Source organism: Clostridia bacterium (genome assembly GCA_035561135.1).
Taxonomy (GTDB): domain Bacteria; phylum Acidobacteriota; class Terriglobia; order Terriglobales; family Acidobacteriaceae; genus DATMYA01.
The window spans coordinates 1-43572 of sequence record DATMYA010000061.1 but is presented as its reverse complement, the minus strand read 5'-3'; the positions used below and the strand labels follow the sequence as shown (position 1 = coordinate 43572).

40 protein-coding genes, 1 tRNA gene and 1 pseudogene are annotated in these 43572 nt (G+C 57.8%); 16 read left to right on the top strand and 26 right to left on the bottom strand.

Annotated features, from left to right (window positions below):
• The 9 genes from VN622_13520 to VN622_13480 all read right to left on the bottom strand — a co-directional run.
• The coding region (locus tag VN622_13520; protein ID HWR36878.1) for a rhodanese-like domain-containing protein at positions 1-307 on the bottom strand (307 nt) is incomplete at its 3' end.
• Between the two features lie 4 nt (positions 308-311).
• Positions 312-524 carry a hypothetical protein gene (locus VN622_13515; protein HWR36877.1) on the bottom strand — a complete coding sequence of 71 codons (213 nt, stop codon included), beginning with the start codon at positions 522-524 and terminating at the stop codon, positions 312-314.
• 1 nt (position 525) lies between these two features.
• Positions 526-1440 carry a CoA-transferase gene (locus VN622_13510; GenBank protein ID HWR36876.1) on the bottom strand — a complete coding sequence of 305 codons (915 nt, stop codon included), beginning with the start codon at positions 1438-1440 and terminating at the stop codon, positions 526-528.
• Positions 1437-2207 carry an enoyl-CoA hydratase/isomerase family protein gene (locus VN622_13505; protein HWR36875.1) on the bottom strand — a complete coding sequence of 257 codons (771 nt, stop codon included), beginning with the start codon at positions 2205-2207 and terminating at the stop codon, positions 1437-1439. The genes VN622_13510 and VN622_13505 overlap by 4 nt, the downstream gene beginning before the upstream one ends.
• Positions 2208-2310: 103 nt before the next feature.
• Positions 2311-3072 (bottom strand): CoA-transferase, encoded by a 762-nt coding sequence (locus tag VN622_13500; GenBank protein ID HWR36874.1) that lies wholly within the window; start codon positions 3070-3072, stop codon positions 2311-2313.
• Positions 3073-3437: 365 nt separating this feature from the next.
• Positions 3438-4610, bottom strand: coding sequence for a Phenylacetic acid catabolic protein (locus VN622_13495; protein ID HWR36873.1), 1173 nt, complete (start codon positions 4608-4610; stop codon positions 3438-3440).
• 264 nt (positions 4611-4874) lie between these two features.
• A complete protein-coding gene (locus tag VN622_13490) occupies positions 4875-6341 on the bottom strand; it encodes an aldehyde dehydrogenase family protein (GenBank protein HWR36872.1) in 1467 nt (488 codons plus the stop codon).
• Positions 6342-6360: 19 nt separating this feature from the next.
• Positions 6361-7179: an enoyl-CoA hydratase/isomerase family protein gene (locus VN622_13485; protein ID HWR36871.1), complete on the bottom strand. Its 819-nt coding sequence runs from the start codon at positions 7177-7179 to the stop codon at positions 6361-6363.
• A 47-nt stretch (positions 7180-7226) separates the two neighbouring features.
• On the bottom strand, positions 7227-8114 hold the full coding sequence (locus VN622_13480; protein HWR36870.1) for a TetR family transcriptional regulator: 888 nt from the start codon (positions 8112-8114) through the stop codon (positions 7227-7229).
• Positions 8115-8436: 322 nt separating this feature from the next.
• On the opposite strand from VN622_13480, the pseudogene VN622_13475 reads away from it, so the two are divergent.
• Positions 8437-8961 (top strand): annotated as a pseudogene (locus tag VN622_13475) (ferritin-like domain-containing protein).
• Between the two features lie 501 nt (positions 8962-9462).
• On the opposite strand, the gene VN622_13470 reads toward VN622_13475, so the two are convergent.
• The 8 genes from VN622_13470 to lepB all read right to left on the bottom strand — a co-directional run bounded on the left by VN622_13470 (position 9463) and on the right by lepB (position 19228).
• Positions 9463-10539 carry a dihydrodipicolinate synthase family protein gene (locus VN622_13470; GenBank protein HWR36869.1) on the bottom strand — a complete coding sequence of 359 codons (1077 nt, stop codon included), beginning with the start codon at positions 10537-10539 and terminating at the stop codon, positions 9463-9465.
• A gap of 133 nt (positions 10540-10672) precedes the next feature.
• Entirely contained in the window at positions 10673-11698 is a 1026-nt protein-coding gene (locus VN622_13465; GenBank protein HWR36868.1) for a DUF1028 domain-containing protein, read from the bottom strand.
• 93 nt (positions 11699-11791) lie between these two features.
• Entirely contained in the window at positions 11792-15079 is a 3288-nt protein-coding gene (gene carB / locus VN622_13460) for a carbamoyl-phosphate synthase large subunit (protein HWR36867.1), read from the bottom strand.
• Between the two features lie 383 nt (positions 15080-15462).
• Complete coding sequence (locus VN622_13455) at positions 15463-16089, bottom strand: transposase (protein HWR36866.1); 627 nt, start codon at positions 16087-16089, stop codon at positions 15463-15465.
• Positions 16090-16164: 75 nt separating this feature from the next.
• Positions 16165-17286, bottom strand: coding sequence for a glutamine-hydrolyzing carbamoyl-phosphate synthase small subunit (carA, locus tag VN622_13450; protein HWR36865.1), 1122 nt, complete (start codon positions 17284-17286; stop codon positions 16165-16167).
• Between the two features lie 182 nt (positions 17287-17468).
• A complete protein-coding gene (locus tag VN622_13445; protein HWR36864.1) occupies positions 17469-18092 on the bottom strand; it encodes an SDR family oxidoreductase in 624 nt (207 codons plus the stop codon).
• Positions 18089-18580, bottom strand: a complete 492-nt coding sequence (locus VN622_13440; GenBank protein HWR36863.1) for a DUF4440 domain-containing protein — start codon at positions 18578-18580, stop codon at positions 18089-18091. Before VN622_13440 ends, VN622_13445 begins: the two co-directional genes overlap by 4 nt.
• A 57-nt stretch (positions 18581-18637) precedes the next feature.
• The gene (lepB, locus tag VN622_13435; GenBank protein ID HWR36862.1) at positions 18638-19228 is read right to left on the bottom strand and encodes a signal peptidase I; all 591 of its coding nucleotides are present in this window, start codon (positions 19226-19228) and stop codon (positions 18638-18640) included.
• A gap of 472 nt (positions 19229-19700) precedes the next feature.
• Between lepB and VN622_13430 the strand changes: the two genes are divergently transcribed.
• Genes VN622_13430 through glmU form a run of 3 tightly spaced genes read left to right on the top strand, consistent with a single transcriptional unit; the run spans position 19701 to position 22826 of the window.
• Positions 19701-20237: a tetratricopeptide repeat protein gene (locus tag VN622_13430; GenBank protein HWR36861.1), complete on the top strand. Its 537-nt coding sequence runs from the start codon at positions 19701-19703 to the stop codon at positions 20235-20237.
• 45 nt (positions 20238-20282) lie between these two features.
• Positions 20283-21323, top strand: a complete 1041-nt coding sequence (yvcK, locus tag VN622_13425; protein ID HWR36860.1) for a uridine diphosphate-N-acetylglucosamine-binding protein YvcK — start codon at positions 20283-20285, stop codon at positions 21321-21323.
• A gap of 36 nt (positions 21324-21359) precedes the next feature.
• A complete protein-coding gene (glmU, locus tag VN622_13420; protein HWR36859.1) occupies positions 21360-22826 on the top strand; it encodes a bifunctional UDP-N-acetylglucosamine diphosphorylase/glucosamine-1-phosphate N-acetyltransferase GlmU in 1467 nt (488 codons plus the stop codon).
• A 3-nt stretch (positions 22827-22829) separates the two neighbouring features.
• Here the strand turns inward: glmU and VN622_13415 are convergent, their stop codons facing one another.
• The 4 genes from VN622_13415 to VN622_13400 all read right to left on the bottom strand — a co-directional run bounded on the left by VN622_13415 (position 22830) and on the right by VN622_13400 (position 29613).
• Positions 22830-23441, bottom strand: a complete 612-nt coding sequence (locus VN622_13415) for a hypothetical protein (protein ID HWR36858.1) — start codon at positions 23439-23441, stop codon at positions 22830-22832.
• A gap of 454 nt (positions 23442-23895) precedes the next feature.
• Entirely contained in the window at positions 23896-24984 is a 1089-nt protein-coding gene (amrS, locus tag VN622_13410) for an AmmeMemoRadiSam system radical SAM enzyme (GenBank protein ID HWR36857.1), read from the bottom strand.
• A 199-nt stretch (positions 24985-25183) separates the two neighbouring features.
• The gene (locus VN622_13405; protein HWR36856.1) at positions 25184-25708 is read right to left on the bottom strand and encodes a sigma factor-like helix-turn-helix DNA-binding protein; all 525 of its coding nucleotides are present in this window, start codon (positions 25706-25708) and stop codon (positions 25184-25186) included.
• A gap of 422 nt (positions 25709-26130) precedes the next feature.
• Positions 26131-29613 carry a GAF domain-containing protein gene (locus VN622_13400; GenBank protein ID HWR36855.1) on the bottom strand — a complete coding sequence of 1161 codons (3483 nt, stop codon included), beginning with the start codon at positions 29611-29613 and terminating at the stop codon, positions 26131-26133.
• A 247-nt stretch (positions 29614-29860) separates the two neighbouring features.
• Between VN622_13400 and VN622_13395 the strand changes: the two genes are divergently transcribed.
• Entirely contained in the window at positions 29861-30958 is a 1098-nt protein-coding gene (locus tag VN622_13395) for an HD domain-containing phosphohydrolase (protein ID HWR36854.1), read from the top strand.
• Positions 30959-31056: 98 nt separating this feature from the next.
• Positions 31057-31347: a 4a-hydroxytetrahydrobiopterin dehydratase gene (locus VN622_13390; GenBank protein HWR36853.1), complete on the top strand. Its 291-nt coding sequence runs from the start codon at positions 31057-31059 to the stop codon at positions 31345-31347.
• 148 nt (positions 31348-31495) lie between these two features.
• Here VN622_13390 and VN622_13385 read toward each other — a convergent pair whose 3' ends face one another.
• The gene (locus VN622_13385; GenBank protein HWR36852.1) at positions 31496-31723 is read right to left on the bottom strand and encodes a hypothetical protein; all 228 of its coding nucleotides are present in this window, start codon (positions 31721-31723) and stop codon (positions 31496-31498) included.
• 375 nt (positions 31724-32098) lie between these two features.
• On the opposite strand from VN622_13385, the gene VN622_13380 reads away from it, so the two are divergent.
• The 4 genes from VN622_13380 to VN622_13365 all read left to right on the top strand — a co-directional run bounded on the left by VN622_13380 (position 32099) and on the right by VN622_13365 (position 35186).
• Positions 32099-32821, top strand: a complete 723-nt coding sequence (locus VN622_13380) for an SIMPL domain-containing protein (GenBank protein HWR36851.1) — start codon at positions 32099-32101, stop codon at positions 32819-32821.
• A 78-nt stretch (positions 32822-32899) separates the two neighbouring features.
• Positions 32900-33310 (top strand): twin-arginine translocase TatA/TatE family subunit, encoded by a 411-nt coding sequence (locus VN622_13375; GenBank protein HWR36850.1) that lies wholly within the window; start codon positions 32900-32902, stop codon positions 33308-33310.
• The gene (gene tatC, locus VN622_13370; GenBank protein ID HWR36849.1) at positions 33303-34097 is read left to right on the top strand and encodes a twin-arginine translocase subunit TatC; all 795 of its coding nucleotides are present in this window, start codon (positions 33303-33305) and stop codon (positions 34095-34097) included. Before VN622_13375 ends, tatC begins: the two co-directional genes overlap by 8 nt.
• 96 nt (positions 34098-34193) lie before the next feature.
• Positions 34194-35186 carry a M28 family peptidase gene (locus tag VN622_13365; protein HWR36848.1) on the top strand — a complete coding sequence of 331 codons (993 nt, stop codon included), beginning with the start codon at positions 34194-34196 and terminating at the stop codon, positions 35184-35186.
• A gap of 37 nt (positions 35187-35223) precedes the next feature.
• Here the strand turns inward: VN622_13365 and VN622_13360 are convergent, their stop codons facing one another.
• The gene (locus tag VN622_13360) at positions 35224-35796 is read right to left on the bottom strand and encodes a DinB family protein (protein HWR36847.1); all 573 of its coding nucleotides are present in this window, start codon (positions 35794-35796) and stop codon (positions 35224-35226) included.
• 156 nt (positions 35797-35952) lie between these two features.
• Positions 35953-36028 (bottom strand) — tRNA-Ala (locus tag VN622_13355).
• Positions 36029-36263: 235 nt separating this feature from the next.
• Here VN622_13355 and ribA point away from each other — a divergent pair.
• Positions 36264-36911 carry a GTP cyclohydrolase II gene (gene ribA / locus VN622_13350; GenBank protein HWR36846.1) on the top strand — a complete coding sequence of 216 codons (648 nt, stop codon included), beginning with the start codon at positions 36264-36266 and terminating at the stop codon, positions 36909-36911.
• Between the two features lie 150 nt (positions 36912-37061).
• On the opposite strand, the gene VN622_13345 is transcribed toward ribA, so the two are convergent.
• Positions 37062-37901, bottom strand: a complete 840-nt coding sequence (locus tag VN622_13345) for a DUF2520 domain-containing protein (GenBank protein ID HWR36845.1) — start codon at positions 37899-37901, stop codon at positions 37062-37064.
• A 121-nt stretch (positions 37902-38022) separates the two neighbouring features.
• Here VN622_13345 and VN622_13340 point away from each other — a divergent pair, with 121 nt between their 5' ends.
• From VN622_13340 to VN622_13325, 4 genes are all read left to right on the top strand, one after another.
• Positions 38023-38652, top strand: a complete 630-nt coding sequence (locus tag VN622_13340) for an NUDIX hydrolase (GenBank protein ID HWR36844.1) — start codon at positions 38023-38025, stop codon at positions 38650-38652.
• Positions 38653-38964: 312 nt separating this feature from the next.
• Entirely contained in the window at positions 38965-39174 is a 210-nt protein-coding gene (locus VN622_13335) for a cold shock domain-containing protein (GenBank protein ID HWR36843.1), read from the top strand.
• Between the two features lie 9 nt (positions 39175-39183).
• Positions 39184-41022 (top strand): DNA polymerase/3'-5' exonuclease PolX, encoded by a 1839-nt coding sequence (gene polX, locus VN622_13330; protein HWR36842.1) that lies wholly within the window; start codon positions 39184-39186, stop codon positions 41020-41022.
• Positions 41023-41120: 98 nt separating this feature from the next.
• Positions 41121-41687 carry a hypothetical protein gene (locus tag VN622_13325; GenBank protein HWR36841.1) on the top strand — a complete coding sequence of 189 codons (567 nt, stop codon included), beginning with the start codon at positions 41121-41123 and terminating at the stop codon, positions 41685-41687.
• Between the two features lie 146 nt (positions 41688-41833).
• On the opposite strand, the gene VN622_13320 is transcribed toward VN622_13325, so the two are convergent.
• Positions 41834-42637 (bottom strand): hypothetical protein, encoded by an 804-nt coding sequence (locus VN622_13320; GenBank protein ID HWR36840.1) that lies wholly within the window; start codon positions 42635-42637, stop codon positions 41834-41836.
• Positions 42638-43080: 443 nt separating this feature from the next.
• On the opposite strand from VN622_13320, the gene VN622_13315 reads away from it, so the two are divergent.
• The coding region (locus tag VN622_13315; protein ID HWR36839.1) for a hypothetical protein at positions 43081-43572 on the top strand (492 nt) is incomplete at its 3' end.

The following is a 43572-nucleotide window of genomic DNA, read 5'->3' as shown; positions in this document are numbered from 1 at the left end:
TCGGGTCCACTGTTCGCGACCATCGGTCGATGCCGCCGCGAAGCGACTGCACCCGCTCGAAACCCTGCTGACGCAGCCACGCTGTGACGTTCATGGAGCGGATGCCGTGGTGGCAGTAGACGATGATGTGATCGTCGGGATCAAGCTCCTGGTTGAAGCGCGCCGGGATGTCGCCCATGGCAATGTGCTGCGAGGGTTCTATGCGGGCGGTGTCGCGCTCCCACGATTCGCGCACGTCGAGGACCCTGACCTGCTCAGCGGCATCCAGTTTCTGCTTGAGAACTTCTGGCGTGATCTCGTAGTCCATAAAATCAGTAGGTCTTCCGCATGGCGAAAAGGCGCTCGGACGTGACGCGCATGTCTGCCGTTTCAATTACAACCGCATCGACGCCGCAGAATGGGCAGACAGGCATTGTGCCGTCGTCCCAGAACTCGGCAATGTCTTTGAAGGTGAACAGGCGTTGGCAGTTGTAGCACCCGCACTGAGCGCCGGGGTCCGTACGTTCGTAAAATCCATCGGCCATATCAATATCCGTAATCTGTTTGCGCGGCGTACGCGTGTTGCTTTACGCCTAGTTGCGAGACTCGCTCCGCACCAAGTTGCTGTTCGTAGGCGTCACGGTCTTGTAGCGAGTATACCCAGCGCTGGGCCCAGCGATCGAAGTCGGCCTGCGTCCTCGACTGCTCGTGGTACTCGCGGAAGAACGTGTCGTCGCGCTTGTAGCAGCCTTGAACAGGGGAAGGATGTGCCCCCAGCGGCGACGCGACCACCGCGGAGACGAGGAATCCGGGGATGACGGTGCGGTTCGGGTCGCTCGCAATGATTTCTGGGGCGACAATCTCTTCGGCGACGACGATGACGCGCTTGGCCGCCTTCACGGCTTCGAGCATGACTCCGAAATTTCCCCAGCAATGCGCGTTGCCGTCGCGATCGGCGCGTTGCACGTGGGCGATGGCGACGGCGGGCGCGAGCGCGCGAACCGCGTGCAGCTTACTCGTGGAAAACGGATCGTCGATCTCGACAAAGAACGGGTTATCTTTTGCGACATCACTGCCGAGCGCGGAGCGTGTGGGCAGGAACGGTACGCCCATCGCCGCTGCCTCCAGTGCGAGCGCTACCGCGAAGTTGGTGAGATTCGTAACTTTGACGCGACCGCTCTCGACTTCGCGACGAAAGTTGTAGGCCGATCCCATCATCACGTTGCCGACCCATGCGGCGATCACTTCCCGCACGCATCCGCCCCCGATCAGTTGATCAAAGAGAATGTCCGAGATGGGACCGATCAGCGTCAGGTCACGCTTACGCTGGCGCATGATCTCGTGGCCGGCGGAGAACGGGATCATCTGCTCCATCTGGAAACCGAGTGCGACGGAGCAGCCGTCGGGGACGTATTCCGAAATGGCGTCCGACACGGAAAGAAGCTTAGACGTGTTGCTCACTTTCCCGTCCACCTGGGCCGACGCTTTTCGATATAGGCGCGAATTCCCTCTTTCGCGTCATCGGTCTTCATAAGCTCGTCCATGTAGATCTGCTCGGCACGGGCAAGGCCTTTGTCGAAGTGAACGGCGTCCCACGCGTAGAAGGCTTTCTTGGCGACGGCGAGTGCGGCCGGGCTCAGTTGTTGGACACGCGAGAGGCACTCCGTCAGGAGCGCTTCGGGGTCGTCCGCGACGCCGTTGACGAGGCCGATCTCCAGTGCCTCTGTCGCCGTGAGCGAGCGAGCGGTGAGTATGAGTTCGGCGGCGCGCTTCTGCCCGACAACGGCAGAGAGCGCGGCCATTGCGACCGGCGGAAATGCCGCAAGCTTGATCTCTGGAAAAGCGAAGACCGCATCCGTCGAGGCAAAGACTATGTCGCACATAAGCGCTAGTTCTGCGGCTCCGCCAAGGCAGTGACGACGCACAACGGCGACCAGCAGCTTGCGGCTGACAGCCATCGAGCGGATAACGACGTGGAACTTCCGAAGCATCACCGCTACCGAGCTCACTTCGTGGGCGGGGATATCGACACCGGCAGAGAAGGCACGCTCGGAACCAGCGAAGACGATGGTTGAAACAAGCGGGCGACGCTCCAGGTCGGCGAGCGCGGCGGCGAGTTCGTCCATCGTTTGAATATCAATAATGTTGAGCGGCGGATTGTTTAACGTGACGCGAGCAACCGCGCCGGTAACTTCGACGTTGAGGCGGGATTGTTGAGTATCGTTCATAAAGTGTCGTTCATAGATGTTTGCCAGCCATCCATAGTTAGTTGCGGATAAACCGCGAGGCCGAAACCTGCGCTGGCAACCGGCAACTGGCAACCGACAACCGCTACTTCGTCCAGAACCCTTCCCTGTCGTACTCGCGGATGGCCACGAGTTCCTCACGCGTTGGCGGGGTGGTTTCGCGTAGATCACTGGCGAGTCGCAGCGGCCATCCGGTGTTCGCGACGATGTCATCGACCGATACGCCAGGATGATGTGTCGAGAGGAACGCCTCTCCGTCTTCGCCGAACCGGAGCACACATTTTGTGGTGATCACCGCTGAGGGACCACCTCGCGGAAGCCCTACGCGCTCGCGCCATCCGGGGCCGTCGCCATTGCCAGGACTCGTGATGTACGAGACGCGCTTAGGCAGGCGTCGGCGCGAGTGATCGAGCAGCACGACAAACCGATGCGCGAGTGAGGCGATGTCGCATGCTCCCCCGGAGCCGGGAAGGCGGACGACGCCATCACCGCTACGTACCTCTGTTGAATTGAGATTGCCAGATCGATCGACCTCGGCGGCGCCAAGAAATCCGAGGTGGACGCGTCCGCTCTGCAACAAGCTCATGACGCCGATCATGTCGAGGCATTGCGTTGCGCCAAGAATGTTCGGCGGATCGGCCATGGTGTAGATCAGTTCCGCGGCGGGCGTAGTGCGGATGGCCCCATTTTCAAACAATCCGACGGCGTTGGGCGCGTGCGTGCGCTTGGCGACCACGAACGCGATCAGAGGCAGGCGCATGCCAACAAAGACGACCTCGTGGTCGCGGATTTCGCGCGCTGCGGCGGCGACCATAAGTTCGCCAAGAGTGTAGGTCGAGGTGGACATCTGCCAAGAGTTTACAAGAGACAGTTCTGATCGGATAACTGGTGCGTTGAGCGAACACAAAGAGTTTTAAAACAAGCAGCGGAAGAAAAGAAGTGTCATCCCGAGCGAGCGAGGGATCTGCTTTTTGCCGCTGCCGAAGACGAAGCAGATCCTTCGGTCGCGCCAAAAGTGAGCGCTCGCTCAGGATGACGCATCGGTTTCTTAAGTGACTTCGTAAGGAGTGAATGTCCCGCGTGCATGGCGCCACCCAAAGCTCGCGCCATATACTCAACCGGCAATTGTGAACCTGCAACTGACTACCAACAACTTACTACCGGCAACTGGTAACTGACTACCGACAACTGACTGCGGCAACTGGCAACCGTCTACAAGTTGATGGCCGATTTACGCACTTCGCCTATTGTGCTCAGCGGGTCCCTCGCGCTTTCTTTCGGCACAATCCATTTCGGCTCGTTCCTGATGATGTCGAGCAACAACTTCTTGTCTTCGGCATTCGGCAGCACTTCCTTCAGGTGTTCTTCGTATTCGCGATCGCCGAGTGGCTCGCCCGTTTTCGTGTGGAACTTCTGGCCGGCCCAACGTCCAATGTCGCGATTGAACTTGATGTGCGGCGCATACAGGCGTTCGTTGCCCGGCGCAAGGCAGAGGTTCAGACGATCGACGAGTTGCGCGACCTCGTCGCGATACAGCGAGCGGTTGTAGTCGTTGATGTCGTCCAGGTCGGGGCTGGTCTGGTTCCTGGGTTCGTCGTAGCGACCCTTCACACCCCAGACGTAAGCCCAGTGCGCGCTCGAGGAGTTATCCGTTCCGAAGAGGTCGTACGAGGTCGAGATCCATTTGTTCAGATACTTCTGGATCAGCCAACCCGGGATGATGCCTGCCTGCACGACGCGGCGCAGGCCGTCATTGCCGGTACCCATGTGAAATGCCTCTTCGCGAAGCATGTAGGACATCGAGCGCCCAAGTGGCGCGAAGGCTGAGAACTTCAGCATCTGCAACTGGAACTTGCCATCGCGATCGACAAAGTCTGTGTACGTGAAGAAGTCCAGCCAGTTGTCCACATCTTCGTTAAACGAGCCGAGCAAACGCCTATTTTCAAAGGCGCGGCGCTCGAGCATCTTCTGCGCCTCGACTTTGCCGGAGCTACCGAAGTACTCGACCAGCAGCGCACACATCTGCCATCCGTGACGCATTTCTTCGATCATCACGCGCGTGAGCGCTCTACGATCCCAGTCCGTGGGCGCAGTCTCGAACAAGTTGCGTTGCTGCTCGACAGAGGCAAACTCGGTGTCGCCCTGGTAGACAACCATGTTAAGCAGCGCATCCCGAATCTGCTGAGTAGGAATCTGGCGCAGGTTGTCCCACTTCCTGCGTCCCTTGTAGTGGCCGAACTCAATCTCCTCACTGTCAATCGCGCCATACAGCGTATCGAATTTGAAGTCGGCGATCTCGTCGCGATTGACCCCGATCTCTTTCCGCCAGTCGTCAAACAAACCAGCCCAGTCGGAGAAGTTTCCGATTTTCACAATGGAAGCCATAAAATCCTCTTCACACCAGCCGCCCCACGCGGCTGTACCTCAGGGCTAAAGCCCCGTTCCACCCTAAGGAGTTGCCCTTAGGGTTTTCCCCCCAGGAGTTACCTCAAGTGCTGTGCCCTCGGAGACTAATAACCCGCATTCCGACAGCACTTCACCCTCAGCGGCTAAAGCCGGCGTTCATTCAGTGCGACTTACGGAACGCCTGAAGGCGTGCCCCTTCAAACAATTGAGTTTGTCAAAACCTGTGAAGCCCTGCCCCACCGATCACATCTGCAGCCACACGGTTTTTAACTCCGTGTAGTGTTCGATGGCGTGCATTCCAAGTTCGCGGCCAAAACCGCTCTGCTTGTATCCGCCGAACGGAAGCGCCGCGTCCATCAATCCATAGGTGTTGATCCAGACGGTGCCCGCACGAAGCCGTCGCGACAGCGCATGAGCTTTCTTGACGTCGCGCGTCCAGATGGCTGCGGCAAGTCCGTAAGGATTGGCGTTGGCAAGCGCCACCACCTGCTCCACGTCGTCGAACGCGAGCGTAGCGAGCACGGGCCCGAATATCTCTTCTTGCGCGATTTTCATCTCGTTCTTCACGCCGCCAAAAACCGTGGGCTCGATAAAGTAACCGCTGCCATTCCCTATGCTGGCGCGCTGGCCGCCTGTCAGCAGCGAAGCGCCCTCGCTCTTGCCGGACTCGATGTAGCGAAGCACAGTTTTCATTTGCTCTTCGCTGACGATCGCGCCCAGGCGCGTCTTGGGGTCAAGCGGATCGCCGGGTTGCAGCTTCCTTGCGCGCGCGATTAGCTTTTCGACGAACTCGTCATGCACCTTCTGTTCGACGAACAAGCGCGAGCCCGCGGAGCAGACTTCACCCTTTCCATAAAAGATGCCGTTGATGGCACCCTTAACAGCACTGTCCAAGTCGGAGTCGGCGAAGACGATATTGGGCGACTTGCCGCCGAGTTCAAGCGTGATGCGCTTCAGCGTGTCGGCCGAGCTGCGCATGATCTCTTTGCCGACGACCGTCGATCCGGTGAACGCGATTTTGTCGATGCCGGCGTGCTGCACCAGAGCCTTGCCAGCCTCCGGCCCGCCGGTGACAATGTTCAGCACGCCAGCCGGAAAGCCTGCCTCAACCGCAAGCTGGCCGAGTCGAAGCGCCGACAGCGAAGTCCGTTCGGCGGGCTTTAGCACGATGGTGCAGCCTGTGGCCAGCGCAGGACCGAGCTTCCAACTCGCCAGCAGCAGCGGGAAATTCCACGCGACGATAGCGCCCACAACTCCCAACGGCTCACGAACCGTGTAGGTGAAAGCATTGTCAGAGGTGTTGACGGTCTCGCCGTGGATCTTGGTCGCCCAGCCAGCGAAGTAGCGGAAGACGTCCACGACCATGGGCAGGTCAACGTAACGCGACTCGAAGATCGGCTTCCCATTGTCCAGCGTTTCAAGTTCCGCGACCTCGTCAATGTTTCGTTCGATCAGGTCGGCAAACTTCCAGAGCAGGCGTCCGCGCTCGCTGGCAGACATGCGACGCCATGGACCGGCCCAATCGTCAAATGCGTTGCGGGCGGCAGCGACGGCGCGATCAACATCGGCGATGCTCGCGTCGGCCACCTGCGTCAGCACTTCGCCGGTAGCGGGATTGATGGAATCGAACGGCTTGCCAGAGCCCCCCACCCACTCACCGCCGATCAGGAGTTTGCCGGGTTCGATCCTTGCTTTCGTTGCTGTCAGCATCTCTCGTCTCTGAAGTTAGCTATTTCGCCGTAAACGTTGCCGGGCGCTTTTCAACGTAAGCAGCCAAGCCTTCCTTAGCGTCCTCGCTCTGGAAGAGAATTTGCTGGTTTTCGCGCTCGACTGCCAGCGCGGATTCCATCGGAATTTCCCATCCGGTCTGTACGGCGCGCTTGATGCGGCCGACGGCCTTCGCTGCCTTGTTTGGCGGACAGAACTGGCGCGCGTACTCCATGATGTTTTCCATGAAGTTGTCGCGTTCGAAGATGTCGTTGACGATGCCCATCTCCTTGCCTTCTTCGAAGGAGAAAGTGTTGCCGGTCACCATCAGTTCGATTGCCTTCGACTTGCCGACAATGCGCGAGAGGCGTTGAGTTCCGCCAGTGCCAGGCAGCACGCCAAGGTTCACTTCCGGCAAACCGATCTTGCCGGCATCCTTCCGTGCAATTCGCATGTCGGCCGCCATGGCGATCTCCAGTCCGCCGCCAACGCAATGGCCGTTGAGCGCAGCGATGACGAGCTTCGGGGTGTGCTCCAGGCGCAGCAGCATCTCGTTGGCGTGCAGACAGAAGTAGTACTTGAACGTCGGATCGACACTGGCCAGCATGCGAATATTCGCGCCGGCGGAGAAGAACTTATCCCCCGCGCCGGTGAGGACGATGACATAAACGTCATTGTCCATTCGCGCCTTCAGTATGGCTTCATCGAGCTGGCGATTCATCTCGTACGTATAGGTGTTCGCCGGAGGATCGTTCATTTCGATGACTGCGACACCCGCATCTGTGCGGTAGTTGACGACTTGCTTGTTTTCCGTTGAAGCCGGAGTGGTGGTGCTGGCCATGCGACGACTCCTTTGTGCTATCAGTTCGTTTCTCTCAAATCACTGCCTCAAATGCTTCGGCGTTGTAATGGCTTCGAGGCCTTGGCTGTGTTCGTGCAAGGCGAGAACAGTCCGCGAAGAAACGTGTCTCCCATCACCCGTGCCAACTCCCCGGCATCCCCGTCCATGAGCGGGTTATGCCAGGTATAAATCCAGTTGATCATGCCAAAAAGACTGAGCACCGCAATGCGGGTTTCGTCTCTTTCGTGATCCCCCGCTGGTTGGGCAGCCCTGGCAATGGCGCTCTGTTCCCCACGAACAGAGTTCCTGGCGCTTACGCGTGCGCTCACAGCACGTGAGCCGTTCGACGCGGCAGCAGAGCCAACGCCTTTCTCGCGCCGCCGCAAGTCTTCGATCAGGCCGAAGCAGATGCGGTAGTACTCGCGCTTGATGTCCTGAATCTCCTTGCCATAACCGCTCTTCAGCACGTCGGCCTCATGCGACAGTACCTTCATGGCTTGCATGTTCGCGAGGAAGTATTCGAGATGATTGCTGATGAAAACACGGACTCGCGCTTCGGGATCGACCACGGCCTGAAGCCGCTCACGAAGCCGCTGGATGATGGTGGTGAAAGTTTCTTTCTGTATGAGGTACAGCAGCTTCTCTTTGGATTCGAAGTAGTAGTACAGGCCTGCAAGCGACATTCCGCTCACGCGTGACAGGTCGCGCATGGAAGCTCCTTCGTATCCCTTTTCGTAGAAGACGGCCGTGGCGTGTGTCAGGATTTCACCAAGCCGGCGGTCAAATCGAGTGTCGCCATGCGGCGGGGTGAGTGGGGGCATAGAGCGCGATTGCGCAGAAGGCGACTCCGTTACATGTGCGGAGACATCGGCTCCGGCAACGGCCTGGTGCGCGCGGCCCTGTGCTGTGTTGCGTTTTAAACCCAGCGGAGGCATCTTGCTGACCTTTGCGGTTTCTTGTGCGTGATGATCGAGCGAACCGAGAGCCCACAATCTCGGATTTTCGAACGTTCGTTCGATTCTATTGGATGTGCATCAAGAGTCGCAAGTTGCAGAAATACGTGCGTGCTCCGCTCCAAGCACGCCGATTTGCGAATCGACCTGCTCGAGTACACGCCTGGCACAAGCGTCGTTTACTCATCCGGCCACGCTCTCCTGCTGCATGGCTGCGCTCACGGTAGGTGGCAACATCCGTTTTCACCGGGGCAACTAATCGCATTAGCATCCATTGCAGGGCTTGAGCCCACCTGAGGGTCTGATGGCAACATTCATTAAAGACGTCCAAGAAATACGCGAACGCGCGATGCGCAAAATTGAAGACGGCCCAGTCACGGAAGGTTACAGGATTGATAAGGATCGTGCCGTTCAGATTTTGAACGAGGCGCTCGCCACCGAAATCGTTTGCGTCCTGCGATACACGCACCATTACTTCATGGCCACCGGCGTTCACGGTCGCACAGTGGCGAATGAATTCAAGGAACACGCCGACTCCGAACGCGAGCATGCCGACGAAATCGCCGAACGGATCCAGCAACTCGGCGGAAAGCCGGACTTCAATCCGGCATCGCTGCTGCAGCGTTCCGTTGCCCAATATGTGGAGGGCGAGACTCTGGGGGACATGATTCGCGAAGACCTGATCGCGGAGCGCACCGTCATTGAGGTCTACCAGGAGATGATTCGCTTCTTCGGCGATGCCGATCCGACGACACGACGAATGCTGGAGCACATCCTGGAAGAGGAAGAGGAGCATGCGTCGGATCTTTCCGACCTGCTCTACATCGTCAACCCGCAGACCGGAGAAACCGAGGGTCGCGATCCTGGGACAAACGCGCTAAACCTGAAAAGCGCTCAGAATAGCGGGAATCGCGAACTTGACACGAGCCAGAATATCGCTGTCAAGCGCCAGGAACCTGAGCCATTTGCCGGACGTGGAACGGTTCAGCCGCCTGCATCGAATTCGCCCGGAGTTGGCGGGCGCACAATGAACCGCCGGGGCACACCGCACCTGGTTGACGAGCTAGACGAGGCCGATGCTGCCGAGTCTCCGAATGTGGGGGCCAGCACGGGCACAAATCGCTCGCCGAAGATCTTGCAGAAAAATCGAAAGAGCAAGCGGGCAGCGTAGCGCCTTTCATGTCAAGCGGAAGAGGGGCGCATAACACGTCCCGCTCGGCTTCGCCATTACTGCGGTTGTCACTCGGCCAGAAGAATGCGCTGCACCATGCTCCGGCTCCACACACACAAACGCCTCCGGCGCACCGGAGGCGCTGAAGCACTTCCGCGATCAGTTGTTGATGTTCGCCATCAACTGTTCGACTTCGGCCTTAGCCTCGCCAGTCAGCGGCAGCAACGGCAGACGTCCGACACCGCCGAAGTAGCCGTTAAGGTCCATCGCGTACTTCACGCCGGGGATGGTGAGTTCGCCGACGATGCGCACGGCGGCTTTCGCAATGCGTTCCTGCTTTTCCTGCGACAGCTTCATGTCGCCATCTTTGAACGCCGCATAGATCTCGTAACATGCGGTGGGTGCAGCATCGGCGAATGCGAGAATGGCGCCGACCGCGCCAACCTGCAACGATGCGTACAGCTTCTGCGCCGAGCCAACAAGCACCTGGAACCCGACTTCTTTCTGCCGCATTTTCAAGTTGCCAACCATCTGCACGCCCGAGGACGACGGCTTCACCGATGACGTGGCCAGGGCCGCTGCGGGGATCACTTCTCCGGCTGCCGCTGCCGACACAGACGCAGTTGCCTTCTTCATCATGCGGCCGGTGACAGGCTCGAAGCGCTCGGTGACGGTCGCCGCGCGCTTGATGTGCCGCGTGTTGTCGATCATCATCTTCACTTTCTCTATAACGCCGCAAGACTCCTTGATGGCAGCAATCTGCGGGTGCTCGGCAAGCTGGACGACCACATCGGCCGGAATGTCATAACCGGTGGACTGCGGGAAGTTGTAGATGATGAGCGGCAGCGGCGAGCGATCGGCGACGGTGCGATAGAAGGCCAACGTGTTCTCCGGCTTGGTTTGCGCCTTGTAGTAGTGCGGCGTACGAATCATGGCGGCGTCATACCCAAGCTCGGCCGCATACTCAATCAGGCGCAAGGTCTCGATCGCCGACTCGATGCCGCATCCGGCAATCATGACCTTCTCGGCCGCAGCACTTTCAATCGCCGTCTTCAAAACGTCCCGCTTTTCCTGGTCGCTGAGCATGAGCGCTTCGCCCGTCGATCCCTGCACCACGATTCCGCTGATCGGCGTCCTGGAGTAGCGCTCAACGTTGTGCTCGAGCTTTTTGTGATAGACCTGTCCGTCGGGATAGAACGGCGTCGTGATCGGGGGAAAGATTCCGTTGAGCAACATTGAAGGCGAGTCCTAAAGAGAATTGATGACCGTCTAGCATACTGTTTTCGGAACGAACATAGAAGAGAGCTACAGCCACCGTCGAGCTACTGAGCCAAGCAACTCAAAACTTCATCAGCTCCGTAGCTCTGCATTACTTGGGAGGTGCCTGCGCCAGAATGCGATCCAACACCTTCGGATCACTCGGCAATAGGCCTGATTTCGCAACTCGCGGAGTCATGATCACCCAGTTTGGATAAATCGCAAAAGCGCGCTTGAACAGCGGCAACGCCTCGTCAAGACGGCCCATTTGCGCGAGAGCCTGTGCGTGCCAGTACGTCATCTCGGCCAGGCGGCTAGGGTCAACCCCCTCAACGCCGGAGGCCAGTTTCTCAGCCGCTCCGTACTCGCGCAGTGCGCCCTCATTGTCCTTGTGCTCCACCGCGAGATCGCCGGCATTCATGTGGTTGTAAGCGCGTTGCAGAGTGATAAGGCGACGCAACTCTTTCAGCGGCTCGGGGCTATCTTCCACGCGCAGGTCGAAGACGCGGTCTTCCCACGGACGCCCGCTCGCTTTCGCCTTCACCACGATGATGGCCGCCGACTGCCGTCCGCGAGCGTCACCACCAGCGGCCTGTGCTGCGTCGAGTGCTGCGAGCATGCGGTCGGCCAGATCGCCCTTTGCCTGACGGAAGGCGGCTGCCATGGCCGGCCATATCTTGCCGTTCAACATCATGTTGGCTTGGACGGTGAAGTTCTCGCCAACGATGTGTCCGGCCTCGCCAACGCATTTCGTACCGGTATGTGCTGCGACGCGACCCTGCGCATCCACCATCCCGACTTGTCGAACGTCGCGCCCGTCATCGGCGGCGACCAACCCTTTCAGCACATCCGGCGCACTGCGCCCAGCCCTCATCAGATCGAGCCCGAGCTTACCGTAGCTGGGGTCGACAAACGACTGCGTCGCAACCGCACCGACGCCGGCCTCCGCCCAAGGCACGCTCGAGCCCACGGAAAACCAGTGCGACTGCACCGCTACGCCCAACTCGCCCGTCTGCGGATCTCGCGCAACGATGGAGAACGTATGCGCAAATTCAGACGGCCTGGGCTGCTGCGCGCAGAGAAGAAGGGACGACAACAGAACGGAACAGACTGCGACGGCGCGAGCGAAAGTTCTCATGTTCACCTCGTGGCGGAACGGATTGTATCGCAACCAGAGGAAACGAGAAGGGGCATCGCTGACGATGCCCCTCAGTTCCACATTCGCCGCAGCTTACTTCGCGACAGCCTTCCGTCCCGCGTGCAGTTCCTGAAGGTTCTGGACAGTAACAACGCCACGCTGCAATACGGGGATACCATCCACGGCAGCACGCGCAGCTGAGAGCGTCGTGATCGTAGGGATGCGCGCAACAATGGCGGCCCGCCTGATGGCCTTCTCGTCGAACCAAGGCTCTATTCCGTGCGGCGTGTTGATGATGAGCTGAATGCGCTCGCCCTTAATCAGGTCGACGACATTCGGACGCCCTTCCTTCACTTTGTAGACGCGCTCAACCTGCATGCCCGTTCGTTCCAGCACATCGGCCGTGCCGTGCGTAGCCACAAGCTTGAATCCGAGGTCGACAAACTTGCGAGCGACGTCCGCCACGTTCGGCTTGTCTCGATCTTCAACGCTGATGAAAATGGTGCCCTTCGTCGGCAGTGTTTGCCCTGCGGCGATCTGCGCCTTGGCAAACGCTTCGCCAAAGGTATCCGCAACGCCCATCACTTCGCCGGTAGAGCGCATTTCCGGCCCGAGGACCGTATCAACGCCAGGGAATTTGTTCCATGGAAAGACCGGAGACTTTACGTAGTGGCCGGCACCAGTGTTGAGGTCGCTCACTTCTCCGCGATTCGCGCGAGCGACGTTTTCCGGCAGGAACTCGCGCAGCTTCCGTCCGGTCATCAGTCGTGCGGCGATCTTCGCCAGGGGCACGCCAGTCGCCTTCGAAACATAGGGCACCGTGCGCGATGCGCGTGGGTTCACCTCAATCACATAAACCGTGTCGCGCTGGATCGCGTACTGCACGTTCATCAGTCCGACAACCTTCAGCGCTCGCGCTAGCTTATACGTGTGCTCGCGGATCGTGTTCAGCGAGCGTTCAGAGATATCGACCGAGGGCAGCACGCAAGACGAATCGCCGGAGTGAATGCCGGCCTCCTCGATATGTTCCATAATGCCGCCGATGACGACATCCTCGCCATCGCTGATGGCGTCAACGTCCACCTCCGTCGCCTCTTCCAGGAAGTGATCGATGAGAATAGGACGGTCCTGCGAATACTCGACCGCTTCCTTCATGTAACGGACAACCGCCTCGTCATCGTAGGCGATGACCATGGCGCGTCCACCTAGCACGTACGACGGCCGCACCAGTACCGGGTACCCAATCCGATTCGCGACGGCAACGGCTTCTTCGACTGAAACAGCCGTGCCCCCCGGCGGTTGGGGAATTTTCAGCTCATCCAGCAGCTTGCCAAAACGCTTGCGATCTTCTGCGAGGTCAATTGACTCTGGCGACGTTCCGATGATGGGTACACCGGCAGCCTTCAGCGGCAGCGCAAGGTTCAGCGGCGTCTGTCCGCCGAACTGCACAATCAGGCCGACTTCCGCGCCGCCCTGCGACTCATGCTCGTAGATGGCCATAACGTCTTCAAACGTGAGTGGCTCAAAATACAGGCGGTCGCTGGTGTCGTAATCCGTCGAGACAGTCTCGGGATTGCAGTTGACCATGATTGTCTCGTAGCCGTCGTCACGCAGCGCGAATGCCGCATGGCAGCAGCAATAGTCGAACTCGATTCCCTGCCCGATGCGGTTCGGCCCACTGCCGAGGATCATGACCTTCTTCTTTGCGGTTGGCGCGGCCTCGTCCTCTTCCTCGTAGGTCGAGTACATGTACGGCGTATAGCTCTCAAACTCCGCTGCGCAGGTATCGACGCGCTTGTACACCGGAGCCACGCCGTGCTGTTTTCGCAACTGCCGAACCCTCTCGGCACCGCCGTTCGGGATATGCCACACCTCGGAAATACGAGCATCGCTGAAGCCCAAGCGCTTCGCCTCGCGCAACGTGTCGGCATCGATGGCGTCGAGCGATGTGTTCTCCAACTCAATCTGCGCGTCGGAGATTTCTTTCAACTGGTAGAGGAACCAGGGATCGATGCCGGTAATTTTTGCGACTTGCTGCACCGTATGTCCGTTGCGCAGCGCGTAACGCAGATACCGTAGCCGCTCGGGATGCGGCGTTACCAACCGCTTTGTAACGATCTTCGGCTCGATCTTTTCCGAGCCAAGCCGCTTGCCGGTTTCAAGCGATCGAATGCCTTTCAGCAGCGCTTCCTTGAATGTGCGTCCAATCGCCATTGCCTCGCCGACGGACTTCATCTGCGGGCCAAGCGTCTCGTCGGTGCCAGGAAACTTCTCAAACTGCCATTTCGGGATCTTCACGACAACATAGTCAAGCGTAGGCTCGAAACACGCGGGAGTCTTGCGCGTGATGTCGTTCGTGATCTCATCAAGCGTGTAGCCGACTGCGAGTTTCGCTGCGATCTTTGCAATCGGAAATCCCGTAGCTTTCGACGCCAGCGCGGAAGAGCGCGAAACGCGAGGATTCATCTCGATGATGACCATGCGTCCATTCGACGGATGTATGCCGAACTGAATGTTGGAGCCGCCCGTCTCAACTCCGATCTCGCGGATGACCTTGAGAGCCGCATCGCGCATAGCCTGGTACTCTCGGTCGCTGAGGGTCTGCGCGGGTGCCACGGTGATGGAATCGCCGGTGTGCACGCCCATGGGATCGAAGTTCTCGATCGAGCAGATGACGATGACGTTGTCGGCCATGTCGCGCATCAATTCGAGTTCGTATTCCTTCCAACCCAGCACGCTCTCTTCGATCAACACTTCATGCACGGGCGAGAGGTCGAGTCCGCGCGCCAGCAGTTCCAGCAACTCTTCACGGTTGTAGGCGATGCCGCCGCCCGACCCACCGAGCGTGAACGACGGACGCAGCACGACCGGAAACCCGAGCTTCGTGCTGAAGTCGAGGCCATCGCGAAGATTGTTCACCAGCGCTGAACGCGGCACATCGAGCCCGATGCGCGTCATCGCATCCTTGAACATCAGGCGATCTTCGGCCTTTTTGATTGCCTCAAGCTGCGCGCCGATCAGCGTGACGTTGTACTTCTCCAGCACGCCGGAGTCGGCCAGTTCAACGGCGAGGTTGAGCGCCGTCTGTCCGCCGACGGTAGGCAGAATCGCAAATCCGTTGCCGACGCCGCGCTGCACCTCCTGTTTAATGATCTCTTCCAGGTAGGTGCGCGTAAGCGGCTCGACGTAGGTGCGGTCGGCCATCTCGGGGTCGGTCATGATCGTGGCCGGATTGGAGTTCACCAGCACCACTTCATAACCTTCGTCCTTGAGCGCCTTGCAAGCCTGTGTGCCCGAGTAATCGAACTCGGCCGACTGGCCGATTACGATCGGCCCGGAACCGATGATGAGGATCTTCGAAATGTCGTTTCTTCTAGGCATGTACGAGTTCTTAAATCCTTGATCAACTCTTTCGTCTTAGTTTCTGGTTATCATTTGAGGAGCGAATCAGCAGTTCCTCGACGTTAGAACGTCATTCTGGAAGTTAGCCTCTCAACTTCTTTGAAAACGCTTCTTCAGCCGCGTCGACTCTCGACTTCATTGGAAGAGACTTATTCCAGCAGTAGCGACTCTCAACTTCCTGAAAAGGCTTCTTTCTTTCAGCCGGGCCGACTCTCAACTTCTTTGCAAGAGGCTGCTTTCAGCACCCCTACGCTCAAATCTTTGAAGGCGCGCCCCTTCAGCCGCGTCGACTCTCAACTTCATTGGAAGAGACTTATTCCAGCAGTAGCGACTCTCAACTTCCTGAAAAAGGCTTTTTTCTTTCAGCCGGGCCGACTCTCAACTTCTTTGCAAGGGGCTTCTTTCAGCGCCCTACGCTCAAATCTTTGAAGGGGCGCGCCTTCAGGCGCGCCAACGGCAGCCTGACGCTCCAGCGCCTTTAGGCGCTGAGGGCCTGGGTCCTTCACTAAACCAGGAAACGCTGAACAATAGGGAAACTCTATCGCGGCATTGCAAAGCCGCCTCTTCACCGGATTCGAATAAACGTACTGTACATGCTTCTCGTAATCAGCATCATCCCTGATCCGGTGATCGGTGAAGCTCTTCTGCCACACTTCCATGTTCGATCCCAGTTCCCTCTTGGCTCTGAAGGAGAACCCGCCCTTGATGAACTGGATCGACTTCTCCAAAGTTCCGACAGGCGATATGAGCAGATGGAAGTGCTCCGGCATTAACACAAACTCATGGAGAAGATAAGCTGATGGCCGGTAGTGCAAAAGCGTCTCGATGAACAAACTCGCCCAGGGTCGTGCTAGAAACAACGGACGCCGCTGCCACGTCTGCGCCGTGACAAAGTACGTTTGCCCATTGTTCCTGACCGGTTCTCGTTGCGGCCTCAAAACAGTCCCTCGGCGGCTAAAGCCGCCCTTCCATGCACTGACTTGCGGCACGCCTAAAGGCGTGCCCCTTCAAAGAATCGACTTCTTCAGCAGCCCATGTAGCCGCTCGCCCTCTGAAAAGGAACCTTACTTTCCCTTCCATTCCTCCATCATCTTCACGAAGTCCCCAAACAGGTAGTGGGAATCATGCGGGCCTGGTGAGGCTTCCGGGTGGTACTGCACGCTGAACAGCGGATAAGAGCGGTGACGCATGCCCTCCAGCGTGTTGTCGTTCAGGTCCACGTGCGTCAACTCGACTTCGCTCTGCTTCAGCGAATCGGGATCGACGGCGAAGTTGTGGTTGTGCGCCGTAATCTCGACCTTGCCGGTCGTCAACTGCTTCACCGGATGGTTGCCGCCGTGGTGTCCAAACTTGAGCTTGTAGGTTTTGCCGCCGAGTGCGAGTCCGATTAACTGGTGTCCGAGACAGATGCCGAAGATCGGCACGCGTCCAGCCATCTTTCGGATGCTCTCCTGCGCGTACGTCACCGGCTCGGGATCTCCGGGGCCGTTGGATAGAAAGACTCCGTCGGGCTTCATCGCCAGGACGTCTTCCGCGCTGGTCGAGGCCGGAACGACGGTCACATCGCAACACGAGCCAACCAGCTTGCGCAGGATGTTGTGCTTAATTCCAAAATCGTAGGCAACGACTTTATGCTTCGCCTCGACGGGCGCGACGATGCGTCCCGGCTCGATCTCGCCCTTCTCCCAGCGGTAGGCCTGCGGAGTCGTGACGACCTTCGCCAGATCGGTGCCATCCATCTTTTTGATCGAGCGCGCTTTCGCCACCAGTTTGTCAACGTCGTGCTCGATGGTGGAGATAACGCCGCGCATCACGCCGTGGTCGCGCAAATGACGTACGAGCGCTCTCGTGTCGATGTCCGCAAGCACCGGAATCTTGTAGCGCTCCAGGTATTCATCGGCAACTTGCTGCGAGCGCCAGTTCGAGGCCACGCGCGAGAACTCACGCACGATCAGGCCCTCAATGTAAGGCTTGCCCGCCTCCTCGTCTTCCGGAGTGGTGCCGTAGTTTCCTATCTCTGGGTTCGTAAGAACGACGATTTGCCCGGCATAGGAAGGGTCGGTGAAGATTTCCTGATAGCCGGTGATGGAGGTGTTAAAAACTACTTCGCCGTAGCACTCGCCTGCTGCGCCGTAGCCTTTGCCGCGGAAGATTCGTCCATCTTCCAGCGAAAGGATTGCTTGCATCTTGTCTCCGGGGAGTGGATTTTATCGATTTTAGCAGCAAATCTGCTCTGCGCACGAATGTAATGACAGCAACTCACTTATGCACCCTACTGAATGCTTATGCATGTTGAGCTATGAGCGTCTGAGCTTCTGAGCCACTGGGCGAAGAACAACGGCGGGAGAGATATTAAGAGTTCAGCAGCTCAGTTCGTGATCGCCGGAGTTCGACGCACCCACTCCGTGCTGGTCAATTGCTTCAGCATGAAATCCGCAACGTCGGCGCGGTTGATCCAAGTTCCCAGCCCCAGGCACAGATCATCGCCAACGCGATATTTGCCGGTACGAGGCCCGTTGCGCAGTGCCGTTGGCCGAATGATCGTCCAGTCGAGGCCGCTGGCCTTGATCTCCGCTTCTTCCACTTCCTTGTCGTTATATGTCCAGCTCAGAAAAACTGAAATCATCGCCCGCAGAGCTGGCGAAGCGAGCGACCGGCTTTCTGCCACGCCGTATGCACTCTCCATGATGAAGCGCCGCACCCCATGCTTCTGCATTGCGGAGACGATGTGACGCCCAGCGCGCGACTGCACCTGCTTCCCCGCAAACGGCTTCACCCCGAGGCAGGAGAGCACGGCCTCAGCGCCGATAACCACCTGCTCCACGGCCGGGGGGTCGAGCACGTCCCCCTGCACGATGCGCAGCTTGGGATGCGCGATGGTCATGCGCGCCGGGTTACGAGCTAGTGCCGTGACTTCATGTCCGGCATGGAGTGCTTGCTGCGTTAGCGCAAGTCCGGTCGGCCCTGTCGCGCCGAAGATGACAAGCTTCATTTCTGTCCGCCAGTGGGTTGCGTGGGCCTTGGTCGCGGATCGGCTGCGCCGCCATCCCAAACCACCTTGTACGAACCATCAGCCTGCTTCCGCCATACGGTCAGGTAATTTCCTTCCAACTTCGCGGGCTGGCCGTCTCTAACGGTCTCCCTGGTCCATCGCCCACTCGTGTATCCCATCGTACTGTCGGGAAACAACTCTCCACGTATGGGCTCCCAGGTCAGCTTGAAATTGGGATCGGACCATTGCGGTGCCAGAGCCGCGCGCACCGCGTCTTTGCCGCTGACAGGTCTTTCACGATCCAGAACAACGTTGTCGGCCATGAATTCCATCCAGCCGTCAATGTGCTTTTCCTGGGTAGCTTTGTTGAAGTTCCGGTCAGCCTGGAAGAGGACCGCTTCGGGCCCGCTCTGCGCGAGCGCCAGGCACGTCAGTATCAGACAAGCAAAGCACACGGCCAGCAGCGACAGACGGCGAAGAGCTCGCATCGATCCTCCTGTTCGTTTGTTCTTGGCCTTTTGTGGAACAAACTCGCAAATCAACCGCTAACGAAGCTTACCGAGTTTCTCAACTGGCCAGTAAACGAAGACAGCTTTGCCGTAGATATAGCGCTCGTTTACGGGGCCAAACTCTCGGCTATCGCTCGACATGTTTCGATGATCGCCTAGCAGGAAATAGGAGTGCGGAGGAACTGTAACCTCAGCATACGAGCGCTCGTCCGCGTACTCCTCGGGAACGTAGCGTTCCGCAAGTCGCGCTCCATTGACGTAGACACGTCCATCGTCTATGACAATTCGGTCGCCGGCGACCCCGATCACGCGTTTGATGTAGCTCTTTGAAACGTCTCTAGGATATCGGAACACGACGACGTCGCCGCGCTCAATGGGCTCCCAGCGATACACGTACTTGTTGATGAAGATGCGCTCCTGGTCAAAAAGCCCAGGCATCATGCTGGTGCCTTCCACCTTCACCGGCTGGTACAGGAAGATGATGATGAAGGCGGAGACCGCGACCGAGATGATGAGATCGCGCAACCAGACGAGCCATTGGGTACTGAGCCTAGTGCCGCCCACAGACGGAAGGGCACCGGTGTTTTCTTCGGCGCTGCCGCGATTCGATGTAGGAGACTCGTTCATCTACGTATCTGATTCTAAGTCCAACCAAGGCGGCGCGCAAAGGAACAGCTCTGGGGCGGAAACTTCCAGTTCGCCGACCAGAAGCTCACTAATGAAATCGCATCCATACGCTCAGAACCCGCATATTTCCCTCGGTTTCGACATCTTCAGCAGCCTATCCAATCGCAGATTTCTACTGTCCAGAACTGACCACCGCTGCTTGCAGCGCCTAAGGTGCAGTTGACGAGTACCCATAATCTGGGTATAAAAGCGTACTCGCGCTTCCGCTCTTGCTTCAGATACATAGTCTTAGGAGCGGCGGTCGTACGGGGCATGGGAATTTTGTTCCGCGCATTCCCGAGTAGCTACACTTGCGGGTGCAACCCTAATGACCAAGAAAGTTCCAGTAAAACTTAAAGTGTCAGCCTCTAAACCAAGTAAAGCCAGCCAACTTAGGACGAAGAGCCCTGCGCTGAAGAAAGACGTACTTCCGGTGGCAGACACACATGCGCGGCTGGCGCGGAACGCCGCCGACGAGGGTCTGTATAAGCAGACCGTCCACAGCTACGAGCAGGCGCTCAAAGCACTGCAGACGCAGAAGTTCGACCGGGCTAAGGTGCTACTGGAGAAGGTGATTGCCGGCGGCCCTCGTGAACTGGTTGACCGGGCAACGATGCACTTGAACATCTGCAATCAACAACTGGGACGTGTTTCGACAAGTTTCAAGACGCCCGAGGAGCACTACGATTACGCGGTTTCGCTCATGAATATGGGTGACTACGTTACGGCGCGCGAGCATCTCGAAAAACTCATGCGCGACCACCGCAGCCTCGATTTCGTCTGGTATGGACTGGCAATTCTTGAATGCCAGACCGGGCACTCTCCTGAGGCTCTGAACTACCTGGCGGAAGCCATAAGGCTGAACAAGAACAACCGTTTCCAGGCGCGAAACGACTCCGATTTCAGAAATCTGGCGGACGACCCGCGGTTTACGGAATTGCTGTACCCTGAGAACGGCTCAACTTTCTGAGGCGTTGTTGCGCCGATCCCCCTCGGCGTACGCTTCAACGATCCCATGGCTGATAGCTCGACGGTGAACACGGACGAACGTGTGCTGAAGGTGGTTGCCATCGGCGGAGGTACAGGCTTATCCGCCGTGCTTCGCGGGCTCAAGCACTACGTTCCGCGCCCCGGCGAGAAACCCAGCGAGCTCTCAATTTCGCGGCTCGCAGCCGTGGTTTGCGTCACCGATGATGGCGGGTCCAGCGGACGGCTTCGCAAAGAACTGAACGTCCCTCCGCCCGGCGACATTCGCAACTGTATGGTCGCGCTCGCCGAAGATGAAGCCCTGCTCTCAAGGCTCTTCCAGTACCGATTCTCAGAAGGCGAGGGTCTGGAGGGTCATAGCTTCGGCAACCTGTTCCTCACGGCGCTGGCACGCATCACCGGCGACTTCGCCGAAGCCGTTAAGCTCTCCTCTGCCATCCTGAAAAGCTGCGGCGAGATATTCCCGGCCAGCACGACCGACGTTCAACTCGACGCCGAGATGTCCGACGGCTCTCGCGTACGCGGCGAAACCAACATCACGGCGAGTCAGAACCGTATCGTGCATCTGCGCCTGGTGCCCGCCAATGCGCGTCCGTTGCCCCAGACGCTTTTGGCCATTGCCGAAGCAGACCTCATCACGATTGGCCCCGGATCACTGTTCACCAGTCTCGTTCCGAACCTGCTCGTGCGGCAGGTGTCGAATGCAATCGCGGCATCAGCGGCGACCAAGGTTTACGTCTGCAACATCATGACGCAGGTGAATGAAAGCCTTGGGCTCACGGCGGCGGACCACATGACCGCGTTGTTCGAGCACGCCGGACGCAAGGTCTTCGATTACGCGATGCTGAATGGCACTCCGGTGCCGGAAGACGTTCGGGCAAAGTACGCGCTGGAAGGCTCGACACCCGTCGTGCACGATCTGGACCGTATTCGCGCGCTCGGCGTGGAATGTGTCGTTGGCGATTACCTCGACAACAGCGGACTGGCACGGCACGACATCGCGAAAATCGCTCGTGATCTGCTCTCGCTTGCCGTGCGCGGACGTCGGGCAGCGTCACTCTCCAGTTAGTCCCTGCGCTGCCGCCTGCGCGGTACAATGTCGGCAATGCCAAGCCAGAAAAAGAGCCACTCGAATCGCGGTCGTGTCGCTCCTGTGAATTCGCAACGCTTCGCCATCGCCATCCTTGCCGCGGGCAAGGGCACCCGCCTGAAGTCCCAGCACCCCAAGGTGCTGCATGAGATTGCGGGGAGGCCGTTGCTTGGCCACGTCATTGCCGCGGCTTCCGCCGTTGTGCCCCCCTCGGACATCTTCGCCATCATCGGCCATGAAGCCGACCGCGTGCGCCGTGCCGTAGATTCGACCGGCGTGAACTTCATCGAGCAGAAGGAACAACGAGGCACCGGGCATGCCATCATGCAATGCCGCGATGCGCTGCGTGACTACGACCATGTGCTCGTGCTCTCCGGAGACGTGCCGCTTATCCGCCCGGAAACGATTGCGAAAGTGCGCGAAGCGCACCTGCACCAACAGGCGGCGATGACCATTCTGACGGCGCAACCACCCGATCCTTTCGGCTACGGACGTATCTTGCGCCTCAAGCACGATGGACGGGAGACTGATCACGTGTCCGCCATCGTCGAGCAGAAATCGTTGTTGAACAATCAAGTCGCGCTCGCCGAAGTGAATAGCGGCATTTACGCGTTTGCCGTTGCCCCGCTGTTCAGGAATATCGACCGCCTCAGCACAGACAATCCTCACCACGAGTTCTATCTGACTGACATGGCCGCGATCCTCGTCGGCGGAGGCGAATCCGTGCTGGCCGTGCGGTCGGATGATTGGCAGGAGGTGCTTGGGGTAAACACGCGTGCGGAACTTGCATATCTCGATAGCCTGCTGCGTGCGCGTAAGTGTCAGCAACTGATGAACGCCGGAGTTTCGATCTTCAAGCCGGAGACCTGCGTCATCGATGCAGAAGTGACCGTTGGCCCTGACACTGTGATTGAGCCGTTCGTGCAACTGCTTGGCTCCACTTCAGTCGGTAGCGAGTGTCGCCTGCGCTCGTATTCCGTGGTCACAAACAGCCGCATCGCGGACAACGTTCTCATTCGCCACGGATGCATTCTCGAAGACGCTACGGTTGAGTCCGGCGCGATACTCGGGCCCTACTCGCACCTGCGGCCCCAGAGTGTGATTGGCGAGAACGCGCACGTTGGAAACTTTGTGGAGACGAAGAAGACGAAGCTCGGGCGCGGCGCAAAAGCGAATCACCTGACGTATCTTGGCGACGCGGAGATTGGCGCCGGGGTCAACGTGGGCGCCGGGACCATCACCTGCAACTACGATGGAGTGAACAAGCACACGACGGTAGTGGAAGAGGGCGCCTTCATCGGCAGCGATACTACGCTGGTAGCGCCGGTGCGTGTCGGCCGGGGAGCGTACGTCGGAGCGGCGTCTTGCATAACGCAGGACGTGCCAGAAGACTCTTTGGCAATCGCGCGTGGTCAACAGGTGGTGAAGGACGGGTGGGCAAAGCGGAGGCGGGAAGAGCGCGGCAAAGCGGGCAAAGCTTGACCGTCAGCTAATGCCTCTCTCGTCGTTGGCCTGGAAAAGGGCTTCGCACAAATCGTGCGTTTCCGCCCGCACTAGTTGAACGTGTACGACGGAGTAAGGACTGGCCAGAAACTTGAATCGCAGTGTCCAGATGCCCTGGGCGCAATCCACCTCCAGGGTGTGTTCGTCGTTGTGCCAACGGAAAAAGGTCTGCTGCGCGCGCTGGAACAGCGACTCGAGTTCCGCGGCGTCCAGTGACACACGGAAGATATTTCCAACCGTCTGACCGCGATGGATCAGCACAAGATCGCGCGACGTTCCGAACGGTGCAACACTCAACGTGTCGTTCGGGTCTTCCTTGATGCGCCTGAGGATATCTCCGGCGACGATGCCCTCGGCCTCCCATTGCATGTCGGCGCGCTCCATGATCTCGACTGTCTGGCCGCCGGGAATCTTGGCTTCCACTACGCGTCCACCTTCGTCGAAGGTCATTTCGTCCTGAAGGATGAGCAGTGCCTGCTCGATGCACGACCCCTCCCAGCCGGACTGCATGGACATTTGTCCATCGCGATCGACGGAGATGCGTCCGCATTCCGGACACCACCATAACTGTCCTTCGGGTGCGAGGTTTTCCATTTTCTCGAACGAGCCGGATATGAGGGGAGTAGGGGACGAAGGCCCAGTGCTGCTCATTTCCAATACATCATCCCACAGCAGCACACAGTTGAGCAAAGCAGCAACCCGCGCCCTCTTCAACACAGGCCACCGCGAACGCCTGACAGCGTAGAAGCGGCCACCTTCGGGATAAGCCTTCGTTGTTACAGCTCTGCGGGCAGAACCTGCACTGTTCCGGATCCGTCGCAGACTTCGCAATCGCAATACGTGAGGCCACAAGTCTTGCAATCTTCGGCAGTGAGCGCAGGCTGTTGCTCCATCCCTGCCGGAGCGGCACCGGTTTCAGGAGAATGCTTGATGTCCGTCATGGCGAAAGAGTGCCAGTTCTCTACTACGTCAGGCCATGACGCGCGTCACTGCCCTGTTGTGACGTAGCTTTGCCTTCGAGCTTTGGCTTCCCTCACTTGCGAATTCGCTACACAGTTGAGGGATGCAGATGGCCCACCCCTCGCCGGTTTTCAACCTGCGCCTTCGTGAATACTCCTACGATTTCAGTTCCGCAGTGTATGCATTTCCCGTTGCGAATCTCGTTCGCCAGGATTGCGTGCCACGAGCGCCGAACAATACGGCGCTTGCATCCGGGGCATATGGTGTCTCCACCGTCGCTGAAGATATTGCCTTCGTAGGCGTACTTCAGTCCCATGTCCAACGCGAGCTTGCGCGCTTTATGCAAAGTTTCAGGCGGAGTTGCAGGCTTGTCCATCAGCTTGAAATCGGGATGGAATGCCGTGAAGTGCAGCGGCACATCGTCGCCGAGGTTTTCCAGCACCCAGTCGCATAGCTGTTTCAGTTCTTCGTTGTCATCGTTCAGCGTCGGAATGACCAGGTTGGTGACTTCGAACCAGACGTTCGTCTCGTGACGAAGCCAGCGCAAGGTTTCGAGCACCGGCTTTAAATGCGTCAGCGTCACCTTCGAATAGAACCTCTCCGTAAACCCCTTCAGATCGATATTCGCCGCATCGATGTGCTCGTAAATGTCGAAGAAGGCTTCGCGTGTGATGTAGCCGTTCGAAACCATCACGGTGTTCAAGCCGCTGCTGTGCGCCTCGCAGGCGATGTCGATGACATACTCGCCCCAGATAGTCGGTTCGTTGTACGTGAATGCCACGCTCGGAGCGCCGTATCGCTGCGCCAGTTCGACCACCTGGGTGGGGTTAAGCTCCTCCGCGTGCACCTGGTCGGCTCTTGCCTTGGAAATATCCCAGTTCTGGCAGAAGAAGCAGCCCATGTTGCAACCCGCCGTGCCCATCGACAAAATTTTTGTGCCAGGGAAAAAGTGGTTCAGCGGCTTCTTCTCCACGGGATCTATCGCCACGGCAGCGGGTCGGCCGTAGCCGAGCTGCAACAGGCGTCCGCCCTCATTCCTGCGTATGAAGCAGAAACCAGCCTGACCGTCTCCGATGTGGCAATGCCTGGGACACAGATAGCAATGCAAGCGGCCATCCGCCATTCGCTCCCACCAGCGCGCCTCGGTTTCGTGTTGCGTGAATACTGGTAACTTCATGGTAAACACTTCGAACACATTCTAACGCGATTCAAGTTAACGTAAACGCAACCGTTGGCTTCCCTTCTCGAGCTTACTTTCCAAGCTTATCTATCGTCTCTGGAATCGCTTGCAGCATGACCAGAATCAAAAAAGCCCCTCTTGGAAGAGGGGCAGTGATTCAGGAGAGAGAAGTCTCGGCGCTCGCGAAGAAACTCTTCTACCACACCATCTTGGAGACGAGTTCACGGATGCGCAGTCGCGCCTGATGGAGTGCGTAGCGGGATTCATCTACAGCCAATCCGAGCGCGCGTGCGATGCGATCGTGCGCGTAGCCCTCGCCGTCGTGCATCAAGAACACGAGTCGTTCTGTGGCGGGCAGTTGCACAATTGCGCGCTCAAGGTGCACGCGTTTTGTGTTGCGGCGGATATCAGCCACTTCCGTGGCCAACGCACACTCCAAGGTCAGTGAGCCAATGGTCATGAGCTCGCGTACTTCCGCGATCAAAGCGCGGTCAATCATGTCTTCGTCCGGCTCTTCAGTCATTGCAAAGGCGCGGCGGAAGGTGCTATCCAGCAACTCTTCAGCCGCAAGCTCGTTATCGGTCATCCAGAACGCCAGAGAGTACACGCGATGACGGTTCTGTTCGTAAATCTCCTGATACTTCTCCAACCGTCCTTCGGCGGCAGCGGGTATAAACGCTGCAAAACCAGTAATTTTTGCTTCCTGGATGCTGTTTGCCATTTTTGCCCCCAATCGAAAGTGTTGCGTGCAAGGGCTTCCTTCGCCCCAACATTGATCTCAGTCTTTTCATTGCACTTCGCACGCCACTCCAACTACTCCGGCCAGCCTTACAAACCGGCGGGATCTGTTGGCCTGCGCTGCATAGAGGTGAGGTGTAGCAATCCCCCTGCCCAAAGGAACCGCACACTTAAACTGTGTGTGGAAAACATGCCAAACCGTTATGTCAGTGACACGTACGAACCGGTGTTGGACAGCTAAGGTTCTCAGTACGACTATCTGCACCATCGCTAAGGCAGCGTCAAGCTAGAGTGGAGTTGCCGGAAAGTGGTACGGGGATACACACAATGAGCTGCCAGGTAGGTAAAATTTTCGAAAGACTTTTTTCGAGGCGGGCAACTTTCGCAAGTTTTGGAGAGTGCGAATTATGCGCCGGCGGCTTTCGCTTTCTGCGCCACGCGACGAACGATCGCCAGCAGATCGGTTACTTCGAACGGCTTCACGATGCACGGCACATCATGCTCGTCGAGGAACGCACGCATCTCGCCGTCGGATGCATGCGACATTGTTACGATAATGCGCCGTTCCATCCCGGGCCGATTATCGCGAACCCAGCGGTAGATGTCCGGCGCCGTCCATCCACCCGGCATCTTGCCGTCGATGAGGATTGCATCGAACACATCGCTTTGTAACCGCGCGATCGCTTCTTCGCCGCCTGTCACGGCGACCACTTCTGCGCCTGCACCAACGAGCACTTCACGTTCGAACTCCAGGATCGATTCTTCGTCGTCAACCAGTATGACGCGTCCTCGAACGATGCTCTCGGCCATTCGCAGCGCAGTAGCCTCTTCGGCGCTGCGCACCGTCTCCGTGCTTGGGACTCGAACCTGGAAGACGGCGCCACCTTCCGCGTTGTTGAAGGCAACAATGTCGCCGCCATGTTCCTTCACGATGCCGTAGCAAATACTGAGTCCAAGGCCAGTTCCCTTGCCCACCTTCTTGGTCGTATAGAACGGGTCAAAGATTCGCTTAGCGTCCATAATGCCCGGCCCTGTGTCGCGGAACTCGGCGCATACCTGACCATTGTCCGCGAACAAACGGACGCTCAACTGGCCTCCGCGAGAAACTTCCAGGATGGCGTCGGAACTGTTGTTGATGATATTCAGGAAAACCTGCTCCATCTGGTGCGCGTCGGCGATCACCGCCGGCAGGTTCTCCTCAAACGTGCGCTGAACAGCGATGTTGTTCAGCTTAAGGTCGTAATCGCGCAAGGTCAGCGTATCCTCCAGCACGCGTCGCAAATCACAGTGCTGCTTCACGGGCTTCCGCTGGCGCGCAAAAGACAACAGGTTCTGCACCACACGATGCGTGCGCTGCGCCTGTTTGTAGAGCTTTTGCACGAAGTCCCTGCTGCGCTCGTTCAGTTCTTCGTTTTCCATCAATTGCGCATAACCCAGGATGGCAGTGAGCGGGTTGTTCAACTCATGTGCGACGCCGGAGATCAGTTGTCCGACGGCGGACATCTTCTCGCTCTGTAATAATTGCTCCTGGGTGCGGCGCAGGTCTTCGTACGCGCGCGTTGTCTCTTCGTACAGGCGCACCTTCTCGATGGTCGTTGCCAGTTGCCGAGAGATTGCGACGAGCAGGTTTTCATCCATCGGCGCGAATTCGCGCTCGCAACGGCTACTCACGCCCAATGCACCGAGCGGCTTGTCCTGCGACCACAGCACGATCCAGATCCAGGATCGCAATCCCTCGGCCTCCACGAATTTCCGAATCACCGCAGGCATGTGCGGCAAGTGTTGCTGCGTCACGACTTCCGTGCGGGACGCCACAATACGCGTCCAGAATTCGTCCATCATCTCCGCATCGAACACCAGCGGGCCGAGGTCGCTGCGATGGCCGAATGTTGCTCGGCGGCGCAGCGTGCGCGTCTCCGGGTCCACCAGGAGAATTGAGCCGGTCTCAGAGGCGAACAGTTCGGCAACGTGCCGCAGCGTCACATTTAGAATTTCGTCCAGGTCGAACGAGTGCGTCGCGATTACGGCAATGGCGTTCAGAACGTGCAGTTCGCGATTTCGCCTGCGTATCTCGTCTTCGGCGCGCTTCTTCTCGGTGATGTCCACCAGGAAACCCTGGTATCTAGTGATATTTCCTGCCGCATCGCGACTGGCGAAGCTATTCTCCAGCACGGTGAGGCGTGAGCCATCCTTGCGGCGCAGCACTACTTCGTAGTTACGAACGTATCCGGATACGGCAATGCAATCGGTGTAGATCCGCCGATGCAAAGGCGAGTGATACAACTGTGTCGGGATATCGAGCGCGAGCACCTCTGCCCTGCTTTGATAACCGAGCATGCGTACGAAGGCGTCATTGCAGTCCAGCATGCACCCGTCAGGCGTTGAAATAAAAACACCTTCCTGCACCTCCTCGAAGAGCAGACGGTACCGTTCTTCCGCGGCGCGGCGTTCCGTGGTGTCGCGGATCACGTGAACGGTACCCGTGCCTATGTCGCCCTCCTCCGAAAACGACGAAGTGGACACTATGGAGAACCCGCCAAAACATGGGTCTGGCGCTTCCACCATCTGGTCTGGAAGCCGGCAGTAAGGGCAGCCCTTCTTCGCGTTCGGCAATACCGCCGCGCAGGTTTTCTGCACGATGTCGTCGTGCTTTCGTCCGAGCTTGCGCAGCATGGCGCGATTCGCCGTCATCATCTGTCCATGGGCGTCATGCACCAGAATGAGATCCTCAATCGAATCGAATGTTCCAACCCACTGCTTCTGGGATCGCAGTACCTGCTCGAACATGCGCAGGCTCTCGACCGCGATGCCGAGCTGGTTCGCCGTGGTAATCAGAAAACTGAGTTCGTCCTGCGTATATGAGCGATGGGACCCCATTCCAAGACTGACGAAACCCAGAACGGAGTTCTTGCCGGACACTGGAACCATGATGACGTGGTCGAAGCCGCTGCGTTCAAAGATAAGGCGCGCTTCAGAATCCATCACCTCGGTGCGCAGCATCGTCGGGATTTTTTCGTCCAGAAGCCGAGAGCCGTCGCTCGCGCTTAGATTCATCGCGCCACGCGCACCCAGGAATTCCGGCGACAGTCCGATGTGCTGCATAAGGAGTAATTTGTCACCTTGCAGCAAGCGGAACCAAGCAGCCCGTGCCCCTGTCAGCTTCTTCAATTCTTCCAGCGCCGTAACCATCACCGGCGCATAGTCCCGCGCTTCGGCGATCGCCGTGGTCAGCGCGTTTACCAATTGCAGCCTTTGCGCTCGCCCTCGCGAATCGTCGAGCACGATCACCAGCATGCTGATGCCGAAGAGCACCTCGATGATTGTGTCGAGCCCGCTTGTGGTATGTAAGGAAGAATTGCGCTCGTCCATGTGAAGGAAGAGCAGCATCACCGTCATGAGCCATGGCCCTAGCTCCCGCCGTCCGCGGCAGAAGAGCGCTAGATGCACAGCGCCTGTCAGCGTGATGACGCGATACATGAGGTGTACTACCAACATGAACCCGTCAGAGTCTGGAAACCAGGTGGTGCGCGCGACCGCCAACGTGACTGTCAGTACGCCGGTGATAGCTATCGGCAGTAGATATTTGCGTTGGCTGGTATAGAACAGAACGGCAGAAACGAAAAACGTGACTGCGACCACGAAGGCTGCCTGCGAAGCCGCCGCAACCCCAAGCAGGCCCGGAAAGAGATCTCCTGCGCCACCCGCCATGCGGTACAAGAAATAGAACAGCCAGCCGAATATCCAGACGGCAAGGTAGCGTTCGCGGTAGGTGCGATACACAAGAACGGCAGCCGCAATCATCACGAGAATGCCCGGTGCCTGAGCCAGCAGCGCAGGGGCAGTAAACTCGCGAACGAACACCATCGACGAGAAGATGGCAAGGTTCATCGCATCAGTCAGAAGGTCGTCCCGTGTATACCATCCTCATTAGGTGCGAATCCAGCCTCATCTCACGCTTCAATCGTTGACGAACCAGCTTTGTTATTGGACACCCATCGCACTGGAGCCCCTCGACTCTTCGCGATTTTCGAGCGAGTACACAAACAGTCACCGATAAGCTTCACTTTTCTCTGCCATTTCTGGGACGTGCATGCAAAAATCAGAGTTTCCCAGGGTAGAAGGCTTCCTGTACACCATGGCTCCTGATCGAATTCTTGTTGTCGATGACGAGGAACCCATCCGGGAAATCGTCTCCTCCATGCTTACCGCCGCCGGACTCCAGTGCCGGCAGGCTGCTTCCGGCATTGAAGCTCTCGCAATCCTAGGTTCCGGCGAAGAGTTCGAGCTCATGCTCTCCGACCTCATGATGCCAGAACTCGATGGCATAGGGTTGCTGGAACGCACCAAGGAACGTTATCCAGACATGCCCGTCGTGATGGTTACGGCCGTGCACGACGTTTCCGTAGCGCTGGCCGCCATACGAAACGGTGCATACGATTACCTGCTGAAGCCCTTCGAGCGTGAACAACTGCTCGCAATGGTTCGGCGCGCGCTGGAAAACCGTCGGCTCAAGCTTGAAAACCGCGCATATCAGAGCAATCTCGAAGCTCTGGTCGGCGCCCGCACCGAGCAACTGCGGCAGGCCATGGCTGATCTGGAACGCTCGTACGACATCACGCTGGAAGCTCTGGGCGACGCGCTCGATTTGAAGGACGCTGAAACCGAAGGCCATTCTAAACGCGTGACTGCGTTCACTATTGCGATGGCGAGAGCGATGGGCTTGACGCCGGAAAGAATCCGCGTTATCGCCCGTGGCGCGTTCCTACACGACATCGGCAAAATGGCCATTCCGGACGCGATTCTTCGCAAACCAGGCGCGCTCAGCGATGAAGAAGTATCCATCATGCGCGAGCACTGCTACCGCGGATATCAGATGCTCCGCAAGATTCCATTCCTGCAGGAAGCGGCCGAAATCGTTCACGCTCACCAGGAGCGATTTGACGGTTCCGGATACCCGCGAGGCCTTATCGGCGAGCAGATTCCGCTAGGCGCGCGTATTTTCGCGGTCGCGGATACTCTGGACGCGATCACATCCGACCGTCCGTACCGCGCTGCACAGAGTGTGCAGGCTGCACGCGAAGAGATCGTTCGCTGGTCCGGTCGCCAGTTCGACCCACGCATTGTCGAGACCTTCGTCTCCATGCCGGAAAGCATCTGGCGAGACTTGCGTCGCGAGATCGACTCGCAGATTCATCGCTTCGCTTACAAGGTGGGCAAGCCCGCTCAGGCTTAGTGCGGGTCACAGATGCAATCGGAATGGCCGATCGCACCCGCGCACGCGATTCGCCTCAAACGCCCTTTTCGCGATACTCTTCTGCCTGGGGGTGATACGTGCCAACTCCTCTGCCTGACAACGACATTCAGCAGGCGCTCTCGGGTCTGCCACACTGGACGCGTGCCGGCGATTCCATCCAGCGCAAGTTCGAGTTTCCCGACTTCAGGGGCGCTATGGCCTTCGTTACGAAGGTTGCCGACATCGCCGAATCCATCAATCACCATCCGGACATCAACATCAGCTACAACCACGTGACGCTGTCTCTCACCTCGCATGATTCTGGCGGCATCACCAATCGTGATCTCAAGCTTGCAGCCCAGATCGACGACGTGCTTGATAGCCGCTGAGTGATGGGCTGCCGTTTAACCAATGCGGCACTCGCGCGCAGGTGAACGTGCGACAAGCCGTCAGAAAAGAATTGTAGGAGGAAACAGCTTACCTTCGGGATGGGGGACTATCCCGTTCAGAGACTCCGGCGGGCACCGGAGTGAGTAACTATGGCCGGACGGGTCGCGCTCCCAAACTATCGGCCAACCGATTCAGTGCGGACTGAATGCGCTCCACTTCCAGTTCCGTGCTCTCATTCCAGACCGCAAGGCGCTCAGGCGCTTCCTCCATTCGATCCGAAATCCAGCCAATAGCTCGGCGTCCACGATCGGAAAGAAACAGCGCTCCGAGACCTCCCAATCCGAGCACTGTCAATGGCACAAACCACTTACGCATTTTCGACCTCCAGTAAAACTCCTGCTTGACTTCATTCTGTATCAGTATTGGACGTCAACTACAAACAGAAAATTTCAGCTTTAACCAGCAAAGCTCATGATCATCTAGGTCCCCGCCGTTCCCGGCGCTCGCGCTAGATCCAGTTAACTCCTCCTGCTGCGTGACGTCGAGTGCTCCAGCAACACCATCGTCACATCCGGCGTAGCACTTTAGTCACTCCGGATAAGAAAGCGCGCGTACACAAATAAGATTGGCGTGAGCGCTTCGCGAAACGAAATGTGAGGTCTGCGATATTTGCGCGGGTAGCAGGTATGTGTTCTCTTTTATAGGAGTACTGCTTCAGAAGTCTTGCGCGCTATTCTTCGGAGGAGCTCTATGAGGAAGCTTGTAATAGTCGTTGCGGTTCTGCTCACCAGCCTCGCAGCATGGGCGCAACAGCCCACCTTCGCTCCGCGCCCCGACACCGTTTATGTCGGTGCCGATGGAAAGTTCGAAGCCGCGCCTGACACCGCGCTCATACAGTTCAATATCGCGGCGCAGGACCCGGAACTCAAGCCCGCCTACGATCACGCCTCAAACGCAGCCGAGCAGGTTCGCGAGGTTCTTCGGGCTAACGGGCTCGATCCCAGGCAGGCCGAAGTCGGTTCCTTCCAAGTCCAGCCTGTCTACGACTGGCGCAACGGGGCCAAACGCAAGCTCGTCGGCTATCGCGTGAGCAGCGCAATTTCATTCAAGCTCAAGGATTTCGCCAAGATCGGCACGATCGCCAACAAGTTCGCCGAGATGGACGTTACCGAAAACCAGTCCATCAACTACACACTCGAGAACATTGACGCAGCCAAGACTCGCGCCGTAGACGATGCCTTCCAGAAGGCAAAAGCGAATGCCCTGACCGTCGCGAAGGCAGGCGGGCGAGTTCTTGGCGAACTCTCCTATGCCTCGGTGGACACTTACGAGCCGGTGCCCGTTGTGATGGCCAAAATGGAAACGATGAGAGCCGGAATGGCGCAGCAGGACATGGCAGCGCCTACCGAAGGATTTTCGCCTCAGAAGATTACCGTCACCGCGCACGTGAACGCCCTGTTTGCCCTGAAGTAGCTCTTATGTGAGTAGCTCGCAAGTGCCGACTCTAGCAAGCGTCTGGCCCCAACGCGCCCGAAGCTTTATGATGAATCTATGAATCTCGGTATGCCAGAAATGATTTTTATCTTCCTCATGGCCCTTGTTATCTTCGGGCCGCGGAAGCTTCCGGAACTTGGCAGACAACTGGCAAAGGCAATGAATGAGTTCAAACGCGCCAGTAACGAATTCCGAAACCAGTTGGAAACCGAGATCGACGTGCTTGATCAGCAACAGCGCCAGCAGGCGATCAAAGAAAAGCCCGTTGCTGGAAGCGAACTGGTCAATCTTTCGCCACCGGAAGGAACCGTGATCAACTCACCGATGACACCGCCTCGGCCGGTCGAAGAGAGCATCGAGCCTCCGCAACACCAACCCTGGCCCTCTGGGGCGCCCTCCGAGCCGATAGCGGATGAGTCTGCAACGCCAGCACCTGCCGAGCAGGAATCGAAGAGGTCGAATGCCTGAGCCTGCCACCGCTCGCAACAGTAGTCCCACGGCCGCTCCCGACCTCCCCGCAATGGGCTTCCTTGAGCACCTTGAGGAATTGCGGCGTCGCATCATTTTTTCGGTTCTGGCAGTCGCAGGCGGATTCGGACTGTGCTGGTACTGGTCGGAAAAGATCTTCGGCTACATGCAGCGGCCGATCATAGAGGCGTTGCACCGACATCAGCTCGAGCAGAAGCTCGTGTATCTGAACCCGACTGAGCCGTTCAATATCTATTTGAAAATCGGCCTTATCGCCGGCATTTTCGTAGCATCGCCATTCATCCTGTATCAGGTATGGGCGTTCATCGCCCCCGGACTTTATCGCCATGAACGGCGTTACGTTGTGCCCTTCATGTGCAGCACGATATTCCTGTTTCTTGCCGGGGGATTCTTCGGATACAAGATCGTTTACCCGGCAGCCCTCGATTTTCTGGTCGGCTACGGCTTGCAGTTCACGCCGATGATCACTATCGGCGAATACACAGATTTGTTCATGACCATTATTCTCGGACTCGGTGTTGTGTTCGAGATGCCAATCCTTGTCTTCTTCCTTGCTTTGATGGGAGTTATCTCCGCTGGATGGATGTGGCATAACCTGCGCTACTCGATTCTGGTGATATTCGTGTTCGCCGCCATCCTGACGCCAACCACCGATATCATGAACATGTGCGTGTTTGCCGCGCCCATGATTGTCCTATATCTTCTCAGCATCGGCGTTGCCTGGCTGGTTCACCCCAAGCGCCGGAAACGTGCGCTTCAGGAGTAGGCGCTCACCAGCAACTTCCTGCGACTCAATACGGCGTCCGGCGTAACTGAGGGATCCGAAAATAGGGCATTCGGAACCAGTCCTCGAGGTAAAGGAATGAAGAGAGGCGTAATGCTTGCAGCCATCCTGGCGCTTTGCGGTACTCTCGCGTTCTCTGGTTGCACGCGCGGCCAGACAGATTCGTCGCAAGCCGGGGCCAATAACGTTCAGGCCGCGGCCCAAGCCGCACAACCGAATGCCTCTGACTTCGATCCGCCGAAAGACGCGCCGCCGGCGCCTCGCGTTGATGCCAAACGAGCCTTTCAGTATGTACGCGAAGTCGTGGACATAGGCCCGCGTCCCATCGGAAGCACTGGACACCAGACGCTTGAAAACTATTTGCGGTCCAAGCTCAAAGGGGTTGACGTCGAGGAGGACGCCTTTACGGCACAGACTCCAGCGGGCGCCTTCCCAATGCGCAACTTCATCGCGAAGTTTCCCGGCAAGAAGGACGGCGTCGTCGTCATCGCCGGACACTACGACACTAACCTTCCGCTGAAGAACTACGTCGGCGCAAACGATGGCGGTTCAAGCACAGGCATCCTGCTTGAGTTCGCAGACGTGCTCCGCGCCTCGCAGCGTGACGGATACAGCGTTTGGCTGGTCTGGGTGGATGGAGAAGAAGCAACCGTAAAGTGGACAGCAACCGACAGTCTTTATGGAAGCCGCCATCTGGCCGAGCGTTGGCAGAACGATGGCACTGCGAAAAAAGTCAAAGCCTTTATTCTGCTCGACATGATCGGCGACGCCGACCTGAACATCGACCGCGACCAGAACTCCACGCCGTGGCTGACTGAGGTCGTGGGCCGCGCAGCACAAAAACTCGGGTACCACTCACATTTCTTCAAGCGTGAAACGGCAATGGACGACGATCACCGGCCGTTCGCGAATGTCGGCATACCAGTTATCGACCTCATCGATTTCGACTACGGCTTCAACAACATCTTCCACCACACGTCGGAAGATAAGCTAGACAAACTGAGTCCGCAGAGTCTGGAGATCGTCGGCAACACCGTACTGGAGACCTTGCGAATGCTGGATAGCCGCTAGCTCTCCAACGCCATCCGAGCCATCCCGAAGAAACGATTCACTTCGGTTTGTTCGGTGTCTCTCGTGACTGCGGCCCGGCGTTTTTCGCCGTTGGCGGCAGCAATCCGTTCAGCCGCAGATACATTGCTGCAGCCGAGTAGTGGTCGGCCCAGTCATTCGTAAGCGCGAACATCGCAGCCACACGCGACACACGTTTGGCTCCGAAGACGTTAATCGTCTCCGCGAGTTTGGAATCGTCCACCTTGTCCAGAGCGCGAGAGCAGAAGTCGAAAGACTGCCGTAGTCCCTCCACCAGCTTCGGCTTTTTGTCGGTGTCCACCAGTTTGACTTGCGGCGGAGCAGACACGTTCCCAATGCGCGAGCACAGCAGCGTGTTCGACTCCGCCATGTGCGTCACCAAGTGCGCAAACGTCATCTGCTGAGGAGTGGGACGGAAGTCGAACTTCTCCGCCGGTAGCTCTTCGACGGCTGCAATTATGTTCTGCGACTGCCGCGCGAGTAACTGGCGCACGACGTCGCTCACTGGATGGACTTCCGAGCGCGCCTGCTGCGCCTGCGCAGCAAGCGCCAGCAGAAATGCAGCAGCAACTACCCAAATCGTACGGTTCATCTCACACCTCTCTACTCAAATGGACGCATGCCGTTGCAGGAAGGTAGCTTGCGTTCAATGCACAGGCAGCCCGCCTGCACTTTTCTGTGCTGTCTTGATTTACTTTTCTGTGCTGTTTTGATTTCTTCTGCGGTTTTTGGAGGTTGCGAAATTTTCTGGTGGAGCTAGCCGGCCTCGAACCGGCGACCTCATCGTTGCGAACGATGCGCTCTCCCAACTGAGCTATAGCCCCACTCTCGACGAGCTGGGTCGAAAACCCAGCGCACTCAGGTGGAATCAGGCGTGGCGCCTGACAAAGTCAATTGTAGCAGCGACTCGCATCTTCGACAATTCCCCGAACTATCTGTCCGCTGCTCACAGCGCTGCTGTTTATCTGACATCGCGCCGTCGCTTATAGAATGGAACGTCGCGCTACCTACCCACAGGGAAGAAGGCAAGCGCTTATAATCAGTATTGTGAAATCCTCGATGAAAAAACTCGCGGAAGCAAAGTTCCCCACGCGGTGGGGCGACTTCCGCATCTCTGGCTTCGAAGGCCACTTCCCCGGACCTCCCGTGCCTGTCGGTTCTTCCGAATCGCTGGACACAGTCGACGATCGCCGCAAGGAAACCGGCGTCGCGCTCGTCATGGGAGACATACATTCCGCACCGCCCCTGGTTCGCATACATTCACAATGCCTGACCGGAGACGTCTTTGCCTCGTTGCGCTGCGACTGTCGCCAGCAACTCGAGATGGCGCTTGCGATGATCGCCAAGGAGGGTGCCGGAATCCTTGTTTACGAGGAGCAGGAAGGCCGAGGCATCGGCTTGATGGCCAAGCTGCAAGCCTATGAGTTGCAGGACAACGGTCTCGACACCGTACAGGCCAACGAGAAGCTCGGCTTCGCAGCCGATTGCCGCGAGTACAACCTGCCTGTCGAAATCTTGAAAGCACTCGGCGTGAGGGAACTGCGTCTGCTCTCGAACAATCCGGACAAGGTGGCAGCGCTCGAAAGCGGTGGGATCAAAGTGGTGGAGCGCGTTCCATGCGAAGTGGAACCCTATTCCCAGGCCGAGAAGTACATTGAAACCAAGCGCGAGAAAATGGGACACCTGTTCTCAACACGCTTTCCGTAAAGTTCCGACGTCAGACCTCGGACATCAGACACCAGACATCATATCTTGGACGCCGGACGTCAGCGAAGCTTGGTGTTCCTGACGCCTTGCATGTGACCTCTGCCGTCTGACGTCCTGTGCACGCCGTCCCCGTTTCCCTGTTCGCTGACGCTAACTTTTTAAAACTTTCTCCAGCGCCTTCCAGTTCTTTACCGGCAGCGCCTTCACGGCGTAGGTCGCCAGCGCACGGTACACTTCTGCCGCACCTGAGTCTTTCAATGCTGCGACGTGCCGCTCGATCGTGTTTACGTCACCCCGCAAAAGTGGTCCGCTGAATGCCGCTGCGCCACCTTCCGAGAAGTAGTTTTCAAGCGTGCGCAGGATGATGGGCGCCATGGCCGGCACGACATTCTTTTGCGGCACGCCCGCCGCTCGCGCCACCTCTTCGGCGGCGGTCAGCTGTGCGACCAGCAGCGGCGAAATAAACGCACCAAAGGCGTGATAGAGTCCCTTGTTCTCTTTCGAGATCGCGAAGCTTGTTCCACCCAGCGCGCGCACAATCTGCTTCGCAACTGTCGTCGCAACGGAGTTGCCTTCAATCGCGAACGACACGCCACGAAGTTCCGGTACTACGTTCTTTACAAAGGTCATCATGGGATGCAACGAGCCGGTGTGCGCTCCGCGCTGGCGCAGCGCTTCCATCTCATCGCTTGCGAGCGCGCCACTCGAGTGCAGCGCAATTCTTCCCTTCCACTCGCCCCTTTGCGCCAACGCATCGGCGCACATCGCAATCGCATCGTCGTTCACGGCAAGCCACACGATATCGACCCTGAGAGTCGCCCGTGCCATCGTCGCCGCTTGCGCGCCAACCATGCGCGCCAACACAGCCCCGCGCTGGCGCGATGCCGCATCGTCACGCGTTACGATCTCCTCAATGGTGTACCCTGCGCGTTGAAGCAGCACGGCCATTGCACTGGCCAGACTGCCAGCGCCCACAAATGTCACGCTCATTCGCTTGCTCATCGGGCGCAGCATACCAGAACCTCGCCAACGCGGGAACAAGTCAACATCCGCTCCCATCTTCTATATTGGTGCCATGCCAAGCAAGACCTCGAAAGCCTCGCGCAAAACGATGTCCGCACCAGCAAAGAAAAATCCTAACCGAGCTACAACTGCCAAGGGGTCGAAGCCAAAGGGCGATTCCGCCAAGACTGGCCGGCGCGTGCGCGTACTGAGTTCTCGCGTCGTGTATCGCGCGCCCGTCTTCTACGTCACCTCCGAACAGATTGTCGAGCCGAGCGGTGCGAACGTGCGCCGCGACATGGTTCACCACCCCGGATCCGTCGTGATCATGGCCGTAGAGGGAGACGGCGATGCCAGCCGCGTACTTCTCGCGCGGCAATTCCGCTACGCCGCAGGCGAAGATCTCTGGGAATTTCCGGCGGGTCGCATTGACGAAGGCGAGGACGAACTTGCGGCGGCTAAACGCGAACTCGAGGAAGAGACTGGATACTCCGGAGGCAAATGGAAGCGCGCCCTGTTCTTCTACTCCAGTCCCGGTTTCCTGGACGAGACGATGGCAGTCTATCTCGCGACCGAATTGAGACGCGGCAAGGCCAAGCCCGAAGAAGACGAGTTCATCAGCAAACGCCTTTTTCCTGTCTCGACAGCCGTGGGCATGGTGATGAACGGAAAGATACGTGACGGCAAAACCATCGCAGGGGTGCTCTGGCTTTCCGAGTCGCTTCGCCGCAACGGATGAACTTCCTCTAGTCCCTTTGCGTAAGAGAGGACGTAGCTGCAAGGCTCTCCCGGAAGGACGAGATTTCTGCTTGAGGTTCGGCGAATGCGCCGATCGCCGCTACTGGCGCGGTCTTGAGCTGTGTACTACATTGACAACATCTTCGCAAAGGCGGACAATTGTAACCAAGAGAGCCCACAACCGATGGTCCTGTCCCTGGCATCCTGTCGAAGGCACGTTGACTCGATTCCGATGCTTTTTGGCGTCCCGTCGCAGTTGAGGCTAAATACCGGTGTGCCCATTCGCCGGAGTAAGAGCACGGAGGAAGAGTAAGTGTCACGTCTCAAGGGAACCGTAAAGTGGTTCAATAACGCAAAAGGATTTGGTTTCATCGGGCGCGAAGATGGTCCCGATGTTTTTGTTCACTACAGTGCGATCACCTCGGAGGGTTACAAGAGCCTTCAGGAGGGCGACCAGGTCGAGTTTGAAATCGTCGAGGGCCAGAAGGGCCCCCAGGCGGGCAACGTCGTAAAAGCCCAGTAAACGGTTCCTTTGATTCGAACCGAAACCCAGCCTCCCTGGCTGGGTTTTCGTTTTGAGCCTCAAACGTCGCCGTCGTTATCCGCTACAATCTTCGCGACCATGCCTGCGCTCGACAACAAGACGCTCGCCTCCGTGCTCTACGAAACCGCCGACCTCATGGAGGTCAATGGCGATGATTCCTTCCGCATACGTTCGTACCGAAATGCCGCTGAAGCGATCGAGGGATTCCCGCAGCAGATTTTCGAGATGATGGAAGAGCCCAAGCGGGTGCTCGCCATCCCCGGCATCGGCAAGGGCATGCTTGCCAACCTCCAAGAGATATTCGCCGGAGGCCGCCTCAAGCTGCACCAGGAACTTCTGGAGAAGTATCGTCCGTCGATGCTAGAGCTACTGAAAATCCAGGGACTCGGTCCGAAAAGTATCGCGCTCATCTGGAGTGCCTTTCAGGTCAGCGACATTGCGGGAGTCGAGAGGCTCGCGCGCGAAGGCAAGCTGCGAACATTACCTCGAATGAGCGCGAAGACCGAGCAGAAAGTCCTCAAGTCCATTGAGACTTATCGCAGCATCTCGGGCCGCTTCTACCTCGATGCCGCCTCACGGATGGCCGACAAACTCATCGCGCACCTGGCCGAACTGCCGGGAGTGGACAAGATCACGCCAGCCGGTTCGCTGCGGCGCGGACGCGAGACCGTAGGCGACCTGGACCTTCTCATCACAGGCAACTGTTGCATGGATAGCGCGCAGCGCGAAGCCGTTATCCAGCAGATTCTAGGCTTCCCCGGCATCCTTGAAGTACTGGCTAAGGGCGATAATAAAGTCAGCTTCAAGATGCGCGGCGGCATGCAAGTGGACGTGCGGCTTCTGCCGCCTGAGTCCTTCGGGGCCGCCATGCAGTACTTCACCGGTTCCAAGGCGCACAACGTTTCGCTGCGGCAGCGCGCGCTCAAGATGGGCTTTACGCTTAATGAGTACGGACTCTTCCGCCTGGAGGACCAGAAGCTTGCAGCCGGGCGCACGGAAGAAGAAATCTACGCCACGCTGGCACTCGACTATATTCCGCCCGAACTGCGCGAAAACTGTGGCGAAATCGAGGCGGCCGAAAAACACACCCTGCCTAATCTCATCATAGAAGCCGATTTACAGGGTGACGTTCACATGCACACCGTGGAGACCGACGGTCGCTGCACCATCGAAGAGATGGCCCTGGCCGCGCGCGAACGCGGTTACAAGTACATGGCCATCACCGACCATTCCAAGAATCTCGCGTTCGCCAACGGCCTCGATGACACGCGCGCCGAGGAGCACATCAAACGCATTCGCCGCTGCGATGAGCAGATCGAAGGCATACGCATATTCGCCGGCATCGAAGTCGATATCCTCGCCGACGGTTCTCTGGACTTGAGCGATGACGTGCTTGCCCAGATGGATATCGTCATAGCGAGCGTCCATTCAGCATTCAACCAGGAGCCTGCGCAAATGACGGACCGCATTGTGCGCGCGATCTCCAACCGGAACACGTCGCTGATTGGACATCCGACCGGGCGACTACTGTTGCGTCGCGACGCCTACCCATTCGACATGGAAGCCGTGCTGCGCGCCGCCGCCGAAAACAAAGTTGCTATGGAGCTGAACGCCTATCCGGATCGTCTCGACCTTTGTGACAGGCACCTGCGCATGGCACGCGAGCGCGGGGTCAAGATCATCATCAATACGGACGCGCACCACACCACCCACATGGAAAAGATTCGCTGGGGAGTCATGCAGGCGCGCCGAGCATGGCTGACCAGGGAGGACGTGCTGAATACGCTTCCCACTGAAAAGTTCGCACAGGCCGTAAAACGGGCATAGACTTAGCTCGTCACAGGCATCTCAGAGGTACATCTGCGCTGCGATCAGCGGCGCGGGGCTGTAAGGCCGATCCCGCATTTTTACCTTTGGAGGATCCGATGGCCGTACCGCAAAAAAAACCCGCACCCGAGCCCGAAGACGCCGGGCACGTTCCAATGACCGAGGAATTCGACAGTGCCAAGCACACGATGCCCGACGCGGCACCGATCATCATTGCGCTCCTCTTTGTCGCCGTTGTAGTAGGCGCACTCGCTTGGATTTTCCGTGCACAACCGGCCGCAACCGGCTCTATCGATGAAGCGTTTGCAGTAGATGTTCCTAACCAGAGCAGTTCGCTGGCAACCATTCAACTCACAATTAAGAACGCGACCGACAAGCCGATCACGCTTCGCAACATCAACGTCACGGTAAGAACCGAGAGCGGAGAATTCAGCGATGACTCAGCATCCGTCACCGATCTGGAACGCTACTACCGGGCTTTCCCCGACTTGCAGACACACTCTATCGAGGGTCTCTCCCGCGATATGAAGATCCCCGCCGGAGCGCAGGTCAGCGGAAGCGTACTCGTGGGCTTCCCGATCTCGAAGGAGTCGTTCGACAGGCGCCGCGCTTTGATTGCCTCAGTTTCAATTTACGATCATCGTCCGGTGGAGTTCAGGAGGTAGAGCTTGCAGGGCCGCAAGTCCAGTGCGGCCCTTATGTTCTTGAGGCTGTTCCGGAAGTTCGATCTGCGTCGCGAATGCGAATTCCAAACTGAGCTAAAAAAGGGCCTGCCGTTGGCAGACCCTTGTGACTATCATAACTTGAAGGTCTATTTGGGCGTGCTCAGGTATCCAGTCACCTGGTTTTTGTCCACCTTGTAAACGACCATCTCGAAAAGCGTGCGATCGCGGCCGGTATAGAACTGCAGCGGCTCGTTCAGGGTCCGGTCTTTCTTTTCGATCGTGCGGTCGTCAGCAATCACGTTGACCGTAAAGCGCCCCTTCTTCACGTCCACCTTCTTGAGTTGCAGGCTGATCGATGAGATCGGCTGGCGCTCGTTCTTCCGGAGCGTGAATTCGAAGTAGTTCCGGTCGCCCTTGTGCTTCAGTGTTTCCAGTTCGTCATGGTTGCGAGCGATGAGGCCGCTCTGCACACCGAGATCGCCGATCGCTTTCTCCAACTTCTGCTTGGTAGCTTCCAGATCACTTTTGGTGGAAGCAATCTCTGTCTTTGCGCCACCAAGATCGGTCTTGACGCCCGTGACTTCTCCGCTCACAGCCGAGACCATCTGCTGCTGCTTCTTTTGTTCAGCCGTAAGGCGGGATTCAGCGGCCTGCTGCTGCCTGCGCAATTCTGCCGTTCGCGTGGCAATTTCTTCCTGGGTCATACCCACCTTGGAACCCAGCGCCTCGACGGAGTCCCGCATTGCCGTGTTCGTGGCGTGGAGTTTCTGGCCAAGCTCACTCTGCTGTGATTCGGCTGCCGTCTGCTTCTGTTCCAAAACCTGGACGCGAGTGCGCATATTGAATATCAGGAAAAGCGATGCGATCACGTAAACGGCGGCGACGCCCAGCAAAACAAACTTCAGAATACTGCTGTTGTTGGAACCCTGATTCTGGACTTCGTCAGACATGAGAACTCCTTATGGGGGTGATAACCAGATTGTTGAGCAGCAAACGTTGAAAGTCAACCAGCCTTCTCGGGTAGGTGAGCCCAAGGATTGTAGCTGCTGAGATTGAGGAACAAAGGCGTAGAACTGCTTCCCGCGGTTGCGCGCAAGCCTATTGCCGTGCGCCACTTAACTTCCTAAGTAGAAAAAGCAAACACAAAGAGTCGGCTATTCAGGCCAGAATTGCTCAATTGGGAAGCAGAATTGCACGTGGTTCAAGCACAAGCAGCTCCGGTGGAAACCGCTGCTGGGGACATGAGTTAAGCAGTAACTGTTCAGTAACTTATAGAGGCCTTATTTGTAGTACCCCGGAGCCGTCCGCGACAAAGTAGCGGCGCACCACAGTGTTGGCATCCAGGTACACAAGAGTCAACATTGCGTTCACAATTCACGGGGAGAGTTCGATCATGAAAAGTAAGCAACCAGCACTGATATTGGCACTGCTCGCGTTCGCCGCTCTCGCCCTGTGGGCGCAGACGACGCAACGAACGATACCTAGTACCGGAGGCACAAGTCCGTCGGCGGTGAACGCGAATCCCCAAAGCCGTTTCATACGAATTCTGACTCCTGTTGCCAGCCAGAAGCTAGCGACCAATATAGTCCGTGTTAGTTTCGAAGTAACAAACCCCGGAGTCTCTGGCGGAATGCCGAATTTCCTCGTCCAGTTGGATGGTAACGATCCGGTTCGCACAACGTCGACCGACTACACGTTCACCGGACTCGCTCCTGGAAACCACAGCGTCACCATCATCATGGTCGACGCCAATGAGACTCCGATCCCTGGAGCGCGTTCCGTTGTACAGTTCAATATCCTTCCGCCGAGGAGCACCTCCGCCCCGCCTGCTGCCCGCCCAGGCGGCATGGCATACAACACCGATGCCCCAATCGTAAGAATGGCC

Coding starts and splice junctions, on each gene's coding strand:
- VN622_13485 (HWR36871.1), bottom strand. CDS start 7,179: ATGGCCAGCACCACCACTCCGGCTTCAACGGAAAACAAGCAAGTCGTC.
- VN622_13395 (HWR36854.1), top strand. CDS start 29,861: ATGGCTCCTGATCGAATTCTTGTTGTCGATGACGAGGAACCCATCCGG.
- VN622_13400 (HWR36855.1), bottom strand. CDS start 29,613: ATGAACCTTGCCATCTTCTCGTCGATGGTGTTCGTTCGCGAGTTTACT.
- VN622_13325 (HWR36841.1), top strand. CDS start 41,121: ATGGCCGTACCGCAAAAAAAACCCGCACCCGAGCCCGAAGACGCCGGG.
- carB (HWR36867.1), bottom strand. CDS start 15,079: ATGCCTAGAAGAAACGACATTTCGAAGATCCTCATCATCGGTTCCGGG.
- VN622_13505 (HWR36875.1), bottom strand. CDS start 2,207: ATGAACGATACTCAACAATCCCGCCTCAACGTCGAAGTTACCGGCGCG.
- VN622_13415 (HWR36858.1), bottom strand. CDS start 23,441: ATGGAAAACCTCGCACCCGAAGGACAGTTATGGTGGTGTCCGGAATGC.
- VN622_13365 (HWR36848.1), top strand. CDS start 34,194: ATGAAGAGAGGCGTAATGCTTGCAGCCATCCTGGCGCTTTGCGGTACT.
- VN622_13490 (HWR36872.1), bottom strand. CDS start 6,341: ATGCTGACAGCAACGAAAGCAAGGATCGAACCCGGCAAACTCCTGATC.
- glmU (HWR36859.1), top strand. CDS start 21,360: ATGCCAAGCCAGAAAAAGAGCCACTCGAATCGCGGTCGTGTCGCTCCT.
- VN622_13380 (HWR36851.1), top strand. CDS start 32,099: ATGAGGAAGCTTGTAATAGTCGTTGCGGTTCTGCTCACCAGCCTCGCA.
- VN622_13345 (HWR36845.1), bottom strand. CDS start 37,901: ATGAGCGTGACATTTGTGGGCGCTGGCAGTCTGGCCAGTGCAATGGCC.
- VN622_13495 (HWR36873.1), bottom strand. CDS start 4,610: ATGGCTTCCATTGTGAAAATCGGAAACTTCTCCGACTGGGCTGGTTTG.
- carA (HWR36865.1), bottom strand. CDS start 17,286: ATGCAAGCAATCCTTTCGCTGGAAGATGGACGAATCTTCCGCGGCAAA.
- VN622_13405 (HWR36856.1), bottom strand. CDS start 25,708: ATGGCAAACAGCATCCAGGAAGCAAAAATTACTGGTTTTGCAGCGTTT.
- VN622_13375 (HWR36850.1), top strand. CDS start 32,900: ATGAATCTCGGTATGCCAGAAATGATTTTTATCTTCCTCATGGCCCTT.
- VN622_13470 (HWR36869.1), bottom strand. CDS start 10,539: ATGTTGCTCAACGGAATCTTTCCCCCGATCACGACGCCGTTCTATCCC.
- VN622_13500 (HWR36874.1), bottom strand. CDS start 3,072: ATGTCCACCTCGACCTACACTCTTGGCGAACTTATGGTCGCCGCCGCA.
- tatC (HWR36849.1), top strand. CDS start 33,303: ATGCCTGAGCCTGCCACCGCTCGCAACAGTAGTCCCACGGCCGCTCCC.
- amrS (HWR36857.1), bottom strand. CDS start 24,984: ATGAAGTTACCAGTATTCACGCAACACGAAACCGAGGCGCGCTGGTGG.
- VN622_13465 (HWR36868.1), bottom strand. CDS start 11,698: ATGAGAACTTTCGCTCGCGCCGTCGCAGTCTGTTCCGTTCTGTTGTCG.
- VN622_13360 (HWR36847.1), bottom strand. CDS start 35,796: ATGAACCGTACGATTTGGGTAGTTGCTGCTGCATTTCTGCTGGCGCTT.
- lepB (HWR36862.1), bottom strand. CDS start 19,228: ATGAACGAGTCTCCTACATCGAATCGCGGCAGCGCCGAAGAAAACACC.
- VN622_13480 (HWR36870.1), bottom strand. CDS start 8,114: ATGCCTCCGCTGGGTTTAAAACGCAACACAGCACAGGGCCGCGCGCAC.
- yvcK (HWR36860.1), top strand. CDS start 20,283: ATGGCTGATAGCTCGACGGTGAACACGGACGAACGTGTGCTGAAGGTG.
- VN622_13320 (HWR36840.1), bottom strand. CDS start 42,637: ATGTCTGACGAAGTCCAGAATCAGGGTTCCAACAACAGCAGTATTCTG.
- VN622_13515 (HWR36877.1), bottom strand. CDS start 524: ATGGCCGATGGATTTTACGAACGTACGGACCCCGGCGCTCAGTGCGGG.
- VN622_13445 (HWR36864.1), bottom strand. CDS start 18,092: ATGAAGCTTGTCATCTTCGGCGCGACAGGGCCGACCGGACTTGCGCTA.
- VN622_13340 (HWR36844.1), top strand. CDS start 38,023: ATGTCCGCACCAGCAAAGAAAAATCCTAACCGAGCTACAACTGCCAAG.
- VN622_13440 (HWR36863.1), bottom strand. CDS start 18,580: ATGCGAGCTCTTCGCCGTCTGTCGCTGCTGGCCGTGTGCTTTGCTTGT.
- VN622_13385 (HWR36852.1), bottom strand. CDS start 31,723: ATGCGTAAGTGGTTTGTGCCATTGACAGTGCTCGGATTGGGAGGTCTC.
- ribA (HWR36846.1), top strand. CDS start 36,264: ATGAAAAAACTCGCGGAAGCAAAGTTCCCCACGCGGTGGGGCGACTTC.